The sequence below is a fragment of the Pseudophaeobacter sp. 1A16562 genome (genome assembly GCF_041008785.1).
Lineage (GTDB): Bacteria > Pseudomonadota > Alphaproteobacteria > Rhodobacterales > Rhodobacteraceae > Phycobacter > Phycobacter gallaeciensis_A.
Genome location: NZ_JAXGFT010000009.1, coordinates 112,296 through 167,821, shown reverse-complemented (window position 1 = coordinate 167,821; position 55,526 = coordinate 112,296). Strand labels below are relative to the sequence as shown.

Sequence of the window (55,526 nt, the reverse complement as noted above, 5' to 3'; positions counted from 1 at the left end):
CTTAAGCCATGACCCATACTGTAGAAAAGATCGGCGGGACATCCATGTCCCGCCTGAACGAGCTACGGGATACGCTGTTCATCAAGAACGATGAGCCCGAATACGGGCGTATTTTCGTGGTGTCCGCCTTTGGTGGCATCACCAATCTTCTGCTGGAGCACAAGAAGACCGGTGCCCCCGGTGTCTATGCCCGCTTTGCCAATGCCGAGGATGACCACGGCTGGTTCGATGCCCTGAACGAGGTCTCGGCCGCGATGATCGCCGCGCATGAGGCGGTTCTGGACAATGCCGGCGATGTTGCCCAGGCGACCGCCTTTGTGCAGGAACGTATCGAAGGTGCCCGCAACTGTCTGATCGACCTGCAGCGTCTGTGCTCCTACGGACATTTCCGCCTCAACACGCATCTGCTGCAGATCCGCGAGCTGCTCTCTGGTCTCGGCGAGGCGCATTCGGCGCTGGTTGCCGTGCTGATGTTGCAGCGGGCGGGCGTCAACGCGCGTCTGGTGGATCTGTCCGGCTGGCGCGGCGATGCGGATATGTCGCTGGAACAGCGGATTGAAACGGCTCTGGAAGGGGTCGACCCGGCGCAGGAAATGCCCATCGTCACCGGCTACGCGCAATGCGCCGAAGGCCTGATGCGGGAATTCGACCGGGGCTATTCCGAGGTGACCTTCTCGCAGCTGGCCGCACAGACCGGCGCGCGCGAGGCGATCATCCACAAGGAATTCCACCTGTCCTCTGCCGATCCCAAACTGGTCGGCGCCGAGAACGCGCGCAAGCTGGGCCATACCAACTATGACGTGGCGGACCAGATGGCGAACCTTGGCATGGAGGCGATCCATCCCTCGGCGGCAAAGACCCTGCGCCAGTCCGGTGTGCCGCTGCGCGTCACCAACTGCTTTGAGCCGAACGATCCGGGCACGGTGATCGACGATCAACCCGCGCCCAAGGCGGCGGCGGAAATCGTCACCGGCCTTGATATCATTGCGCTGGAGCTGTTCGAACAGGACATGGTCGGTGTCAAAGGCTATGACGCTGCGGTTCTGGACATCCTGACTCGCCACAACGTGCGGATCGTGTCGAAGGTGACCAATGCCAATACGGTGACCCACTATCTGGACGCCTCGCTGAAATCGATGCGCCGGGTCGAGGCCGATCTGCTGGCCCGCTTCCCGCAGGCAGAGGTCAACAGCGAAAAGCTGTCGCTGATCTCCGTCGTGGGACGCGATCTGAGTGGCCTGCACGTGCTGGCCCGCGGGATGAATGCCCTCGAGAAGAAGGACATTCTGCCGCGCGGTGCAACGCAGGGGCCACGCAATGTGGACACCCAGTTCATCCTGCAGCGCGAGGACAAGGACGCAGCCATCGCACTGCTGCATTCGGAGTTCTTCGGAGCCACCGAGTCCCAGGCGCTGAAAGCGGCCTAAGAGCGCAAGCGATTTAGGCAAAAACGACCGGTTTTCAGTCGGGTGGCGCGTTTCGTGCCCCGCGTTCTGAAAACTGGTCGTTTTGCGTTTTTACAGATGTGTTCGGGGGCTGGCGAAACACGCGGCCAAAGCATAAGCCTCCACGCGAATGCCTTTTAGGCTATACGCGCTAGGTTTGCCGGGGCGGTCTGCGCAGGGGGGCGCGGCTGCGTTCGTTACCAGCGGCTGTCGCCTTTTGCAGCAGCGCCATGAATTGTTCCTGCTCTTCAGGGCTGAGGCCGGTGAGGATCTCGCCTTGCACCTCGCGCACAAGGGGGTGCGCCCGGGCCAGAACCTCTTTGCCAGTTTCGGTCAGGGTCAGCTGTCGCGCGCGGCGATCCCGCGGGCTGACGGTGCGGTCGATCAGCTGTTTCGCTTCCAGCCGGTCGATCACCTTGCCCAGTGTCGCCCGGTCATAGGCAATAAGCCCCGCAACCGAGGCCTGATCAATGCCAGGGTTGGCATCAATGGCTTTCAGCGCGGCGTATTGAACAGGGGTGAGGTCGATATCGTGGGCGGCGACCTTTTCGGTGAACTGGGCCACTGAAATCTGATGCAAGCGGCGGATCAGGTGACCGGGAAACTGATGCAGATCCAACGCGTGATCATCCTCGTCTTGTGCGTCCATAAACCCTGTTCCGGCTGTTGCTGTCTCGTCCGACTGTGATGCACAGATAAACCAGAATAGTGGGTAAATGGCCACCATATACGGTGTCGCAGCCGGTCAATCGGCAGCCGGGTCCGTAAAACCCGCTTTCCCTTGTGGATGCAGCGGGCTAGACCCTGTTTCATGGTGAAAAGTTTTTCTTCCCTTCAGGATATGTACGATCATGGCTATGACACCATCATTGATGTGCGTAGCCCGGCCGAATTTGCAGAGGATCACGTCCCCGGTGCTATCAACCTGCCGGTTCTGAACAATGAAGAACGGGCTGAGGTTGGCACGATCTATGTGCAAGAAAGCCCCTTTCTGGCGCGCAAGCTGGGCGCGGCCATGGTGTTCCGCAATGCCGCGCGGCACATCGAAGAGACGCTGAGCCAATACGAAGGCGGCTGGCGGCCGCTGGTCTATTGCTGGCGCGGTGGGCAGCGCTCCGGCAGTTTCACCTATCTCTTGCAGCAGATCGGCTGGCGGGCCGAGATGATCTCAGGCGGCTACCAGTCCTACCGCAGGCTGGTGCATCAGATGTTGTATGAGGACGATCTGCCTTACCGGCTTGTGCTGTTGGATGGCTATACCGGCACGGCGAAGACCGACCTTCTGAAGCATGTGGCAGAGCAGGGCGCGCAGGTGCTGGATCTGGAAGGTCTGGCCAATCATCGCGGCTCGCTTTTGGGGGGCATGCCGGAGGACCAGCCCGGGCAGAAGGCGTTTGAATCTGCGCTTGCGGGGGCGCTGAGCCGTCTGGACCCCAGCCGCCCTGTGCTTGTCGAGGCGGAGTCGAGCAAGGTTGGAGATCGGATCATTCCCCCCAGCCTCTGGAGCCTGATGAAACAGGCGCCACGGATCGAGGTCAGCGCCTCGGTCGAAGAACGATGCCGCTACCTGCTGCGGACCTACAGCGACGGTCTGCCAGATGCGGATACACTGTCCGAAATGCTGGAGCGGCTTCGTGCGCGTCGCTCGAATGCGGTGGTGGATGGCTGGCTGTCCCTGATCGAAGAGGGCGATATGGCAGGCTTGGCGCGCGCCCTGATGGAACAGCATTACGATCCGGCCTACCGCAGTTCACGCCGCAGCATCGGCGTTGATGCCGTGGCAGAAGTACAACTGAAGGATCTGGACGATCAGACGCTGCAATCTGCCGCCACAACCATCTGCGACACGCTTGAAGGTCTGGCCGCAAAGGGTTTTTAAGTCAGAACAATTTGCCCTGCGCCTTGGGTAATCTTCCCGATGAGCGCCGCCGGGTAACCTGCCTCTTTCAGCTGCTGCAGCACCCTTTCGGCCTTGTCCTGCGGTAGGGCCGCGAGCAGGCCGCCAGCGGTCTGCGGGTCGAACAGCAGATCCTGCGCGCCACTGGTGCGCCATTCCGGCAGCAACGCAGCGTTTTCCGGGAATAGCGAGGAGCGGATGCCGCTGTCGGCCAGCTGCGCGGCGCCCTCCATCAGCGGCATGGCGGCAAAATCAATCTCTGCACTGACGCCTGAAGCCTCGCAGATGCCAAGGAGATGCCCGGCCAGACCAAAGCCGGTGACGTCGGTCATCGCGTGGGCTTCGGGTGCCAGAATTCGGGAGGCTGCGGCCTGCGGCTGTGCCATCTGTTCAAGCGCAGCGGTGACCCAGGCGCCTTCGGCCTTGCCTGCCATTTCGGCGGCCATGATTACGCCGGAGCCGAGCGGTTTGGTCAGAACCAATGCATCGCCCGGCTGCGCCCCGGCAAGGGTCACAGGATCCTGGTTGCAAAGCCCGGTGACTGTGAACCCCACAGTCAGCTCATCCCCCAGCGAGGTATGACCGCCGATGATCTCGGCACCTGCATCCTCCATCACGCTGCGCGCGGCGGTCATGATTTCAATCAGGGTCCGTTGCTGCAGGGCTGGCGCCAGACGCGGCAGGATCAGGTTGGCGGTAGCGGCCTGCGGGGCGGCGCCCATGGCCCAGATATCGCCAAGCGCGTGCACCGCTGCGATACGGGCCATCACGAAGGGATCAAGGCTGAAGGCGCGCAGATGATCGGTGCTGATCACCTGCCGCACGTCGCCCATGGTCAGTAGCGCGGCATCATCTCCGGGCAGGGCGGTGACATCCTCACGCAGACTCGCCACGCGCGACACGCCTGCCGCATGCAAGGCGGCGCGCCCGGCCTTGGCACCGCAGCCGCCGCACATGGGTTTGTCGCCCAGCACTGCGGGCAGGTCCAGCGTGTGTTCGGGCGGCAAATCCGGCACCTCCATTTCGGGCAGGCTCCGGAATTGCTCCATGAAGTTCTGATCGATCCGGTCCTTCCAGCGCCAGATCATCGGGCCGGAAAACTGGGTGCCGAACCTTTCTCCCAGCGCTTCCTTGGCGCCCATGGAAATTAGTTTCAGGTAATCCTTCTGCGGCCGGTAGTGGCGCATTGGATCGCCGGTGATGGCGGCGCGCAGATTGTGCAGCAGAACCGGGGCCTGCCGCACTGCGTAGACGCCGGCCTTGGGGCGCGGGGCATAGGCCAGATGGGCGCAATCCCCGGCGGCAAAGACCTGCGGGTCCGAGGTTTGCAGGCTGTCCGAAACGGTAAGGAAGCCGTCCTGTACCTCAAGCCCGGTATCGGCCAGCCAGTCATGCGGGCGCGCCCCGGCAGCGCCGGTGGTGAAGTCCGAGAGAACCTCGCGCCCGCCTTCGAGTTCGATATGGCTGGAATGGATGCGATTGACGGCGGTGTTTTCAACGACGGTGACGCCTTGCTCGGAAAAGGCGCGGCGCAGCCGCTCGCGGATCCCGGCGCTGGCGGTGCCCAGAACCGTGCCGCTGTCGATCAGGGTGGCTTGTTCCAGGCGGCCCCGGCTGCGCAGGGCGTGAGCCATCGCCAGAACCAGCTCGGCTCCGGCCACGCCGCCGCCGATCACCGCGATGCGGGCAGGGCCATCGCCGCCGCGGAACGCGTCCCAGCGGCGGGCAAAACTACCAAGCGGCTTCGCCGGGATGCCATGTTCTGCAAACCCTGGCAGGTCCGGCATGTCGGAGGTAATCCCCACATCGACCGAGGCCACGTCATAAGCGATGTCAGGTCGCCCCGGCACCCTGACGCTGCGGGTGTCTGGATCAAGTCCCTCCGCCGCGCCCTGCACCAGCCGCGCCCCGGCGAAGCGCGCCAGCCGGACCAGATCGATATCAAGATCGCCCCGCGCGTAGTGACCGGCGACAAAGCCGGGCAGCATCCCCGAATAGGGCGCGGTGGGGCCGGGGTTGATCAGCGTCAGCCGCGCGCCGGGCAACGGGCGCATCCCCCATTTCAGCAGCACCAGCGCATGGGAATGCCCGCCTCCGATCAAAACCACATCTTTGGTTTGGGGCAGGCGGGAGGTATCCATTTCGGTGGCTCACTTTCTGTTTCTGGGGCCGTGGGCCAATGGCCCGGGGGGCTATTGCGGCTGATCTGTGCTTTCGGGATCTTCCGGCGGGGTGTTGTGGGTGGCCCAGATAGCATCCGGTCCGGCCGAAGGCAGGGTGCCTGTTTCCTCGCGACGGTGAATGTGCACCTTGGCGATGAAATGCGCGGTCACCGGGGCGGTCAAGAACAGAAACAGCGTGATCATCAATTCGTGTAGCGACAGGCGCCCTTCAAAGGCGATCGCGTGCACCATCGAGGCAAGAAGCACACCGCCCACGCCCAGCGTCGTCGCCTTGGTCGGAGCGTGCAGCCGCGACATCGGGTCATTGAGTTTCAACAGGCCGTAGGAGCCGACAAAGCCGAACACACCGGCCATGAACAGAAAGCCTGCAATCAGAACGTCGAGTACCATATCCATAAGAGCCTCACTCGATGATGTTGCCGCGCAGGATAAAGCGCGCGTAGGCCACGGTTGAAACGAAACCGAGCATGGCGATGATCATCGCCGCTTCGAAAAAGATCTCGGTTCCGAGCGCCAGCCCATAAAGGACCATCAGCGCGATTGCGTTGATGAACATGGTATCAAGCGCAAGGATACGATCAGCCATGGCGGCGGCGAACATCACCTTCCAGAGGTTCATCAACAGCGCCAGCGCAAAGCAGACAAAAGCAAAAAGAGCCGCAGTTTCAATCATTCGAAAATCTCCATCAGGCGGCGCTCGTAGCGCTCTTTGATTTCGTCCCGAACCGCATCAGGGTCGTCGCAATCAAGGCAATGCACCAGCAGGGCGTGGCCTTCGGCGGAGACGTCCGCGGTGACGGTGCCCGGCGTCATGGTGATGGTGCCGGCCAGCACGGTGATCGCCTCGGGGGTGCGCAGCTCCAGCGGCACGGTCACCCAGTTGGGCTGCCTTTTTGCGTTGGACTTGAACACCACGATCCGCGCCACGGTGATATTGGCAACAACGATGTCCCAGATCACGATCAGGATATAGGCCGCGATCTTGACCGGGTGTTTCATGCGCAGTTGCTGCGGCCAGAACGGCTGGGTCAGGAAGGGGATCAGCAGCCCCAGCAGAAAACCAAAGACCAGCGAGTTCAGCGTGAAGCTGTTGACGATGAGAACCCAGGTGAGGGTCAGCAGCAGCGTCAGCACCGGGTGCGGCAGAAGTCGATGCATCAGTTTCATTCCCCGGTCCTCCCCAGGACGGTGTCAATATAGGCATCCGGCGCAAAGAGTTGCGCGGAGGTGGCCTCGGCGTAGTCCATCATCGGACCTGCAAAGACGGTCAGCAGGATCAGCCCGGCCAGAAGGCCGAAGCTGGCCACGAAAGGCAGGGACGAACCGCGTTGCGCCTGCACCGGCGCCTCTTCTGTGTCATCCGCTTCCACTTCGCTTTCAGCATCCTCTTGCGGTGCAAGCCCGTGGCTTTTCCAGAAGATCAGGCTACCAGCCCGCGCCAGACCGATGATGGTAATCAGCGACGACACCAGAATGACGCCCCAGATCCACCAGACCAGATCATGCCCGCGCGCCGCATCCATCACCAGTAGCTTGCCCAGGAAACCGGACAGGGGCGGCATGCCCGCCATGGCGATGGATCCCCCAAAGAACAGCGCCGCGATCAGCCCGCTTTGCTTCATCACCGGTTTCGGGGCGATCTCTCCGCCCTGACGTTCCATCACCATATCGGCGACCAGGAACAGGAAGGCCGTCGCAAGGGTGGAATGCACGGTGTAGTAAAGCGCAGCGCCGACCGAGGCCGGGGTAAACAGCGCTACCGCCGTCAGCAGGGTTCCCATCGAGGTGATGGCACCAAAGGCCACAAGCCGCCCGATCTCACGCGCGCCAAGAACACCAATGGCCCCCACGGCAAGCGTCAGCAGCGCCGCGGGCAGCAGCCAGTCCCCGGCCAGCCCCGCGGTGATCTCGGCCTCGGGGCCAAAGACCAGCGTGTACATACGCAGGATGGCATAGGCGCCGACCTTGGTCATGATCGCAAACAGGGCCGCCACCGGCAAAGGCGCGTTGGCATAAGAGGCTGGCAGCCAGAAATGCAGCGGCAGCACCGCAGCCTTGATGGCAAAGACCAGCAACAGCATGATCGCGCCGACCCGCAACAGGGCGGTATCCTCGGCCGGAAGTTCGGCCACGCGGACTGCCAGATCGGCCATGTTCAGCGTGCCGGTCACGGAATAAAGCGTGCCAAGAGCAAACAGGAACAGTGTCGATCCCAGCAGGTTGTAGACGACATATTGCACACCGGCCTGGAACCTTGTGGCGCCGCCTGCGTGGATCATCAGACCATAAGAGGCGATCAGCAGGACCTCGAAGAAAACGAAGAGGTTGAAGGCGTCGCCGGTTAGGAAGGCGCCGATGATGCCCATCAGCTGGAACTGGAACAGCGCGTGGAAATTGGCGCCGCGCGCGTCCCAGCCGGTTCCGATGGCGTATAGAACCACCGCCAGCGCCAGCACCGCCGTCAGGACGATCATCATCGCCGACAGCCGGTCCAGCACCAGCACGATGCCAAAGGGCGCAGGCCAGTCGCCGAGCTCATAGACCTGTACCGTGCCATCGGCGGCCTGACTGGCCAGAACGAGGGTAATCAGGGCAATCGCAACCGTGCTGGCAATCGAGAAGATTCGCTGCAGATCCAGATGGTAGCGCACCACCATGATGATGAAGGGCGCAACGATCGCGGGCAGAACGATAGGGGCAATCAGAAGATGGTTCATGCGTCCTCTCCCGACTGCGTATCGCCGGTCATGTCGATGCGGTCATCGCGGGAGGACAGGAAGGCCCCCAGCGCGATCATCACCACGACCGCCGTCATCCCGAAGGAGATCACGATCGCCGTCAGAACCAGCGCCTGCGGCAGCGGATCGGTATAGGCGACCTCCTCGTATTTGTTGAGGATGGGCGGCGCGTTGACCATCAGGCGCCCGGTGGCGAACAGGAAGACGTTCACCGCATAGGATACCAGCGACAGGCCGAGAATCACCGGAAAGGTGCGTTTGCGCAGGATCAGGTAAATCCCTGCGGCGGTCAGGATACCAACAGCCGAAGCAACCAGAAGTTCCATGCTCAGACCTCGTTTTCGTTCTTGGGCTCGTCATCGCGGGCCGGGTTGATGTCCATGGCGTACTCCGAGGAAATCCCCGGCTGCCAGGCAAAGCGGGAGAGGCTTTCCAGCGCCAGCAGCACCGCGCCGACCACCGCCAGGAAGACGCCGAGGTCGAACAGCGCCGCGGTGGCCCATTCGAATTCTTTCAGCGGCGGCCAGTGGATATAGCCGAAGGCGGATGTCAGGAATGGCATGTCGTTGAACCAGGCGCCGATACCGGTGGCGGCGGCGATCAGCACGCCGGAGCCGATGATACCGTGGTAGTAGAACCGCTGCCGTTCAGAGGTCCAGGCAAAGCCCGAGGCCATGTATTGCATGATGACAGCAATGGCCGCGATCAGACCGGCGATAAAGCCGCCGCCCGGCAGGTTGTGACCCCGGAAGAAGATATAGGCCGCCACCATCAACGCCAGCGGCATCATCACGCGGGTCGCGACCACCATCATCATCGGGTGGGCATCGCCTGCCTGCGGCAGATCCGGTTTCCGGTTCAGCAGATAGGCCCGCACGCGGGTGCCCAGAACCGCCTCGGTCAGGGCATAGATGACCAGTGCCGCGATGCCGAGGACGATGATCTCGCCAAAGGTATCAAAGCCCCGGAAATCCACCAGAATGACGTTCACCACATTGGTGCCGCCGCCGCCCTTGTAAGAGTTGGCGAGGTGGAATTCGGAAATGCTGGGCGCCGCGAAATCGCGCGTCATCAGCGCATAGATCAGCCCGCCTGCGCCAAGACCAGCCACAACGGCGATGGCACCATCGCGCAGCCGGATCAGCGCCGGGGTCTCGACCGGGGTTTCCTTGGGCATGAAGTTCAGCGCCAGCAGCATCAGCACGATGGTCACAACCTCGACCGACAGCTGGGTCAGCGCCAGATCGGGGGCCGACAGGTAGTTGAACGACATGGAGACCACCAGACCCACGACGCCGATCAGGACCAGTGCCAGCAGGCGATTGCGGTGACGCGCAACGATCAGCAGCGTCGCCAGTACCAGGCTGAGCCACCCGAGTGCCGGGATCGCGCCGATTTCCTTCAGGCTGCGGGTTGCCGGGCCAGTGGTGCCGGTGGAATAGGCATACCAGCTGATCGCCACGGTAAAGCTGATCATCACCGCGCCATAGCGGGTGATCGAGCCATTGTGCAGCCCGTCGGTCACCGCCTTGGCCAGACGCGCCAGCACCGCCATCAGGGTATCAAAGATATCCTTGGCCTCGGGGCGGGGGGCGGCGTTCCAGGCGCGCATCAGGGGCTTGTGCAGCGCGAGCAGCAGCGCACCGCCGCCCACAGCCACCAGCGACATGTAAAGGGCGGGCGTCAAACCATGCCAGAGTTTCAGCGAGTAATAGGGCAGCTCTTCTCCGCCAATCACGGCGCCAGCGGCCACGGCCACCAGTGGCCCGGCGATCTTGGCCGAGAACAGGCCGATCAGCACCACCAGCGTGATCAGGAAGGCCGGTGCCAGCCACATGCCCGCACCCGGATCATGGGGATGCGCGGGATAGTCGTCCCGCTTGGGGCCAAAGAAGACATGAACGATGAAGCGGAAGGAATAGGCTGCCGAGAACAGCGCCGCGATCAGTGCAAGGCCCGGCACCAGATAGTGCGATCCGGCCCAGACCGTGTGTACGGTTTCCTCCAGCATCATCTCCTTGGACAGGAAGCCGTTGAAGGGCGGGATACCCGCCATCGACAGGGCGGCGACAAAGGCGATGGTGAAGGTCACCGGCATCAGGTGGCGCAGACCGCCCAGACGTTTGATGTCGCGGGTGTGCGCCTCGTGATCGACGATGCCGGCCGACATGAACAACGCCGCCTTGAAGGTGGCGTGGTTGATGATGTGGAATACTGCGGCAACCGCTGCGATCTTGGTGCCAAACCCCAGAAGCATGGTGATCAGGCCCAGATGACTTACGGTGGAAAAGGCCAGCAGACCTTTGAGATCATCCTTGAACAGGGCAATTACGGCACCGATGAGCATGGTCACAAGGCCGGTGGTCGCCACGATGTAGAACCATTCTGGCGTGCCGGCCAGAACCGGCCACATCCGCGCCATCAGGAACAGGCCTGCTTTCACCATGGTGGCGGAGTGCAGATAGGCCGAAACCGGCGTCGGCGCCGCCATGGCGTGGGGCAGCCAGAAATGGAACGGGAACTGTGCCGATTTGGTGAAACAGCCCAGCAGGATCAGGACCAGCGCGGGCAGGTAGAGCGGCGACGCCTGGATAAGGTCCTTGTTCTCCAGGATCACGCTCAGATCATAAGAGCCGACGATATTGCCGAGGATCAGCATGCCCCCGATCATCGCTAGGCCACCGGAGCCAGTCACGGTCAGCGCCATGCGCGCGCCCTGACGCCCTTCGGGCAGGTGTTTCCAGTATCCGATGAGCAGGAAGGAGGACAGAGAAGTCAGCTCCCAGAACACCAGCAACAACAAGATGTTATCTGAGAGGACGATGCCGACCATCGCACCCTGGAACAGCAACAGGTAGGTGTAGAACTGCCCCATAGGATCTTCGCGCGACAGGTAAAACCGCGCGTAGAGGATGATCAGCATGCCGATCCCAAGGATCAGCGTAGCAAAGAGAAACCCAAGCCCATCCAGAAAGAAATTCGCATTGAGCCCCAGACCGGGCAGCCAGTCGAATGTGGCTGTGATGACCTCTCCGCGAAATACAGCGGGGGCATGCAGCAGAAGGCCGGTTAGGGCCAGGAAGGTGGTCAGACCAGCCGCCGAAGCGGAGGCGTTACGCCCCGCCCGGATCAGCAGAGCGGGAAAGACCGCTCCTAGAAAAGGCAGGGCCGCAATCAAAAACAGGGACACGTGCAGATCTCCTGGTAGGGCTAGGCGAATTTTGACTTTGCCTAAGCAATTTTTCGCTTCTGTGCCAGCCCCGCAGGCCCGGTTCTGAGGAAGATCGGGCAAATGACGCTGGAATTGTTGGACATTGCGCCACTACTTGGGGCTGGGGGGCGGAGTTGACAAGATTTTGAATGGCCAAAATTCACCCTCTGTGCTGATCGGGAATACAAATGCTGCTAGAACGGTGTCCAAAGGGATGGCACCCGCCTGAAACACGGCGCTGCGGGGCGTGTTTTCCCGGTTATTGGAGAGACGCAGATGCAAGACCCAATCAGTGCGGAGACCCAGGAGGCCAGCGGGCGGCCGGTCACTATGTCGCGGCGCAAGCTGTTGTCCTCTGCGGGCATCCTTCTGGGCGCTGCGGCGGTCGGCGCGGTGGCCTGGCGCTATCGGCCCGCGCCGGATCACGACCGTCCGCGCCTGTCCGTGGCCGAGGCGTTTTCCGCTGCCGGAGCGGGGTCGATCACCTTGGTGGACATCCGCACACCCCGGGAATGGCGCAGTACCGGCGTTCCGGTCGGCAGCGTCCAGATTGACATGCGTCGTGACGATTTTACTGAGGCGCTGTCCCGCGCATTGGGTGGCAACCGCGCCGCGCCGGTGGCGCTGATCTGCGCCCGCGGTGTGCGTTCGGCCCGGATGGTGCGGCGCATGGCAGAGGCAGGGTTTTCACAGATCATGGATGTACCCGAAGGCATGCTCGGCTCTGGTGCCGGACCGGGGTGGATCGCGGGCAACCTGCCGGTGGCGCGGTGGCAGGGCTAGGCCCCGCGCGCCGACGGCGCAGCCTGCTCCTCCGCCGGGCCGGAGGCATTCTTCTTTCGTTGTTCGTGGCGGCGCTCTGCGCACGCCCTGCATTGGCAAGTTGCGGCGCTGCCGCAGAAGCTTGCGATCTGCCGTCCGGTGACTACCACATCGCCACACCCGATCCGGGCGACTCGGCCAGCACGGAAGCAAAAGGCACTCCGGCGGTGGTGTTTCTGCACGGTTATGGCGGCTCTGGCGCCGGGGTGTTGCGCAACCGCGCCCTTGTAAAGGAGCTGCAGGAGCGGGGCTATGCGCTCATCGCGCCGACCGCCTTGCCGCGCTGGAATGGCAAGAGGTCGTGGAACTTCCTGCCCGGGGCCGAGGGACGGGATGAGGCGCAGTTCCTGCAACAGGTCCTTGGCGATGCGGAGTCGCGGTTCGGCATCGACCGGCAGAGGGTTGTTCTTGCTGGATTTTCCGCCGGGGCCTTTATGGTGAACTACCTCGCCTGCGCCCATCCCGGGGATTTTGCCGCCTTCGCTCCGGTGGCGGGAGGATTCTGGCGGCCACGGCCCGAGACCTGCGCCGGTCCTGTCCGGTTGCTGCACACTCACGGCTGGGCCGACAAGGTCGTGCCACTGGAGGGGCGCATTCTGGGCAGCAGCACGCGCGAACAGGATGATATCTTTGCCGGGCTGGCCCTGTGGCGGCAGGTGAACGGCTGCGCCGATGACGCGCCCGATTATTTGTGGGTTACCGGACTGGAGCTGCATCGCCGCTGGGATTGCCAATCCGGGGGCGATATTGAACTAATGCTCGGTCCGGGGGGGCACCGCATTCCGGACACCTGGCCGACGCGGGTCGTCGAATGGTTTGAGCGGACCCCGAACTGACGCCCGGGACACGCGGTTCTTCTATTCCGCCGCTGAACGGTGGTCAGGTGTCCCGGCAAAGACGCGTTCAACCGCTTTGCGATAGGTCCGGGCGGTTCGGGCGATACGGGGTTCGGCAAAAACCTCGCGCGTGCCCATCCAGAACCTGAGTCGAAGCGCGGGACGCATCCCCGACAGGGCCGACAGCGGCAGCACCAGTACCAGCGACAGGGCAATTGGAGCCAGCCAGACGGAAACCATCCCGGCCAGGATCCCGGCGCTGAGCGCAAGACCGCTGGTGAATTCGAGTGCATGACAGATCAGCATGGTCTTCAGCCCATAGCGCCCGCCATCCCGCGCCTGCGGCGCCCAGCCCCGTTGCAGGCGCAGGGCGCTACGCAGGACGGCGATCATCTGCTGCACCATCAGGATCGGCGCATAAAGGATTGCCAGCAGGATCTCGGAGGCCACGGAGAGCGCGAACTGCCGCCCTCCGCCATAATCCGATAGCCGCGCGCCAGTCAGGGGCAGCGCGGCAAGGGCCAGAAGTTTCGGCGCCAGCAGCATCGCGTAGATAACCAGGATCACGGCGACATGGCGCGGCTCTGACATATCCGGCCAGGAGGGGCGCAGCGGGTCGGCGGGGCTGAAATACTGCAGCGCCGAGGTTTCCCCGTCTTCTCCGATCAGCGCCCATATTACCAGAAGCGCAAACCAGATCGGCGCCATCAGGTATCCAATCGCCCCATGCAAGAGATGGAACCGTGAAATCGCGCAGAAACCCTGCGCGCTTAGGAGTTTCAGGTGCTGCAGATTGCCCTGGCACCAGCGCCGGTCGCGCAGGATGTGATCGATCAGGGTCGGCGGCGTCTCTTCATAGGAACCTTGGATGCGGGGCAGGAAATGCACGCCCCAGCCGGCCCGGCGTAACAGACCGGCCTCAACGAAATCATGGCTCATGATAAGGGTTTTGCCGCCGAATGTCTGTTGCAGCTCGGGCAGTCCGGCGCAGGCGGCAAAGGCGCGGGTGCGCAGGATGGCGTTATGACCCCAGTAGTTGCCCTCGGCGCCGACCCAGCGTGCCAGCCCTTCGGCCATGGCAAGGCCATAGACCCCGTTGGCAAACTGCTGCATGCGGCCAAAGACGGATCTGGCGCCGATCAGCTGTGGGAAGCTCTGGATCAGTCCGGCTGCCGGATCTCGGCGCAGCGCATCGGCCAGTTGGGCAATCGCCCGGCCGGTCATCAGACTGTCGGCATCCAGCACCAGCATGGCGTCATAGCCGCCACCCCAGCGGCGCACCCAATCCGCGATATTGCCCGCCTTGCGCCCGGTGTTGTCCTCGCGGTGGCGATAGTAGAGCCGGATACCGGGCGGCAGCGCGGCGCGCAGCGCCTCTACGCCCGCCAGTTCCTGCGCCGCGATCCGGTCATCCCGTGTGTCGGACAGGATGAACATGGCGTAATCATGCGCACCGCCCCAGGCATGCAGATCCTCCAGCATAGTGCGGGCGTTGCCGAACACGGCGGCCGGATCTTCGTTGTGGACGGGCACCAGCACAGCAACGGTAAGCGGCGGCGTGTCGGGTGCGATGGGACCGGTCGGAACCCGGCGTTCGGCCTCTTGCCTGCGCTGCCACAGGCTGAACAGGCCCAGGAGCACGGTGGAGACCGAAAAGCAGATCCAGAAGAAATTGAAGGCAATGAGCGCCAGAAGCAGAACCTCGATCATCATGAAGCCGCCATCGGCAAACCAGCCTTGCATCACGAAGGTCAGCAAGGCGGTTGCAACCATCGCCGGTGAAAAGGCAATGACCCGCCACAGCGCCACGCGCATCTGCGGCGCGGTCCCGGGGGCGCTCATGTCGCGGAAAGCGGCGCCAAAGTTCTGCTCTGGCATCGCCATGGGCTGTTCGGGCGGCAGCATCTTCGCCGCAGAGGGGGCGGAGATCAGATCTTTCATGCGGTCCACCTGTAAAGCCAGACTTCGGTGGCACGCTGCCCGTCCCGGCGCAGCACCGCCCGTAACTCCACAAGGGAGCGGTCACCGGGTTCAAAGCTAAAGGCGAGCCGCAGGCCACCGGTGGCCGGATTGCGCTGCAGGACCCCGGTGCTGAGCTCGACATGCGGCGAGGAAAGCACGACGTCGAAGTTTTTGGGATCGCCTGCCAAAAGCGGATGATCTTCGAAATCCACGGTCATAATCCGCCCCGGGTCACCAAAGACACGTGCGCCCGCGGCGGTGTCCACCACCTGCGCCAGCGTACCAGTGGGGCCGGTGCCCCAGGTCAGGCGGTAATCAAGCCGCACCTCGGCTCCGGCAGGATAGGGCGTGCGCGGGCGCCAATAGGCGACGATATTGTCGTAGATTTCCTTGTCCGCCGGGATCTCTACCAGCGTGACGGCGCCCTTGCCCCAATCGCCCTTGGGTTCGACCCAGAGGCTGGGCCGGTCCTGATAATGCGCCTCAAGATCGGCGAAGTCCGACAGGTTGCGGCTGCGCTGCATCAACCCGAAACCTCGGGGGTTCTCGTCTACAAAGGAGGACACCTGCAGCTGCGCCGGATTGGCCAGTGGTCGCCACAGGGTTTCGCCGTTGCCATTCTCGATCAAAAGCCCGTCGCTGTCGTGTACGGCGGGGCGGAAATCGTCGAACCGGTTGCGGTTGGTGCGATCAAACAGGAACATCGAGGTTAGCGGCGCGATCCCTGCATGGGTCAGCTCTTCGCGTGGGAACAGCGTTGCTTCGACCTCCATCACGCAGGCGGCGCCGGGGGTGATGGTGAAACGGTAGGCGCCTGCGACCGAGGGCGAATCCATCAGCGCATGCACGACCATGTGGCGCTGGCCGGGGGCAGGGGCCTCCAGCCAGAATTCGGTGAACTCGGGGAATTCCTCGCCTTCGGCATCGCCGGTGTGAAGGGCCAGCCCGCGCGCCGACAGCCCATAGGCCTGCCCGATGCCGATGGCCCGGAAATAGCTGGCGCCCTGAAAGACACAGAATTCATTCTTCTTGCCCGGCTCGCTCAACTCGGTGCGCAGGCGAAAGCCCGAATACCCCAGCGCTCCTTCGGTGCTGAGATCCGGTGCCTTGTCTGTCTTGTCGAACAGGGTCAGATCAAAGGCAACAGGCTGCGCCAGCCCGTCCGCGACGCTGTGCATCTGCACCGCACGGGGGAAATAGAGGCCCGGCAGGAAGAAATCGACATTATAGCTGCGTTCCGTCTTGCTCCACAGCGCGTCGGGGCTGCGGAACCAGCGGGTCTGATAATCCTCATAGGTGAGATCCAGCCAGTCCTGCGGCACCTTAGCACGCGTGTGATAAGGCATCTGTGCCAGCATGCGGGCCTTGTCGATGACATCCTGATGCCGGAACGGAACGGAGGCGGCCTTGGCCGCGAGCGGAGCTGTCAGCGCAAGGCCGGAGACACCGGCAAGGAAACCGCGGCGCGAAAGACGGCTCATCGCTTTGCCCTCCAGGGGTGGGATTTGAACCAGGCGGCAGCAAAGGCACAGGCGATGATCAGGCAGAACCCGGCGATATTTGCCGCAGCGGTGATCAGGATGCCCCGGTCAGTCTGATCCAGCGCAAAGCCGATCAGCCGGGCCAGCGCCATCGAGAAGACGAAGACCGCAAGGGACTGTTGCCCGACCTTGGTGATGATGCGCAGGGCAAAGGACCAGAGCCGCGCCAGCTCCGAATGACCGGAGGCGATCAGCCGCTGACCACCAGCTCCGGCGGCCACCCAGCCGAGATAGGCCAGTGCCAAAAAGTGCGCATAGCGCAACAGGCCGAAATCGGTTTTCTCGCGCCACTCGTCCGTGAAGGCCCAGGCCGGGCGTATGGCGGCGGCCAGATCGTCGTTCCAGGCCTCAACCCACAGGAAGACCTTCCAGGAGCCAAAGGGGGCAGAGAAGATCAGGAAGGCTGCAGACACAAGCACCAGTGCCCGCGACACGGGCGGCGCCGGAAGCCAGCCTTTCATGAAGGCAAAGCCTGTGAAAAACAGCAATTGCCAGCCGAAGGGGTTGAAGAACCATTCCCGGGCCGACCAGGGTTCGGCAGGCAGGGATGCTCCGTCCGGTCCAAGGCCGATCATATAGGGGTTCGCGGCCAGCCAGATCAGCGCCGAAGCTGCGGCAACGGTCCAGAGGCCGATGCGCTCCAACCCCATCATCAGCGGCATCAGCGCCAGCACCACCAGATACATCGGCAGGATGTCAAAGTAGTTCGGCACATAGGTGAGCGTGAACAGCCCCACCAGCTGCGGCATCGGGTCATTGAAGAAATGGCCAAGGTTCAGAGAGTTGACGTAGCTTTTTTCAAAGGCACCGGTCAGGTCCAGTGCCGCCATGGTCATGGCGACAAAGAAGAACAGGCCGATATGAGCCCAGAATACCTGCCAGCAGCGGAATACCACCCGCGCAGTGCCCATCAGCCAGCCCCGGCGGGCAAAGGACCCACCAAAGGCGATGGCCGAGGCCATGCCCGAGCAGAAGACAAAAATCTCGGTCGCATCGGAAAACCCGAACCGGGCCGGGATCCAGCCGGTCCAGCGGTTGCCAGGAATATGAGCGACCAGGATGATGAACATGGCAATGCCGCGATAGAAATCGAGCCGCGGGTCGCGGACGCGTTTTTGCCCGCCTGCCGGGGCTGGGGCATGCTCCGATGCGGGCGCACGGCGGGTGTTGGCCGCTGCCGGACCTGCCACGGCCGGAATCTCTGCTGTGGGAGCGGGGAACTTGGAAATACGCGCCATCGTTAAGCGGTGTCCTTCCTGTCAATCAAACTTTGTGGCGGCGATGTAAGGGCGCGCCCGAGGCCAGGACCGGCATCCGGGCGCGCTCCGATCATTTCGCAGATCACTCGGCCGGCAGGCTGCGGCTGTCCGGCTGATTGCGCGCCTCGCTGATCAGGGCGCGGCGGGCCAGAGCATAGTTGTCCTCGGCGCCGCCGCGCTGGGCGCGGCGGCTGTCCAACATGCGGGATACCTCGCTCAGGCGACCTGCGCGGATCCCGGCATCGATGGTCATGCGTTCAAAAACGTCGCGCTGGGCGTGGCTGCCACCGGCCAGTTGCATGGAGCCACGGGCCTGCGCCAGGTGGTCAAAGGCCAGCGCGAAATCACCTTCGCCAAAGGCCTCCAGCCCGCTGGCGGCGGCGCGGCCGGGATCTGCCATGCGCTGCCGCGCCTCGTCCCCGCCTGCGGCTGCTGCATCGGCGTGGATACGCTGCACCATCCGGGTGGTTTCATCCGGACGCCCGCGCCCGGCCAGCGCCAGAAGGTAGTGCAGATCGGCAAAGATCAGGCTGCCATCCTCGGTCCGGGCGGCGCAGAGGTCGGAAAGTTCTTCCCAGCGGTTGCCGACGGCAATGCCTTCCAATTCCAGCCGCATCAGCAGCGAGGTGGCATTGGAAATATCGCGGTAATCGTCGGTCTTGTCCTGGCGGATCTCGCGGTCGTAAAGGTCCAGAACGGTGTCGGTCTGGCCCAGGTCCAGATGCATCAGCGCCTTGTGCCACCAGACGTGATAGCGGAAGTTGTTGCAATGACTCCAGGCCTCTTCGCGGCCAGTCAGCCAGTCGAGTCCGGCCTTGGCGTTGCCGGTCATGTCGTGCACATGCGCCACCGCATGCAAACCCCAGGCATCATCCGGCGCCATCCAGAGTGCCTGACGCCCCGCAGTCTCCGCCTTACTGTAGTCGCCGGTTTCCTCCAGCGCGAAGGCGTGACAGCCAAGCAGATAGCCGCGTCCGGGGTGATCCGGCGCATAGGCGGGCATCACTCGTTCCACTGACCGGCGCATCCCGGCGCTGTCGCCAAGGACGAAACGGACCGCCTGGCTCATCTTCATGGCAAGGCTGTCGGCAGGGTGAGAGCGCAGGACCTGCTCCAGCTTCTCAATGGCGGCGGTGGGGCGGCCCGCCAGCCACAGCTCCAGCGCATCGGCGAAGAGCCGCTCCCGGGGCAGGGCAGAGGCATAGGCGATGCGGGCAGCAGCCAGCGCATCGCGGGCAGGGGTGCGCATTTCGCGGCGGCCCAGCAGCAGCAGGAACAAACCCTTGGCAGCCTGCCCAAGGGTGAATTCGGGGGCGGCCTCCAGCAGCTTACCCAGTTGCACCGGGGCCTCTGCGCTGTGTGACAGAACCCCGATCTGAACCGCGTTCCACAGATCCAGCATTTCGGGATCTTTCAGGCTCGTCTCCTGTCCGAAGAGATCATGTGTCATTTGGGTCCAATCCTTACCACCGGTGTTGTTCACTAGGGGAAGGTTAGAACAGTGGTTTTCATCGCGCGACGGGCGCTCTCGCTTTGGTGAAGGCGCGTGTTTGAAGGTGGGGAAACCCGCTGAAACCTGTAATATTTGCGGGCAATTTCCCGCCAGACGGGTCTTTGAAACGCAAAACGCCCACCACGAAGGCAGGCGTTTGCCGGTTTTTGTAACATTCGGCCGGATCGTGCCGGGCAGAATATGGCCTAAGCCTTGGAAAACGGGTCCTCGGCGCCGAGAATCCGGTCGCTGTCAGCGCCGCAGCTGGGCGGTGCGTGGCGGTAGGTGACCGGGGTGCGCGAGAAATTGAGCGGATTTCCAAGCAGTTTCACGGGAGTGTCCCCGGCCTGCATGTCGATGGCCATGCCCCGCGCAGCCACCTGATCGGAGGCGAAGACCCGGTCGAGCGTCTGCACTGGACCGGCCGTCACCTTGCGGGCCTCCATCGCGGCGATCACCTCGTCCATGGTGAAGCGTTTGAGCGCCGGGATCATGATGTCGTTGAGCGCTGCGCGATGCTCCAGCCGCGCCGGATTAGTGGCAAAACGGGGATCGTCTGCAAGGCCTTCGAGCCCGAGGAACTCCATCACGCGCCGGAACTGGGCATCGTTGCCCACCGCCAGGATGACGTGGGAGTCCGAGGTCTCGTAGACGCCATAAGGCATGATGCTGGGGTGTTCGTTGCCGCGCCGGGTCGGCAAGGTGCCGGTGTTGAGATAGGCGACGCCTTCGTTGATCAGCCAGGCAATGGTGCTGTCGACCAGAGCCAGGTCGATCTGCTGCCCTTCACCGGTTTTTTCCTGGTGGCGCAGCGCAGCCAGAATGCCAATGCAGGCATACATACCGCACATCACATCGGCGATGCCGGTGCCAACCTTCACGGGCTGCCCCTCGGGATCGCCGGTGAGTGACATGATGCCGCTAAACCCCTGTGCCACAAGATCATATCCCGGGCGGTGGTTGTTGGGACCGGTCTGCCCGTAGCCCGAGATCGAGCAGTAGACCAGCCGGGGAAACTCATCCTTGAGGCTGGCATAATCCAGCCCGTATTTCGCCAGTCCGCCGGGTTTGAAATTCTCGATCAGGATATCGGCCTCGGCAGCGAGCCTGCGGATCTCGGCCTGACCTTCGGCCGTGGTGATATCCACCGCGACCGAGCGTTTGTTGCGGTTGGCGGCCATGTAGTAGGCCGACAGATCCGTGGGGTTGCCGTCGGCGTTCACGGCATAGGGTGGGCCCCATTGGCGGGTGTCGTCACCCCCCGACTTGGGGTTTTCCACCTTGATGACCGTGGCGCCGAGATCGCCCAGCAGCTGGGTACAGGTGGGGCCGGCCAGAATGCGCGACAGGTCGAGAACCTTGACCCCATCAAGGGCCCCGTGTGGCAGCGTGTCAGATGCGTCCATCATATCCTCCGGGTTCGATTTCGGCAGAGATGACAGTGAAACGATCAGAATCCAAGGCATCGGTGAGGGCGGCGCGCAGTTCCGTCCGGTTACGTACCGTCACGCCGTTGCCGCCAAAGGCCCGGCCCATCGCCGCAAAATCGTGCCGGGCGAAATCGACGCCTCGGTTTTTAAGCTGACGCTGGCGCTGTTTGAGCTCGATCAGGGCGAGGCTGGCATCGGCAAAAACCACGAAGATCGGCGCCACATCCAATTCGGCAGCGGTGGCCAGATCCCCGGCCACCATCAGGAAGCCTGCATCGCCGGAAAAGCTGACGACGGGTCGGTCCGGCTGCGCCAGCTTGCGCCCGATCGCCATCGGCACGGCGCAGCCCATTGTGCAAAGCCCGGATGACTGGATCAGCCCGCGCGGCTCGTTGCACTGCCACATCTGGCTGAGCAGGATCCGGTGGGCGCCGCTGTCTGCGGTGGCCAGCGTCTCGGCAGGCAGGGTGGCGCGGCATTCGGCGATCACTGCCGCCGGTCCCCAGCTGTCATCCTGCGGATCAAAGGCGGTGTGCAGCGCCTGTTGCGCGGTGCTCAGCTCTCCGCCGGGCCAGCGCGTCGGTGCTGTCTCGGCTTTTTCCGTCAGGGCATCCAGCGCGGGGGTAAGCGGCGCCACGATGTTGAGGCTGGCCTGATGCATGTAATGGGTGTTGGGTTCGGCAGCGATCTCGATCACGCGCTGGTGGGTTGGGTCCCAGGCGTTGCGCCAGCCGGGGCGCATTTCGATAGGATCATAGCCAAGCGACAGGATCAGATCCGACTGCGCCGCCAGCGGCAACAGGTGGCTGTCGGCCAGGGGGGACAGCCCGGCGCCGCCAAGGCACAGGCGGTGATCTTCGGACAGGATGCCCTTGGCCTTGTAGCTGGTGACAAAGGGGATCTGATGCGCCTCCAGAAAGGCGCGAAGGGCAGGACCCGCGCCTTCGGCCACCGCATCAAGTCCGATGATGGCAAAGGGACGCTCGGCCTGCGCCAGCCAACTGCGCGCCTGCGCCAGTGTGTCATTGTCTGGCTGGGTGGGCGCAGCAGGCGCGCGGCGGAAGTTGCGATCCCTGGCAGGGGCATCCGCGACCGAGATCGGCACGTCGATATGCACCGGACCATTGCGCGGCTCGGTGGCGATGGCGACCGCCTTGTCTGCGATCACGTCAGCCGCATCCGCATCCAGACGGAAGGTCGCCTTGGTGATGGAGGCAAAGACGGCGCCATGGTCGAGCACCTGATGGGTGTAGCTTTGCGCCTCGGCAGCATCGACGCAGCCGGTGAGAACCAGCATCGGCACCCGGTCCTGATGGGCGTTGGCCACCACATTGACCCCGTTGAGCGCGCCGGGGCCGAGGGTGGCAACCAGAATGACCGGGGCGCCATCGGCATGATGCACACCTTCGCCCATGAAGCCGGCAGCGTTTTCGTGTTTCGCCAGATGGAAGGTGATGCCTGCCGCCTCTAGCGCGTCGACCAGCGTCAGCACCTCGCCGCCGGGCATGCCAAAGGCGTGACGGCATCCGGCCGCATAAAGGCGCCGGGCCAGAACGTCGGCGGCGCGTAAACTGTCAGTCATGGCGATCTGTTCCTATCTGATGTCAGAGCCAGATTGCCTGCCCTGACGCGGGGCGCAAGCACCCTCACGGCTCTGTGACCCGGTGGCGTTACTTCAACGCCTCCTGTGCGATCTGATCAAACCGCTGGTCCAGCTCCTCTGCAAGCGCCATCAGCCTGTCGCCGCCTTCGTCCCGGTAGGGGGCAAAGACATGGCTTGGCCGCTTATACGAGAGCTGCGCCGTGCCGCCCGGCATTTCGGTGACATAGAGGCGGATCGGGGCTTCGATCATGGCGGCGGTCGAGGTTTCCAGAATGTTGACCGCAAAGACATTGTTGAAAACGCCGATGACCCGGTTGCCCGGAATGGTGATCCCGCGCGCCGCTGCAGCGCCGGTGGGGCCGGCCTGCGTGACGATGGCCAGATCGCTGGCCCGCACCGCCGCCTGCGTATCCTGCAACAACTGCTGGTAGGATTTCGCCGTGTCGTGCACCTCCCAGCCTGGGCGAGCAGACATCTCTCCGGCGATGCTTGCCTGCGCGCTCAGGGTGACGGTCGAAAAGGCCAGTCCGGACAGCATTGGCAGACTGAAGGCAAGTGCGACGAGGATTGGGCGCAGGTTCATCATGGGCTCCGTTGTTTTGTGGAGCCACAAGCCTAACCCGGATTGCAATCACGCAGGTGTCACATCCCCGTGCTGCTGACTATGCCCCGTCGGGAGGTTGGGCGGCATCAGCAAAGAAAAACGCGCCCCTTTTGAGGGCGCGTTGAATGCTTTGTTCATGCCAAGGGTAAAGATTACATGGCGATCTTGCCGCCGCCCTTTTTCGTAACCACGACGACCGAGGGCCGCGGCGGCATCTTGGGATCAAAGTCGGGCCAGCGGGTGGCCGGATCCTCAAAAGTCGAGGCGCGCTCGAAGCCTTTCAGAGCCTTGGTGCCATCGGTGCCGGGGTGCTGCACCGCCAGGAACAGGGTTTCGCCGTTGTCGGTGAAGTAGGGGCCGCAGAGCTCCCCGCCGACGGGGCAGCGGAAGAACAGCTTGGACGTGCCACGCAGATCGCCTTCGGTCTCGACGCCATAAAGGCCATCGGATTTGCCGGTCTTGCCCCATTTGCTGCCCTGGTCGGTCGAGACCCAAAGGCGGCCATCGGCGTCAAAGGCGCAGTTGTCCGGGGAGCCGAACCAGCCGTTCGCGCTGGTTTCAGGGTTCCACTGGGCGCCGACCTCGGCCAGTTCGGGATCGCCGCATTTCACCAGGATCGACCAGGTGCCACGGGTGGCTGCGTGATCGCCGCCTTCTTCCTTCACTTCGATGATGTGACCGAAGTTGGATTTCGCCCGGGGGTTGGCCGCGTTGACCTGCTCTTCCTTACGCTTGGAGTTGTTGGTCAGCATGATGTAGGCGGTGCCGTCGCCGCGCGGCTGCGCGTCTTCGGGGCGGTCCATCGGGGTGGCACCCAGGGCATCGGCAGCAAGGCGGGTGTCGATCAGAACATCGGCCTGGCTGGCAAAGCCGTTCTCGGCGGTCAGCGGGCCGGTGCCATGCACCAGCGGCATCCACTCAACGCTGCCGTCTTCATCAAAGCGGGCTACAAAGAGGGTCCCGTCGCTGAGCAGGGCGCTGTTGGCGGCGGCATCGTCGGACACTACGCCGTTCGAGACATATTTGTACTGGTAGTCAAAGCGGTTGTCGTCGCCCATGTAGACGACCAGCTTGCCCGAAGAGGAAACAGTGGTTTCGGCGCCTTCGTGGCGGAAGCGGCCAAGGGCGGTGTGCTTCACAGGCTTGGCACCCGGATTGCGCGGATCGACTTCAACAACCCAGCCAAAGCGGTTGGGTTCATTGGGCTCCTTGTCGATATTGAAGCGGTCGTAGAACTTGCCCCAGGCATACCAGCGGCCCGGCACGCCGTAGCGTTTCATGTTCTTGGCTTCGGGCTGGGCCGAGATATCGGGTTTGCCGTCGCCGTCGACCGAATCGGTCCAGAAGTAGCCGTGGAAGTTCTCTTCGGCCATCAGGTAGGTGCCCCAAGGCGTCATGCCGCCGGCGCAGTTGTTGAGCGTGCCGATGACCGACATACCCGAAGGATCGGCGTTGGTTTTCATCCGGTCATGACCGGCGGCGGGGCCGTCGATGGTCATCTCGGTATTGAGCGGCGTGATGCGGCGGTTCATCTTGCCATCGCGCACCACGGCCCATTTGCCGTCTGCACCCTTGGCGATCTCGACCACGGTGCCACCATGGGCGGCCATTTCGATGTCGATCAGCTCCTTGGTCATGCCTTCAAAGCCTGCCTTGTCCTGACGGCCAAGGCCCGGGAACATGACCTCTTCATTGGTGTATTCGTGGTTCACGCACAAAAGGCCACGGGTGCCTTCGGCGTTCAGCGGGGTGAAACCGACGTAGTCGTTGTTGTAACCGAACTGCTTCAGCTGGGCCTCGGCGGTCTGGTTCATCACATCGAATTCCGGGGCATCGGCGGTGATCGGATCACCCCAGCGCAGTAGAATGTCAGCGTCATAGCCATCGGCGATATGGTGGGTTTCGTCGTTGCCCCAGGTCAGTTCCTCGAAGTTGTAGCGACCCGCGCCATGGCTGCCTGCAGCCGCTTCGGTCGGGGCGATCAGGGCGGAGGTGCCGAACAGGGCGGTGGTGGCGGAGACGCCCAGCATGCCCTTAAGCAGGTCGCGACGGCCATAGCGGGCGTTGATCACATCGCCGATGGTGCGTTCAAGCCGAGGATTGGTAGGGATGTCGTCAAAGGCTTCATAGGCTTCCGCCTTGTTGCCGATTTCGGGATCGTTGATGATTTGCTTGCGGTCCATGGCTTGCTCCAAAGTTCCAGATGCCGACGGTGCGTCGTCGCGTGCTAAGTTGCGCGGACCTGTAACAATTGCGTGACGTGCTCCAAGGTTTTACCAAACCGTTACAACTTGGGCCGTTTTTCGCCTGTTCGTGATACTTCATCTGGAGCCGATGCCCCGTATATCAAGCTGTGGCGGCGTCGGCGAAGGGACGAAGCCAGATCACTCGGCGGGGCGGAAGCCTTCGATCAGCTGCCGCAGGCCAATCGCCGCCCCGGCAAAAATCGCCAGGAAGGTGACCGGCGCGGAAACGGCCAGCAGCGAAAAGGCGCTGAGCCCCTGACCGACGGTGCAGCCCATGGCGATGACGGCACCTGCGCCCATGATGCCCGCACCCACGATCTGGCGGCGCAATTCGCGGGGGTCTTCGCAGGCCTCCCAGCGAAAATGCCCCTTGATCAGCGAGCCGATGAAGGCCCCGGCCCAGACTCCTGCGATGGAGCCGACGGCAAAGGACAAGGGGCGCAGGCTGCCGGTCATGGTCCACAAAATAGTCTCGCCCAGAGGGGCAGAAAAGGAATGCGACACCACCGGGAGGGCTTCGAAACCGGTCTGGTTGACCTCGCTGGTCAGGCCCCAGCCCGAAACGATGGCAAGGCCGACGATCACGGACCAGAAGACCGCGCTCTTGTCTTGACGCAGTTCGCGTCCGCAAAGCGCGGCGATGACCAGCACGGCGCCGACGGCAAGCCCGATGGTGTGCAGTGGCAGACCCGTCAGGGCAGCGGCGTGATGGGCCAGCCCGGGGGGAATATCGGTCGTGACCTGATGCTGCTCAAAGAAGAAATTGCGCAAGGGCGCAAGCGGACCGGAAAGAACCACATAGGTGGACACGCCCATGACCAACACGATGACGAAACTGCGCAGATCGCCGCCGCCCAATCGGGCGATAGCGCCATAGCCGCAATTGCCGCTGAGCGCCATTCCGTAGCCGAACATCAAGCCCCCGATGATTGAAGCCAGAGGCATCCATCTGATGCTGAGGTAGAAGCTTTCGCTTTCATCCATAAGTCCTGCTGCGATAAGGGAAAAGCTGCCGATAACGGCGACGCCGATTGCCAGTATCCACATACGCATGCGCAGGGTGGAGCCGCCATAAAGGACGTCCTCGATCGCGCCAAGCGTGCAGAACCTGCCCAGCCGGGCAGCAAGGCCAAGAAGGATTCCGCCTACGAGGCCTGCAATGGCCGCCAGGTGATGTTCTGTCAGCATATCAAACATGAGACGCCCCTCCCGGCAGGTTTCCTATCTTCCGAGTCATGCAGAAAGGAGGTGTGCGATGCAAGCGGCATCGCGCTGTCGCCGCCTGCTGTCGATGCGCGGGTGGTCAGCTATGGGAGCTCGGGAACGCAGCGGGGCGGACAGATGTTGAAGGATCTACAGGTCGCTCAGGCCGTGCGTATCTTGCTGGCCCCGGACCGGGACAAGACGGGTAGGGCAGGGAGAAAATCTAGGTCGTGCTCAGTTGCAGAAGAGGTCGTAGACCACTTCGAGGATGCGGCGCGGACGGTCGTCTGCTAGCCGGTAGTAGATGGCCTTGCCGTCGCGGCGCGGCACAACCAGACCTTCAAGGCGCAGGCGGGACAGTTGCTGCGATACCGCTGCCTGACGCGCCGAAAGCAGCTCTTCCAGCTCGGTGACGGATTTCTCGCCGGTGACCAGATGGCACAGGATCATGAGACGACCTTCGTGGCTGATCGCCTTGAGGAAATTGGACGCCGTGGTGGCGTTGTCCATCATCTTCTCAAGATCGTCATCTGCCATGTCTACCGAAAATTGCGGCAACCCCATCGCTCATTCTCCTTTGTGGCGGGCCGAATGGCCCCGCACATCTATACTTGTCCCAGTCAGCCAGACGTGTCGGTCTCCAGACCGGTCAGCTGTCGCCCACTTCTCCATCCGGCGCAAAGTCTGCATGATCGCGCAGCAGCGCCTCCAGCAGGGGCCAGAAAAAATCGGCCCCCGGATATCCTTCGAGCCGGGCCTTCTCATGACCGTCCTCCACAATCAAGAAGGTCGGGGTAAAAAGAACGCGACGAGTTGTTTCCAAGTCATCCGGCATATTGCGCAGATCCACCCGGCGCAGCGGCGCAAAGGCGCCTTCGGCCGTTTTGGGATAGATTGGCGCGATTTCTTCGTTCCAGCGCGCGCACCATTCGCAGCCATGCTGTTCGACCATCACCAGTTCCACTGCCCGGGCAGGTAGGCTGAGCGTGCACAGCACAAAAAAACCGGCCAGCAACCGGCGCAGCAGCAGCAAGGGCCGCAGAGGAACTGTGGACGCAAAAACCATGATGAAGCCGTTCGAAGCCGTTGACGAAGGTGCAGTGAGTAGGTTCTTTATGTAACACAACTTAATTTGAATATGTGAATGAGACAAGGCGCGCCGTCCCCGAATATCGGCTAATGCGCCCAAAAAAGGAGCTGAGATGCTCGAAATATCGTACTTTGGGGCCCTGTTTGCCGGTTTGTTGAGCTTTTTCACGCCCTGCATCCTGCCGATGGTGCCTTTTTACCTGTCCTACATGGGCGGGCTTTCGATGGCTGAACTGCGCGGCGACGGGCGCATTGCGCCGGGGGCGCAGCGTCGGCTGGTGATCTCTGCGCTGTGTTTCGCAGCTGGTGTCACCACAGTGTTCATGCTGATGGGCATGGGAGCTACCGCGCTGGGGCAGTTATTCGGGCGCTACATGGATATTCTGGCCTATGGCGCCGCCGGGGTGCTGGTCCTGTTCGGCCTGCATTTCCTGGGCGTGATGCGCATTCCGCTCCTATACCGCGAGGCACGCATGGAAAGCTCGGCCGAGCCTTCCACGCTGATCGGGGCCTATCTGATGGGGCTGGCCTTTGGCTTTGGCTGGACTCCCTGCGTGGGACCGGCGCTGGCGTCGATCCTGATGATCGCCTCTGGCATGGGGGACATCTGGCGCGGTGGCCTGCTCTTGCTGGTCTACGGTGTTGGAATGACAGCGCCTTTCGTCGTTGCCGCCCTGTTTGCAAAGCCGTTCCTGGCCTGGGTGGCGCGGCACCGGACCGCTTTTGCTTGGGTGGAAAAGGCGATGGGGGTTATGCTGATCCTGTTCGCTGTGCTGATTGTCACCGGAGGTGTCAGCTACATTGCCGATGCAATGATCCGCTGGATGCCCGGACTGTCCACAATTGGCTGACTGTCACCATAAATGGGAGAGACAAGGCAATGAATAGATTACTCAAAATGATTTCCGCACCGCTTGCCGCATTGGCGCTTCCGGTGCTTCTGGCCGGGCCGGTGGCAGCGGTCGAGGTGGGCGACGACGGCCTTCATAAAACCGCATGGATGCGTGACACCTTCAAGGACCTTCAGGAAGACCTTGCCGAGGCGAATGCAGAGGGCAAGCGGCTGGTTCTTTTCTTTGAGCAGCGGGGGTGCATTTACTGCGCCAAGATGCACGAGGAGGTGTTCCCGCGTCCGGAGGTCAGCAACTACATCGAAGAGAATTATTTCGTCGTTCAGCTGAACCTGCACGGATCCACCGAGGTGACGGATTTCGACGGTGAAACCCTGCAGGAGCGGGAGATGGCGCGGAAGTGGAACGTGCTGTTCACGCCGACGATTCTTTTCCTGCCGGAAGAGGTGCCCGAGGATCAGACCGCGGTGCAGGCGGCCGTTTCCATCATGCCGGGGGCCTTTGGGGCGGGGACCACGCTCGATATGTTCACCTGGGTCAACGAGAAGCGGTACGAGCTTGATAATGGGGAGGATTTCCAAAGGTATCACGCGCGCCGCATTCAGGAGCGCAACAATGGATCAACAGACTGATCCTTTGCGCAAGAGAATTAAAATTCACATTAATGAATTTGTTGTTGCGTCCCAGGCCTTCGGTGGCCTACGGTATGCAATAGCTAAGCAGGCCACTTCGCGGTGGCAGCCAACGGGAGGAACCATGAAGAGACTATCTCTGACACTGGCCATGTGTCTGGCCGGGACCATGTCGCAGGCGGGCGAAGTCGCGCCGAAAGACGTGAAATTCACCGAGGATGGCGCAATTGCCGAATCGTTGACAGGTGTTGCTGGCGACGCAGCCAACGGTGCGATCATCGCCGGGACCAAGTCCAAGGGGAACTGCGTGGCCTGTCATCAGGTGACTGCACTGGCTGACGTGCCCTTCCACGGCGAAATCGGCCCCATGCTGGACGGCGCGGGGGAGCGCTGGAGCGAAGCTGAGCTGCGTGGCCTCGTGGCGAATGCAAAAATGACCTTCGAGGGCACCATGATGCCTGCGTTCTACAAGGTCGACGGGTTTATCCGTCCGGGCGATGCCTACACCGGTAAGGCGGGCGCAGAGCCGCTGCCGCCGATCCTGACCGCCCAGGAGATTGAAGATGTCGTCGCTTTCCTCGCGACGCTGAAAGAAGAGTGAGACAGCAGCTTCCAGCTGCTTGTCCGAGCGAAGTCAAAGGAGACAAATGATGGAGTTCTCACGTCGCGAAACCCTGGCGATGGGCCTGGGCGCCGCCGTGCTGACGGTTCTGCCCTACCGCCTGAGCGCATCGGCAGACGATAAGATCGCCGAGTTCACCGGCGGTGCCGATATGGCCGACAGCGGTATTGAACTGACTGCGCCGGAGATTGCCGAAAACGGCAACACCGTGCCGATTTCGGTCAACGCCCCTGGCGCGACCGCGATCATGGTTCTGGCCACCGGCAACCCGACCCCCGGCGTTGCAACCTTCAACTTCGGCCCCGGTGCCGCCAGCCAGTCCGCATCCACCCGGATCCGCCTTGCTGGTACCCAGGACGTCGTGGCCATTGCTAAAATGGCAGACGGCAGCTTTGCCAAGGCAAGCGCCGCTGTGAAAGTGACCATCGGAGGCTGCGGCGGCTGATCGCCCCGCATCCCTTTCCGAATTCAAGGAGTTAAGACATGGCATCCGGTGTAAAACCCCGCGTCAAGGTCCCGAAGAAAGCCGCTGCTGGCGAAGCCGTCACCATCAAGACGCTGATCAGCCACAAGATGGAAAGCGGCCAGCGTAAGGACAAGGAAGGCAACGTCATTCCGCGTTCGATCATCAACCGTTTCACTTGCGAGTTTAACGGCGCCATGGTGATCGACGTCACGATGGAACCGGCGATTTCCACCAACCCTTACATTGAGTTTGAAGCCACCGTGCCTGAAGCAGGCGACTTCAAATTCACATGGTATGACGATGATGGATCCGTCTACGACACGGCGAAGTCGATCAAGATCGCCTGATCCTTTCCGGATCTCAAAGGCAAGCGTCTCGTCCGCCACTCCGGCGGGCGAGGCGGATACCCAAGGGAGGATATGGAATGAAATATAAGGCACTCACTGCCATTGCCGCCGTGCTGGCCCTGCCGATGGCCGCCTTCGCCGGCGCAGACGACGACACGCTCGTGGTGAACGAAGAGATCGAAATGGTCACCAAGACTGCGGCTCCGGCTGCAGTCGCTGACGCATTGGACGAAGTCATGTCTGGCTGGCACTTCCGCTCGGACGAGACCCAGGCCCTGCAGATGGACGATTTTGAAAACCCCGCGATGGTCTTTGTTGATCAAGCAATGGACAGCTGGGAAACCGTCGAAGGATCCGAAGGCAAGTCCTGCGCGTCCTGCCACGACGATGTTGCCGACAGCATGAAAGGCGTGCGCGCAGTCTATCCCAAGTGGAACGAAGAAGCTGGCGAAGTCCGCACCCTGGCCATGCAGATCAACGACTGCCGCGAAAACCAGATGGGCGCCGACAAGTGGAAATACACTGGCGGTGACATGGCGTCGATGGAGGCTCTGATCTCTGTCCAGTCGCGTGGCATGCCCGTCAACGTTGCCACCGATGGTCCGGTTCAGGCGATGTGGGAAAAAGGTAAGGAAATGTATTACACGCGTACCGGCCAGCTCGAGCTGTCCTGCGCGAACTGCCATGAAGACAACTATGGCAACATGATCCGCGCCGACCACCTGAGCCAGGGCCAGATCAATGGCTTCCCGGCCTACCGCCTGAAAAACGCCAAGCTGAACACCGTTCATGCACGTTTCAAAGGCTGCGTACGTGATACCCGCGCCGAAACCTACAAGCCCGGTTCGCAGGATTTCGTCGCACTTGAGCTTTATGTCGCTTCGCGCGGCAACGGCCTGTCGGTCGAAGGACCGTCTGTCCGTAACTAAACCCGGAACGACCCCGTGCCAGTTCATGGTGCGGGGTCTTTCGTTCTTTCAATATTCACACATGCGAATATGTCGTATGTTTACACAGGATATCAGAGTACCATGATCTCGCGCCGTGATTTTCTGCAGGTTTCGATGGCCGCCTCTGCCCTGGTCGGGGCATCTGGTTTTGGCAATTGGGGGCGTCTTGCGGCGCAGCAAAGCCTGACTCAGGATCAATTGCTGGAGTTTGATACCTTCGGCAATATCAGCATCATCCATGTCACCGACATTCATGCGCAGCTGAAACCGATCTATTTCCGTGAACCCTCGATCAACCTCGGGGTGGGCGCGAACAAGGGTCAGGTGCCGCATATCACCGGTGCCGACTTCCGCAAGGCCTATGGCATCGCGGATGGCAGTCCTTCCGCTTACGCGCTCACCTATGACGATTTTTCCTCCCTCGCCAAAGGATACGGGCGCGTAGGCGGTCTGGACCGCATGTCGACAGTGATCAATGCCATCCGTGCGGATCGGCCTGATGCGCTGCTGCTGGACGGCGGTGACACCTGGCACGGCTCCATGACCTGTCACAAGACCGAAGGTCAGGACATGGTCAATGTCATGAACGCGCTGAAACCGGATGCGATGACCTTCCACTGGGAGTTCACGCTGGGCTCTGACCGGGTGAATGAGATCGTCGAAGGTTTGCCCTTTGCCGCGCTGGGGCAAAACATCTTTGATTCCGAATGGGACGAACCGGCCGAGCTGTTCAAGCCGTACAAGTTCTTCGAACGTGGCGGCGCCAAGGTTGCAGTTATCGGTCAGGCCTTCCCCTATATGCCCATCGCGAACCCCGGCTGGATGTTCCCGGAATACTCCTTCGGGATCCGTGACGAGCATATGCAGGAGATGGTGGACGAGGTGCGCGCAGCGGGCGCCGATGTGGTGGTCTGCCTGTCGCACAATGGTTTCGACGTGGACAAGAAGATGGCCAGCGTTGTCACCGGTATCGACGTGATTCTGTCGGGCCACACCCACGATGCGCTGCCCGAACCGGTGCTGGTGGGCACGACCCACATCATCGCCTCCGGTTCCAACGGCAAATTCGTCTCCCGCGTGGATCTGGACGTGCGCGATGGCCAGATGATGGGTCTGAAGCACAAGCTGATCCCGATCTTCTCGGATGTCATCGCGCCCGATCCTGTGATCTCCAAGCTGATCGACGAACAGCGCGCGCCGTTCAAGGCCGAGCTGGAAGAGGTGATCGGCCAGACCGACTCGCTGCTCTATCGTCGCGGCAACTTCAACGGCACCTGGGATGATCTGATCTGCGACGCGCTGCTGAGCGAACGCGAGGCTGATATCGCAATGTCGCCCGGCGTGCGCTGGGGCCCGTCGCTGGTACCGGGTGACGACATCACCCGCGAAGACATCTGGAACGTTACCTCGATGAGCTATGGCGCCGCCTATCGCAGCGAGATGACCGGTGAATTCATCAAGGTGATCCTGGAAGACGTGGCTGACAACATCTTCAACCCGGACCCCTATTACCAGCAGGGCGGCGACATGGTGCGCATCGGTGGCATGGGCTACCGCATCGACATCACCAAACCGCAGGGCGAACGGATCACCGAGATGACGCTGCTGAAGAACGGTGAGGCGATCGATCCGGCGAAGACCTACATGGTCGCAGGCTGGGCCAGCGTCAATGAAGGCACCGAAGGTCCGCAGATCTGGGACGTCGTCGAAAATCACATCAAGAAAATGGGCACCGTCACGGTCAACCCGAACAACTCGGTCAAGGTGGTCGGCGCTTAATCAGCGCCGCCGCCTGACGGGCAAATTTTGCGCCGATGAGGCCCTGTCTGGGCACTCATCTAAATATGGAGGCATGAACAAGATGAGCGATAATTCAAAGGGTTTCACCCCGTCGCGCCGTCAGTTTCTGGCGGGTGCGGCTGCGGCCGGGGCCGGATCTGCGGTTGCTGGTGCGGCCCAGGCGGCCGGGCCTGACCCGCTGATCACGGAAGTCCAGGAATGGGCCAGCGGCCTGGGTGATGGCGTCGACGCCACCCCGTATGGTCTTCCGATCAGCTATGAATCGGATGTGATCCGCCGCAACGTGGAATGGCTGACCGCCGATACGATTTCGTCGATCAACTTTACCCCGATCCACGCGCTGGATGGCACCATCACGCCGCAGGGTTGTGCGTTCGAACGTCACCACTCGGGCGCGATCGAGCTGAAGAAAGAAGACTACCGCCTGATGATCAACGGTCTGGTCGACACGCCGCTGGTCTTCTCCTACGCAGATCTGGAGCGTTTTCCTCGTGAAAACCGCGTCTACTTCTGCGAATGCGCGGCGAACTCGGGCATGGAATGGGCAGGTGCCCAGCTGAACGGGGCCCAGTTCACCCACGGCATGATCCACAACATGGAATATTCCGGCGTCAGCCTGCGCACGCTGCTGGAAGAGGCCGGTCTGGATGCTGCAGGCGATCTGAAGGACAAATGGGTCTATGTGGAAGGCGCCGATGCCTCCTCCAACGGCCGTTCGATCCCGATGGACAAGGCGCTGGACGACGTTCTGGTGGCTTTCAAGGCCAACGGCGAAGCTCTGCGCAAAGAGCACGGCTATCCGGTGCGTCTGGTCGTTCCCGGCTGGGAAGGCAACATGTGGGTCAAGTGGCTGCGTCGCATCGAAGTTACCAACGGCCCGGTTGAATCCCGCGAGGAAACCTCGAAGTACACCGACACGCTGGCGGACGGCACCAGCCGCAAATGGACCTGGGAAATGGATGCGAAATCTGTTGTCACCAGCCCCAGCCCGCAGTCGCCGATCACCCACGGCAAGGGTCCGCTGGTCATCACCGGTCTGGCCTGGTCCGGTCGCGGCCACATCACCGGCGTTGACGTCTCCATCGATGGTGGCAAGACCTGGAACGAGGCGCGCCTGGCGGCGCCGGGCACCGACAAGGCCCTTACGCGCTTCTACCTCGATATCGACTGGGACGGTCAGGAAATGTTCCTCCAAAGCCGCGCCCGCGACAGCTCGGGCTATGTGCAGCCGACCAAGACCCAGCTGCGCGACGTGCGTGGTCTGAACTCGATCTATCACAACAATTCCATCCAGACCTGGTGGGTGAAGGCAAACGGAGAGGCGGAAAATGTCGAAGTTTCCTAATCTGATCGCAGCAACAGCAGTGGCCACCGCCTTGGCGGTGCCTGCCCATGCAGAGAAATTCGGACTGGGCCGTCCGGCGCTGCCCGAAGAGATCGCCGCATGGAACCAGGACGTCAGCCCCGATGGGACCGGCCTGCCCGAAGGTTCCGGTGATGTCTTCACCGGCGAAGAGGTCTTTGCCGAGAAATGCGCGGTCTGCCACGGCGATTTCGCCGAGGGTGTCGATAACTGGCCGAAACTGGCTGGTGGCGCAGACACACTGGACCACGAGGACCCGCTGAAGACCGTGGGTTCCTACTGGCCGCATCTGTCGACCACCTGGGACTACGTGAACCGCTCGATGCCGTTTGGTGCGGCGCAGACGCTGGAACCGGACGAGGTCTATGCCATCGTGGCCTATATCCTGTACTCCAACGATCTGGTGGATGACGAGTTCACCCTGTCGAACGAGAACTTCCTGGATGTGGAAATGCCCAACGCGGATGGCTTCATCGTCGATGACCGCCTGACCTCCGAAGCGCATTTCTGGACCGACACGCCTTGCATGGAAAACTGCAAGGACAGCGTGGAAATCACCATGCGTGCGGCGGTTCTGGACGTGACCCCGGACGAAACCGGCGAAGTCCCTCCGGCGGAAACCGGTGAAGCCGTGGTTGAAGAGGCCAAGGCGGAAGAGCCTGCCGCCGCTGAGCCGGTGGAAGAGGTTGCCGCGCTGGACCCTGAACTGGTTGCAGATGGCGAAAAGGTCTTCAAAAAGTGTAAGTCTTGCCACCAAGTGGGTGACAAGGCCAAGAACAAGACCGGTCCGGTTCTGAACGGAATCGTTGGTCACGCTGCTGGTGCTGTGGAAGGCTTCCGTTATTCCAAGGCCATGAAGTCGGCCAATGAAGACGGTCTGGTCTGGACCGAAGAAGAGCTTTCTGCCTTCCTGGCAAAGCCGAAGAAATACATGAAAAAGACCAAAATGTCCTTTGCTGGGCTGAAGAAAGACGACGACATCGAAGCGGTCATCGCCTATCTGAAGTCCTTCGGCGGCTGATGGTCTGACGGCCATATGGTTCTGGCATTGCCGCTCTTCATGGGGCGGCGGGGCCGGGCAGTCCACCTGGCAATACATTTCTGAAAACAGGCGCGGATCGCTTCCGCGCCTGTTTTTTATTGCCGATCAGGATTGATTGTTGGCTGGGTCGCTGTGGTTCGCGCATCCGCGAACAAGGTATAGGAATTTACTATGATTGCTATCAGTAAAAATAACTTATTTTTATCACGCGGATTTGTTAGAACGTTTCTAGGTTAAGGGAGGGAAGCCTTTAGGGCTGCGGATCCGATCTGCGTTTCTGCACTCCACGCAAAGGCTCTTCTCCTGACAGACACTTGTCCTTCTGGAATGACCCATTCCGGGGCAGATGTCGCGCCACGACGACAGAAACGTAGCAATAATCGGAGGAAAAAATGGACGGCAATGATATTCCCAGCGGCAAATGCCCGGTGATGCACGGCGGCACAACCACCTTTGGCGCGCGCGTCAACAGCGATTGGTGGCCCAACCAGCTGAACCTGCGGATCCTGCATCAAAACAGCGCAAAGTCCGACCCGATGGGGCAGGCCTTTGATTACGCAGAAGAATTCAATAAACTCGACCTGAAGGCGCTGAAGAAAGACCTTTATGCGCTGATGACCGACAGCCAGGACTGGTGGCCGGCGGATTACGGTCACTATGGCGGTCTGTTCATCCGCATGGCCTGGCACAGCGCAGGCACCTACCGCACCGGCGATGGCCGCGGGGGCGGTGGCACGGGGCAGCAGCGTTTTGCGCCGCTGAACAGCTGGCCGGATAACGGCAACCTCGACAAGGCGCGTCGCCTGCTGTGGCCGATCAAGCAGAAGTACGGCAACAAGATTTCCTGGGCCGACCTGATGATCCTTGCGGGCAACTGCGCGCTTGAGGACATGGGCTTCAAGACCTTCGGTTTTGCCGGTGGCCGCGCTGACGTGTGGGAGCCGGAAGAGGACATCTACTGGGGCGCCGAAGACGAATGGCTGGCGACCTCTGACACGGAAAACAGCCGTTATTCTGGCGATCGTGAGCTGGAAAACCCGCTGGCAGCCGTACAGATGGGCCTGATCTACGTGAACCCAGAAGGTCCTGACGGTAACCCGGATCCCATCGCCTCGGGCCGCGACATCCGCGAAACCTTTGCCCGCATGGCGATGAACGACGAGGAAACCGTGGCGCTGACCGCTGGTGGCCACACTTTCGGCAAGATGCACGGCGCAGGCGATGCCGCCCATGTGGGCGCCGAACCCGAAGCCGCGCCGATGGAGGCGATGGGTTTTGGCTGGCTCAGCAGCTACAAATCCGGCAAGGGCCGTGACACCATCACCTCGGGTCTGGAAGGCGCCTGGACGTCGAACCCGATCAAATGGGACAACGGTTATTTTGACGTGCTGTTCAAATACGAATGGGAAAAGGTCAAAAGCCCGGCCGGTGCCTGGGTCTGGACTCCCAAGGACATCCAGGAAGAGGATATGGCGCCGGATCCGGAGGATCCGTCCAAGAAGGTTCCGATCTTCATGTCCACTGCCGACATGGCAATGCGCATGGACCCGGCCTATGAGAAGATCTCGCGTCGTTTCCACGAGAACCCGGAAGAGTTCGCAGATGCCTTTGCCCGCGCTTGGTTCAAGCTGACCCACCGCGACATGGGGCCGAAATCGCGCTACCTGGGCGATGAGGTTCCCGCCGAAGATCTGATCTGGCAGGATCCGATCCCTGCCGTGACCCATCCGGTCATTGGTGAGGCGGAAATCGCCGAACTGAAAGAGAAGATCGCGGCTTCGGATCTGACCATCCCTGAGCTGGTTTCGACCGCCTGGGCCTCGGCATCGACCTTCCGTGGCTCGGACAAGCGGGGCGGTGCCAATGGTGCCCGTATCCGTCTGGCGCCGCAAAAGGACTGGGAAGCCAACCAACCCGAACAGCTGGCCCGTGTTCTGGGCGTGCTGGAAGGGATCCAGGGCGCCTTCAACGCAGGCCGCAGCGATGGCAAACAGGTGTCGCTGGCAGATCTGATCGTGCTGGGTGGTTCAGTTGGTATCGAACAGGCGGCGAAGAAGGCTGGACAGGACATCACCGTGCCCTTCACACCGGGACGTGCGGATGCAACGGCTGAGCAGACCGATGTGGAATCCTTCGAGGTTCTGGAACCGGTGGCTGATGGTTTCCGCAACTACCAGAAGACGCAGTTCACTGTCGCGCCGGAAGAGATGATGCTGGACCGGGCGCAACTTCTGACGCTGACTGCGCCGGAAATGACGGCGCTTGTCGGTGGCCTGCGGGTTCTGAACACCAACGTTGGTCAGACCGCCCACGGTGTCTTCACGGATAAGCCTGAAACCCTGTCCAACGACTTCTTCGTCAACCTTCTGGACATGTCGACCGAGTGGAAACCCACCTCGGACGAGGCACAGGAGTTCGAAGGCCGCGACCGCGCCAGCGGAGAGGTCAAATGGACAGCCACCCGTTGCGATCTGGTCTTTGGCTCCAACTCGCAACTGCGCGCCCTGGCCGAGGTCTATGCCCAGGCGGACAATGGCGGGAAATTCGTCAATGACTTTGTGGCGGCCTGGACCAAGGTGATGAACGCAGATCGCTTCGATCTGTCCTGAATACGGCCTGTCTGATCTGTCCGAAAAACAACCAACGCCCCGGCATTTGCCGGGGCGCTCTTACTTGGGCGCCGGGCATCAGCCCGTTGAGTGTCAGGACCAGCCTTTACGGAAGAAATGCGGGCTGGCACCGAATTTGCGTTTGAACTGGCGGGAAAAATGCGTGGTGCTGTTGAAGCCCGAAGCCAGCGCGATCTCGGTCACCGACATCGAGGTTTCATTCATCAGGGCAAAGGCATGACTGAGCCGCATATCGCAATAGACGTGCATCGGGCTCTGGTTCAGGTAGCGGGCAAAAAGCCGCTCCAGCTGGCGACGGGAGATATCCAATCGGGCGCAAAGATCGCCGATCTGAAGCGGTTCTTCGATCGCTTCTTGCATCAGCTGCAAGGCGTTCAGCAGACGTTGGTTGCGGCTGCCGATAGCCACCGCGAAATTCGACTTCTGCGGCGCGGCCTGTCCGCCGGAGCGGGCATGCAGACACATGTCGGCCACGATAATGGCCAGCTGTTTGCCATGCCGCGCTTCAATGAGGCTCAGCATCAGGTCGGTCGCGGCATTGCCGCCGCCGCAGGTCATCAGGGGGCCCGAAACCTCGAATGTATTGGCGGATGGGGTCAAGCGCGGAAATCGTTCGATGAACCCCGGCTGGTTCTCCCAGTGCAGGGTGAATTTCTGATCCTTGATCAGCCCGGCCTGCGCCAGCGCAAAGGCGCCCGTGCAGATGCCACCGATGGAGCGGCCAAAGCGGCTTTCGCGGCGCAGCCAGTTGAGCGTGGCCTCGCCAGCGGTGCTTTGGGGTTCGACCCCGGCGCAGACAAAGCCAAGACTGTCGGCGGGCAGGGGGCGCAGGGGCATGTCCGGCGTGATCATCATCCCGTTTGAACATCGGATCGGTTCGCCATCCTCGGTCATCACGAACCAGCGATAAAGCCGCGTGTTGGTGACCTGATTGGCGATCCGCAGAGGTTCGATTGCGGCTGCGACGGGCAGCATCGTCGCCTTTTTCAGCAGCAGGAAATAGAAATCCTGCGGTTCCCCTTCAAATGGCACGTCCAGCTTTGCCGCCGCACCTTTTTGAACGAAGCTGTCATCTGTCATGGCATGGATCCGCCGCCGTGAGTGTCTCTGTGTCTTAAGCCAGAGTTTTGCAGGCAGGCCGGGGAATTGCGACCGGGGATTCGCGAATAGCGACCTGCTGGCCCGGGGGGCGGAACCGGTCGCAGGAGGAGCGGCAGGACGGGCGCAGGCAGTTTAAATTCGCATACCGCCCCTTGCAGGCCTTTTGGGCGAGCACTAAGACTCAGGTAACAGTTGGTCCGATATGATGGCGGACATAATTCAAAGCAGGCAGGTCCTAATGATTGATCCGACAGAAACATACATGAACACTCTGGTGCCCATGGTGGTTGAACAGACCAGCCGGGGTGAGCGCGCCTACGATATCTTCTCGCGCCTGCTGAAAGAGCGTATCATCTTCCTCAACGGTCCGGTTCACGATGGGATGAGCTCGCTGGTCGTGGCGCAGCTGCTGCACCTTGAGGCGGAAAACCCGTCCAAGGAAATCTCGATGTATATCAACAGCCCCGGCGGTGTTGTGACCTCGGGCCTCTCGATCTACGACACCATGCAGTACATCAAACCCAAGGTCTCGACCCTGGTGATTGGTCAGGCGGCCTCGATGGGCTCGCTTCTGCTGACCGCGGGTGAGCCCGGCATGCGCTTTTCGCTGCCCAACAGCCGCGTGATGGTACACCAGCCGTCCGGCGGGTATCAGGGTCAGGCGACCGACATCATGATCCACGCCGAGGAAACGCTGAAGCTGAAGCGCCGCCTCAATGAAATTTACGTGAAGCACACCGGCCAGGAATACGAGAAGGTCGAAAGCGCGCTGGAGCGTGACAATTTCATGTCGCCCGAAGAAGCCAAGGCCTTTGGCTTGATTGACGAAATCGTCGAAAGCCGCAGCAAAGGCGACGACGAAACCAGCTAAGCCCGGTAGATCAACTGGGTGTGTGCCCCTATCCCTTTGGGGCACACTTTGACATTGTGACCGCTTGAGCAGTGTCTTAAGCTGTCAAAAAGGCGAAGGGGGCTGACGGCTCTTTTTCGGCCCGAGCGGACTGAAAGGTAGATCATGGCAACGAACTCAAGCGGCGACAGCAAGAACACGCTTTACTGTTCCTTCTGCGGCAAAAGCCAGCATGAGGTGCGCAAGCTGATTGCAGGACCGACCGTGTTCATCTGCGACGAATGCGTCGAACTGTGCATGGACATCATCCGCGAAGAAACCAAGGCGTCGGGGCTGAAGGCCACCGATGGCGTGCCCACGCCCAAGGACATCTGCGAGGTTCTTGACGATTATGTGATCGGTCAGGCCACGGCAAAGCGGGTTCTTTCGGTGGCGGTGCACAACCACTACAAGCGTTTGAACCACGCGCAGAAAACCGCCAGCGATATTGAGCTGGCGAAATCCAACATCCTGCTGATCGGCCCCACCGGCTGCGGCAAGACGCTGCTGGCGCAGACGCTGGCGCGCATTCTGGATGTGCCCTTTACCATGGCTGACGCCACCACGCTGACCGAAGCCGGTTACGTGGGCGAGGATGTGGAGAACATCATCCTCAAGCTGTTGCAGGCGTCGGAATACAACGTCGAGCGCGCGCAGCGCGGCATCGTCTATATCGACGAGGTCGACAAGATCACCCGCAAGTCGGAAAACCCCTCGATTACCCGCGACGTGTCGGGCGAGGGCGTGCAGCAGGCGCTGCTGAAACTGATGGAAGGTACCGTGGCCTCCGTTCCGCCGCAGGGCGGGCGCAAGCATCCGCAGCAGGAATTCCTGCAAGTGGACACCACCAACATCCTGTTCATCTGCGGCGGTGCCTTTGCCGGTCTCGACCGGATCATCGCGCAGCGCGGCAAGGGTTCTGCCATGGGCTTTGGCGCCGATGTGCGTGACAACGATGACCGCGGTGTGGGCGAGATCTTCCAGGATCTGGAACCCGAAGATCTGCTGAAATTCGGCCTGATCCCGGAATTTGTTGGCCGTCTGCCGGTTCTGGCAACGCTGGAAGATCTGGATGAGGACGCGCTTGTTACCATCCTGACCAAGCCGAAGAACGCGCTGATCAAACAGTACCAGCGCCTGTTCGAGCTGGAAGACACCGAGCTGGATTTCACCGACGAGGCGCTGATGGCAATTGCCAAGAAAGCCATCGAACGCAAAACCGGTGCCCGGGGCCTGCGCTCGATCCTCGAAGATATCCTGCTCGACACCATGTTCGAATTGCCGGGCATGGAGAACGTCACCAAGGTGGTCGTGAACGAGGAAGCGGCGACATCGGATGCGCAGCCTCTGATGATCTATGCCGACGAAAAGGAATCCGCATCGGCCGGTTAACCCGCTGATGTGGATCGCATTTGCGCTGCTGCGCGGAGGGGCGAACGTCATTTTGACGTTCGCCTTTTTCTATGGGGTTTGGGCTTCAATACAGAGAGGGGCATTTCATGACGATCAAACGCATTTCATCCGGCGGTGAATTTGAGAAAAAGGTCGGCTATTGCCGGGCCGTTGTGGCGGGTGGTTTCGTGCATGTCGCAGGCACCGTGGGGCAGGGGGAGGATGTTGTCTCCCAGTGCCGCTCGGCGCTGGATATCATTGCAAAGGCACTGGCGGAGGCTGGCGCTTCCTTTGCCGATGTGGTGCGGGTGAACTATTACCTGCCGGACCGGGCTGAATTCGACGCCTGCTGGCCGATGCTGGCCGAAACCTTTGGGGATAATCCCCCCGCTGCAACCATGATCGAATGCGGGCTGATCGATCCGAAGTATCGGATTGAAATCGAAGTTACGGCCCTTCTGCCCCAGTAAGCCTGGGATCGTGCCAATTCCTGTCATGCTGTTAGCCACAGGGTGGCAACCCACTGGACCTCGCGCCGAAAGTACGCCATATCAGGGGCAACATTTTCGGAGGCACCCATGGGAATCCTGAACTCTCTTCTGCGCGCTGTGACCTGGTGGAACGGCTCCACGCTTAACACCGCTATCTACACCCGCCGCAAAGGCATCAAAGTGGGTGAGGATGACGCGGGCAATGTGTTCTACCGCAATGCCGATGACAGCCGCCGCTGGGTCATGTTCAACGGTGAGGCCGAAGCTTCGCGCGTCAGCCCCGACTGGCATGGCTGGCTGCACCGGACCTTTGACGAGGTGCCGAGCGACAAGCCGCTGGCGCATAAGACCTGGGAAAAACCGCATCAGGAAAACCTGACCGGCACCGCGCTGGCCTATGCTCCGGCCGGATCGATCCGCCGGGGCGGTGAGCCTGAGCGGCGCAGCGACTACGAGGCCTGGGTTCCCGAGTAACCCCTGACATCTTTGCGGTGTCAGCTGACCATAAATAACGATTTAGGCAGGCGATATGTCCCATAATACCACAGAGGTTCTGGCCGGTGGCGTTGTCGTTGCGGCGGCGCTTGCCTTTGCAGTCTACGCTGGACAGGCTGCGGGCCTGTCGCGCGGCGGGGCGGGCTATCCGCTCAGCGCCTCTTTCCGCTCTCTCGAAGGGGTCACCGTCGGCACCGATGTGCGGCTGGCCGGGGTCAAGATCGGCACCGTCACCGGGGTCGAGCTGAACCCGCAGACCTTCCGCGCCGATACCAGTTTTACCGTGGACAATGGCATCGTGATTCCCGACGACAGCTCTGCAGTGATCTCCTCCGAAGGGTTGCTGGGCGGTAACTTCGTCGAGATCATGCCCGGTGGTTCGCCGCTGAACCTGGAGGCCGGGGAAGAGATCCTCGACACTCAAGGCGCCGTCAGCCTGATTTCACTTCTGGTGAAATTCGTTTCCGGAAGTGGTGGAGAAGACCAGTGACGCACCTCGCGGCCCGGCTGCAGACCGTCAGATCGGCGCTGCTTTGGGGCTGCGCTGTTTGTGCTGGGTTCGGCCTGACCGCGATGGATGCCGCGGCGCAGGCGGTGATTACGCAGGAGCTGTCAGAACAGGATCAGGCGGCACAAGAACAGGCCGCATCGGGCTCTGCTGCCGTTTTGCGCGGCCTTGATAAGGTCAACGGGCGCACGGTGGATGCCGAGATCCCCGTCGGTGGCAGCGCAGAAATCCTGGGCTTGATCGTGACTTTGGGCGAATGCCGTTATCCTGCTGACAACCCGACCGGCGATGCCTATGCCTTCCTCACCGTGCGCAGCCCGGCCAATGGCGAAGTCTTCTTTGAAGGCTGGATGATCGCCTCAAGCCCGGCGCTGAACGCGCTGGATCACAACCGCTATGACGTCTGGGTCATCCGCTGCAAAAGCGAGTGAGGCGTCGGTGTCTGCGGGCGGGTGAAATCGCCACTCCCTTCCATGGCGTCGCGTAATTGTCGCCGATAGGCCGCACGGCTGATCTCGATCGCGCCGAGTGAGGCCAGATGATCGGTCAGGAACTGTGTGTCGCACAGAGCAAAACCGCCCTGTCGCAACCGGTCCACCAGGTACGCCAGCGCCACCTTTGAGGCATCGCGTTGGCGCGAGAACATGCTTTCGCCAAAGAACGCCGCGCCGAGCGAGACCCCATAGACGCCTCCAACCAGTTGATCGCCATGCCGTACCTCAAGCGAATGCGCATGGCCGATCCGGTGCAGATCCATATAACGGTCGAAAATTTCGCCATTTATCCAGGTATCCGGGCGGTCGGCGCAGCCCGCGACCACACCAGCGAAATCGCGGTTGATGGTGATCGAAAAGCCGCCGTTGCGGATGCGCTTGGCCAGCGAGCGGGAGATGTGAAACCCATCCAGAGGCAGGATGCCGCGCCGTTTCGGATCAACCCAGAAGATCTCCGGATCGTCGCGGTGTTCTGACATGGGGAAAACGCCAACGGAATAGGCATGCAGCAAGAGTTCGGGCGTAAGGCTCATGCGGGTGCCCCCGGGGGCTTTGGTGGCTTCGGTCGTCTTGGTGGCCTTTGCCTTATTGGCAGGCCCTCAGGCGACAGGGCGGGCATGGACGCGCCCCGTCGCGATCATTTGCAGCCCGGCCCTTAGGCGGGCAGGTTTTCTTCCAGCCAGTGCTCAAGCCAGTGGATGTCATAATCCCCGGCCAGCACGTCACGCTCCTGCAGCAGGGCGTGGAACAGCGGAACGGTGGTGTCGATGCCATCGACGATCAACTCACCCAGCGCGCGGCTGAGACGCGCCAGCGCCTCGGGCCGGTCGCGCCCGTGCACGATCAGTTTCCCGATCAGGCTGTCGTAATAGGGCGGGATCGAATAGCCGTCATAGAGCGCCGAATCCATCCGTACACCCAGACCGCCGGGCGCGTGGAACGCGGTGATCTTGCCGGGACAGGGGGTGAAGTTCGGCAGTTTCTCAGCGTTGATCCGCACTTCGATGGCATGGCCATTGATCTGCAGATCGTCCTGGCCAAAGGACAACGGCTGACCCGAGGCCACGCGGATCTGTTCGCGTACCAGATCGACACCGAAAATACCTTCGGTCACCGGGTGTTCCACCTGCAGGCGGGTGTTCATCTCGATGAAATAGAACTCGCCGTCCTCGTAAAGGAATTCGACCGTACCGGCGCCGGAATAGCCCATCTTGCCAATAGCATCGGCGCAGATCTTGCCAATACGGGCGCGCTCTTCCGGGCTGATCGAGGGGCCGGGGGCCTCTTCGAAAACCTTCTGGTGGCGTCGCTGCAGCGAGCAGTCACGCTCGGCAAGATGCAGACCGGTGCCCTTGCCGTCGCCAAAGACCTGAACCTCGATATGACGCGGCTTCTGGAGGTATTTCTCCATATAGACTTCGTCATTGCCAAAGGCTGCCTTGGCTTCGGAGCGGGCGGTGGAAAAGGCCATTTCGAGCTCGGCTTCGTCCTTGGCCACCTTCATGCCGCGTCCCCCGCCACCAGCGGTAGCTTTGATGATCACGGGATAGCCCATGTCGGCGGCAGCGGCCTTGGCCGTGGCCAGATCCGGCACGCCGCCTTCGGAGCCCGGCACCACGGGGATGCCCAGTTCCTTGGCGGTTTCCTTGGCGGTGATCTTGTCGCCCATGATGCGGATATGCGCAGCCGAGGGGCCAATGAAGGTCAGCCCGTGATCCTCGACGATCTGCACGAAGTTGGCGTTTTCCGACAGGAAGCCATACCCGGGGTGAATCGCCTGGGCGCCGGTGATTTCACAGGCCGAGATGATCGCCGGGATCGACAGATAGCTTTGGTTGCCGGCGGGCGGGCCGATGCAGACCGACTCATCTGCCATGCGCACGTGCATCGCATCGGCATCGGCGGTGGAATGCACCGCGACGGACTGGATGCCCATCTCTCGGCAGGCCCGGATCACGCGCAGGGCGATCTCGCCGCGGTTGGCAATCAGGATCTTGTCAAACATGCTGGATCCTTACTCGACGATGACCAGGGGGGATCCGAACTCCACGGCGGCGCCGTCTTCGACCAGAATGCGCTTCACCGTGCCGGATTTCGGCGCGGGGATGTGGTTCATCGTCTTCATCGCCTCGACGATCAGCAGAGTATCACCCTCTTTGACGCTGTCACCGACCTTGATGAAGGAAGGCGCGCCGGGTTCGGGCTGCAGATAGACGGTACCGACCATGGGCGAGGTCACCGCGCCGGGGTGGCTGGCGGGGTCTTCTGCGGCTTCCGGTGCCGGAGCTGCAGCGGCTGCTGCCGGGGCCGGTGCGGCGGCAGCGGCCGGTGCCGCTGCGATCGTCTGCACAGGGGCAGGGGCGGCGGCGATTTGCCGTGAAACCCGCACGTTCAGGCTGTCATCTTCACCGTAGTCCCGTTTGACCTGCAGTTCGGTCAGGTCGTTTTCGCGCAGCAGTTCCGCCAGCGCCTTGATGAATGCCACGTCAGCTTCGTGAGATTTTTCTGTCATTTTGTCCTCAGCCGGTTCCGACAGGCCTGCGAAGATGTCGCAGGCTGGAAATTAGAGCGCTTATAGGCCAAGCTTTACCACAAGGAAAGCGCTGCCGATCATGCGCGGTCTATTAGCGCCAACATGGGGGCGTCGCGCGGGATTCGCAATTGCAGAGGGGCCTGTGATTGGCCAAAGGCAGCTGTTACGGCCTCTTAAAGGCTCATAATGGCATCCCGGTCAGCTTGGCCACCAGTTCGGGCAGTTTGCGGGCGCCGAACTTTTCCAGAAGGTGCGCCCGGTGGGTTTCTATGGTGCGGTAGGAGAGGTTCAGCTTGGCGCCGATTTCCTTGGCCGACAGGCCCTTGCAGGTCAGAATGGCGACTTCGCGTTCCCGCGGGGTCAGGCTGACCACGGGGCGGTCGTCTGAGATATCGGCAAAGGACCAGACACCGGTTTGAAACGGCGCTTCTGGGGACACGGATCGCCCACGCACCCGGCACCAGAAGAGTTCTCCTGATCGGCGGCGCATGATGCGTTCGTCGCTATAGCTGCCGGTGCGGTGCTCTTCTTCCTGCAAAAGCGCGCCAATACGGCGGAACTCTTCCTGGGTGGGATAAAGATCCGCGATCAGCATTTCGTCATAGTCGGCTGGCTCCCCGCCAAAGGTCGCGGCGAACTGGAGATTGCAGCGTTTGATCACACGGCGTTCCAGCACGGCAAGGCCGACGGGCGCATGGCTAAAGGCGATATCTGTCATGACCTCTATTAACCGGGTATTTTTGCGGAATTGAAGAGGCCGGGGCCGCATGGAAATGTATTTCTGCCGCTCAACAGGGCGCGCTATGGGAGGATTAGCATGAATATCGGAATGTGGCTGGCCCGTCAGGCTGCGGCGGGCGGGGACCGTCCTGCCTTGTTTCTGGGCCGCGATCAGGTGGCGGATTACGGCAACTTTCACCAAAAGGCTGCGCGGGTTGCGGGCTGGCTGGTCTCGCAAGGGGTCGAGCCCGGGGACCGCGTCGCAATCTTCATGAAGAATTGCCCGGACTACCTGATCGCCCTGTTCGGGATCTGGTATGCCGGAGCAGCGGCGGTGCCAGTCAATGCAAAACTCCACGGGCGCGAGGCAGCCTATATCCTGGAAAATTCCGGCACCCGGCTGGTCTTTGCCTCGGCTGGTCTGGATACGGCACTGCGCGAGGCCGGGGTGACGCTGGATATCATCGACTTCTCCGGCGCAGACGGGGCCGCTGTGCTGGCTGCGGATCCTGTGACTGCGCTGGTCCGACGGGCACCGCAGGATCTGGCCTGGCTGTTCTACACGTCGGGGACCACAGGCAGGCCAAAGGGGGTGATGATCACCCACCGGATGCTGGTCACGGTTTCACTGGCCTATCTCAATGATGTGGACGCGGCCAGCGCTGAGGATCAGATCCTATACGCCGCCCCGATGAGCCACGGCGCAGGCCTTTATGCCATGTTGCATGTGCTGGTCGGCGCCGCCCATGTCTGCCCGCCGTCGGGGGGATTTGAACCGCATGAGATTTTCGATCTGGCCGAGCATTTTGGCCGCGTCCAGATGTTCGCCGCGCCTACCATGGTGACGCGCATGACCGCGCAGGCCAAGGCGGCAGGACGCAGCGGACGCGGCCTGCGCACCGTGGTTTATGCGGGCGGGCCGATGTATCTGGCGGACATCATCGAGGCGGTCGATCATTTCGGCCCGGTCTTTGTACAGATCTATGGACAGGGCGAATGCCCGATGGGGATCACCGCGCTCAGCCGTCATGACGTGATCGACCGAAGCCATCCGGAATGGCGCGCCAGGCTGGCTGGTGTGGGCCGCGCCCAAAGCCCGGTCGAGGTGCAAATTGGATCATCGGATGGCACACCGCTGCCGCCGGGAGAGGTCGGAGAGATCATGGTGCGCGGCGATGCGGTGATGCCCGGCTACTGGAACAATGAGATCGCCACCGCAGAAACGCTGAAAGACGGCTGGCTGATGACCGGGGACATGGGGGTCATGGATGCGGCGGGCTATCTGACCCTGCAGGACCGCTCCAAGGATATGATCATCACGGGCGGCTCGAACGTCTATCCGCGCGAGGTCGAAGAGGTGCTGCTGATGCACCCGGATGTGCAGGAGGTCTCGGTCGTGGGGCGCAGGCACGCCGACTGGGGCGAAGAGGTGGTGGCCTTTATCGTGGGAACGGCACCCGAGGCAGAGCTGGATGCGCTTTGCAACGATCAGATCGCCCGCTTCAAGCGGCCCAAGGCCTATATCCGCACGGCGGAGCTTCCCAAGAACAACTACGGCAAGGTCATGAAGACCGAGCTGCGCAAAATGCTGGAGGAAAACGCATGACGGATCTGACTGGAAAAACGGCGCTGGTGACGGGATCGGTTCAGGGGATCGGCCTTGCCATCGCAAAGGAACTGGCGGCCGCGGGCGCCCGTATCGCGGTGCATGGCATCGCCGATGAAGCAACCGCGCAGGCGGCGACTGGGACTTTGCTGGAGGCCGGGGCACCCGAGGCGCGATTCTTTGCCGGGGACCTGAGCCAGCCGGAAGAGATCGACGCGTTGATGAGCGCCGTTGCGGACTGGGGCGGCGCCGATATCGTGGTGAACAATGCCGGCATCCAGAAAACCGCGCCTTTGGCCGAGATGCCGCGCGAGACCTGGGATGCGATCCTAGCGGTCAACCTGTCGGCGGCCTTTCACATCATGCAGGCGGCGCTGCCGGGCATGGCGGCGCGCGGATTTGGCCGGGTGATCAATATCGCCTCGGTCCACGGGTTGGTCGCCAGCAAAGACAAGGCGCCCTATGTGGCCGCGAAATTCGGTCTTGTTGGTCTTAGTCGGGTGGCGGCGCTGGAGTATGCCGATCAGGGCAGCCGAGACACCGGCGGCGTGACGGTGAATTGCATCTGTCCGGGCTGGACCGAAACCGCGATCATCGAACCGCAGGTGGCGGCGCGGGCAGCGCAGATGGGCGGTGACAGGGAGGCGGGGATCGCCGATCTTCTGTCCGAAAAACAGCCTAGCAAACGGCTGTCGGATCCATCGGAAATCGGTGCGCTGGCGCTGTGGCTCTGCGCTCCGGTGGCGCATAACGTCACCGGCACCGCCATTCCGGTTGATGGCGGCTGGACCGCGCAGTAGGCGCCAAAATGCACTGTCCCGGATGCGCCGGTCAGCCCGATTTGGCCAGCGGTTCCGGGGCGGTGTCCTTGCCGTGACCCATCAGCGTGTCGATCAGGAGGCTCATCAACTCGGCGCGGTTGCCGCTGCCGGATTTGCGGTAGATGGCATTGAGCTGCGCCTTGACGGTGCCTTCGGCGCTGCCGCGCATCTGGGCGATTTCTCCAGTGCTCAGCCCCTTGACCAGAAAGGTCGCCACATCCCGTTCTGCCGGGGTCAGGTTCCAGGTGGAAAATTCGGTATCGATGACTTCCTGAATGGCGCCCTGCGCGCTCTTCAGGCTTTGCTCCAGATGCGCCTTGCGCCGCAAGAGCCACATCAGGATACGGACTTCGACTACGATGGCGGCGATCAGGCCAAAGGTGGCAATCGCCTCGATCGCCGCGTGCCGCCCTTCGGTATTCATCGCGCCGGGCATCAGAAGATCGGCAATGATATCACCCAGAAAGATCGCCGCGCAGATGGACTGCACGACGATCAGGGCGATCAGAACGGAGGGTTGGGCCGGGTCAAATCTGCTGTTGGTCACTGTTGGGTCTCCGGGGGACTCGTCGGTAGGTCCTTGTACCCCGAGACCATGGAGCGCGCCAGATTGACCCTTGTGCGGCGGCTTTCATAGATCACCGCAGCGATATGCAGCACGACCGAGATTTCGGCCCAGGTGACCAGTGCTTCGTGCAGCTCTTCGGGCCATTCGATGCCCCAGAACATGTCGGTGGTCATCAGATAGCCGGTGAGACCGATGCCAAGGATCGTCAGCAGCAGGTTGTAGATCATCAGGGCGCCAAGCGGCGTATGGCCCCGGTGCGGACGCACCCGCCCAGTGGCAATATCCGTCAGCTGCCCGACAGCGCCCGAGAAACTGGGGGGGAAACTGGAAAACCGGGCATAACGGCTGCCAATCACCCCCCAGAGTATGCGCACCCCGATCAGGCCAACGATCACGTACCCCAATACCTCGTGAATCCGTTCGTCCGGATCGGTCAGCAGCGCATTAGCTGCGAACAGAATGACAAGTGACCAGTGAAACAGACGGATCAGCGGATCCCAGACATAGTGACGTTGCATGAGGGTCTCCCAATCGAATGGATGCGGCATTTGGTCGGGCGGAGCGGTACGTGCATCCCGGCTCCGCCCGGGCTGGTATCAGTCTTCCTTGACGCGGATAATTTCCATCTTGTCGTTCAGATAGATCTCCAGCTTTTTGCCGTCTTTCAGGGCGTAGGCCTCGTACATGCCGTCTTCGGATTCGATCTTGCGCACCTCATAGCCCTGTTCGGTCAGTGTGGCGCGGATCTGCGCTTCGACTTCGGCGCTGGGCTTGCCATCCGAGGCCAGCGCCGCGACGGGCAGCGACAGAGGCAGGACAAGGGCGAGGGCCAGGATGCGGGCAGAAGGTTTGAACATGATAAGTCTCCTTGATGTGACAGTCTGATGTGACTGCGGCACGCCATGCGGGCCGTGGCTGACATATCGGAGCGGGCAGGGTGGATCTGGAATAGATCGCGGGATGGATGCGGAGGCTAAACCGGGCGCGTATAACCCTGGTTTATGCAGGTTTTTGCGCTATTTCCCTGCTGTGAAACAAAAAAGACCGGCTCCAAAGGGAACCGGTCTTGAGGTAACCGCACCAGTCACAACACCAGTGCGACGGGGAGAATTGAGATCAGATCGCCAGATATTCGGCGCGCAGCTCGGCGTTTTCCAGAACCTCGGAGGCGGTGCCGTCAAAGACGATCCCGCCGGTGTCCAGAATGACCGCCCGGTCGGCAAGTTCCAGCGCGCGCACCGCGTTCTGTTCCACCAGAATCGTGGTCATGCCCTGTTCCTTGATGTGGATGAGAGTCTTTTCGATCTCGTCCACGATGACCGGCGCGAGGCCTTCATAGGGTTCATCCAGTAGTAGCACCTTGATGTCCCGGGCGAGTGCGCGGGCAATGGCCAGCATCTGCTGCTCACCCCCCGAAAGGGTCACGCCTTCCTGCTTGCGCCGTTCACCAAGGCGCGGGAACAGATCGTAAAGGCGCTCGATGGACCAGCCGATGGGCGGGGCGATTTGTGCCAGTTGCAGGTTTTCCTCGACCGTCAGGCCGGGGATGATGCGCCGGTCCTCGGGCACCAGACCCAGACCGGCGGCCGCCGCTTCGTGGCTTTCCATCTTGTGCAGCGGCTGGTGGTCCAGCCAGATCTCGCCCTGGGTGACCATCGGGCTGCCGGTGCGGGCGATAGACCGCAGGGTGGATGTCTTGCCCGCGCCGTTGCGGCCCAGCAGGGCAAGGATCTCGCCTTCGTGGACGTTAAAGTTGATGCCCTGCACGATGTAGCTTTCGCCGTAATAGGCGTGCATGTCCCAGACTGACAGGAAGGCCGGAGCCGTTGTCGCCTGATTGGCGTTCTTGGAGAAATCCGGTTTGACGTTCATCTCTGTTTCTCCTTATGCGCTTTCGCCCAAGTACGCTTCGCGCACCTTGGGGTTGCCACGGATGTTCTGCGGATCGTCTTCGACCAGTGGCGTGCCCTGCGCCAGAACCGTGATCCGGTTGGCCAGGCTGAACACCACATGCATGTCGTGTTCGATGATGGCGATGGTGATGTCGCGCTCGTCCGAGATCTGTTTCAAGAGATCGATGGTGTTGTTGGTGTCCGCCCGCGCCATGCCGGCGGTGGGTTCATCCAGCAGCAAGAGGCGGGGTTCCTGAGACAGGCACATGCCGATCTCAAGACGCCGTTTGTCGCCGCGCGACATGGCGGCGGCATGCATGTGCCGCTTGTCCGCCATGTTCATTTCCACCAGCATCTGCTCGGCCTTTTCCAGCACATCCTTCTGCTTGGCGACCGAGGCGATGGCGTTCAGTTCGAACGCCCCGTCCCGTTTGGCAAAGCAGGGGATCAGCATGTTTTCCAATACCGTGAGATCGCCAAAGATCTCGGGCGTCTGGAACACGCGGGAAATGCCCATCTGGTTGATCTCATAGGGCGCCCGGCCCAGCACCGACTGACCGTCGAACATGACCGATCCGGTGTCTGGGATCAGCTTGCCCACCAGACAGTTCAGCAGGGTGGATTTGCCCGCCCCGTTCGGGCCGATGATGGCGTGAACGGAGTTTTCCTTGACGCTGAGGTTCACATCCGACAGCGCCTGAAGGCCGCCGAACCGTTTGCCCACGTTTTTGACTTCGAGGATACCCATTGATCCTGTCTCCTTATTCCGCAGGTTCGGTTTTTTTGCTGGCCGAGCTGTCCTTGGACTTGCGCCCTTTGAACCAGCCTGCAATGCGCTGCCCGCCTTCGACGAGGCCACCCGGCAGGAAGATCACCACCAGCATGAACAGGATGCCCAGGGTCAGGTGCCAGCCTTTGCCGATGAAGGGGTGGACGATGAAGACCATGAAGTCTTCGATCCCGTCGGGCATAAAGCTGAACCAGCTGTGCAGAACGTTGTCGTTGATCTTCGAAAAGATGTTTTCGAAGTATTTGATGAAGCCCGCGCCCAGAACTGGACCGATCAGCGTGCCGGCGCCGCCGAGGATGGTCATCAGTACCACCTCACCCGAGGCGGTCCACTGCATGCGCTCGGCGCCTGCCAGCGGGTCCATCGAGGCCATCAGGCCACCAGCCAGACCGGCGTACATTCCCGAGATCACAAAGGCAGCCAGGGTGTAGGGACGGGTGTTGAGACCAGTGTAGTTCATCCGTTGCTGGTTCGATTTCACCGCCCGCAGCATCATGCCAAAGGGCGAGCGGAAGATGCGGATCGCCAGATAAAAGGAGGCCAGCATAACGAGCGCGCACAGATAGTAGCCCGCGTTGAACTGGAAGGCCCAGGGACCCACCGCCATTTCAAAGGTCGAGCGCATCTCCATCCCGAAAAAGTTTGTCACGGGGATTGAGCCGTCCGCGGTGGCAGAGACACCCAGAACGCGGGGGTCTTCCAGCGTCAGCTGCAGGCCGGTTTCACCGTTGGTGATCGGGGTCAGCACCGAATAGGCCAGGTTGAACGACATCTGCGCAAAGGCCAGCGTAAGGATCGAGAAGTAGATGCCCGAGCGGCGCAGGGACACAAATCCGATCAGGAGCGCGAACAGACCCGCAATGATCACCGACAGGATGATGGCCGGGACGACGTTCATGCTGAGCAGCTTGAACATCCAGACCGCCGAGTAGGAGCCTACCCCCAGAAAAGCCGCGTGGCCAAAGGAGAGGTAGCCGGTGAGGCCGAAGAGAATGTTGAACCCGATTGCGAAGATCCCGAAGATCACGAAACGCTGCATCAGGTCAGGATAGCCCGCGTTGAACTGCGCCATGGCGCTGTCTGCCGGGAAGGGGTTCAGGATGAATGGTGCGCATAGGGCCAGGATGGCGACCAGCAGCAGCATTCGAGTGTCTTTTTTGTCCAGTCCGAACATGTGCTTAGTCCTCCATCACGCCTTTGCGGCCCATCAGGCCCCGCGGGCGGGTGAGCAGAATGATGATCGCGACCACATAGATGATGATCTGGTCGATACCGGGGAGAATGGATTTGATTTCATTCATCGAAGCAAAGCTTTCGAGAACCCCCAGAAGGAAGCCGGCCAGAACGGCGCCGGGCAGGGAGCCCATGCCGCCCACAACCACAACCACGAAGCTGAGAACCAGGAAGTCCATGCCCATGTGGTAGTTGGGAGAGTTGATCGGCGTGTACATCACACCGGCAAGTCCCGCGACCGCAGCGGCAATACCAAACATGATGGTAAAGCGGCGGTCGATGTTGATGCCCAGAAGGCCGACGGTTTCCCGGTCTGCCATCCCGGCGCGTACAACCATGCCGAAGGTGGTGAATTGAAGGAAGCTGAAGATGCCACCGATGATCACCACTGCAAAGAAGAAGTAGACCACGCGCCAGACCGGATAGACGATGTCCATGCCGATGACCGCGCCGAGATTCACAACGCCGTTCAGCGCCTCGGGGGCCGGGGTCTGGATCGGGTTCGCGCCATAGAAATACTTGACGATTTCCTGCAGCACGATGGCCAGGCCAAAGGTCACGAGGATCTGGTCCGCATGTTCGCGCTTGTAGAAATGCTTGATCAGCCCGCGTTCCATCACGTAGCCGACGAAGATCATGATCGGGATCGCAAACAGGATCGCCAGCGGCACCGCCCAGTCGATGATCGCGCCGCCCACCTCGGGGCCGAACCAGGATTCAACATAGGGCGTTTTGACCTTCAGCGGGTTGCCAAGAAAGTCTTTCTGGCTTTCGTCGACGGTCTCAAAGCTGAGGTTCAGAATGCGCTGCAGGGTCACGGCGCAGAAGGCGCCGATCATGAACAATGCGCCGTGGGCGAAGTTCACAACGCCCAGCGTGCCGAAAATGAGTGTCAAACCCAGCGCGATCAGCGCATAGGCCGAGCCTTTGTCCAGCCCGTTCAAGATTTGCAATAGGATTGCGTCCATAGTCCCCACCTTCGGGTTCTTCAGTATGGAAGTGATAGAGTCCGACCGTTCGCGGGACGTGCCCCGGCGTTCTGTGCGGAGGCGCTCCGCATGGCAGATGAATGGACGGACGTTTCTGAAAGGGGCCGGGCGCAAGACGCGCCCGGCTTTTCATTCGGATCAGGCGCCCGGGTTGCAGGTGCCAAGGGCACCGCCTGCAAACATCGGGTGATCCGGCGGATAGGTAACCTGAGCGGCCGGGGTGACCTCGACAACTTCCAAGAGGTCGAACTCGGAGGTCGGGTTCTCTTTCCCGCGCACAACCAGAACGTCTTTGAAGCACTGGTGATCTTCGGCGCGATACAGCGTCTTGCCGTTGCCCAGACCGTCAAATTCGAAGCCTTCAAGAGCCTCGGCCACACCGCAGGGGTTGAAGGTGCCCGCGCGCTCACATGCATCTGCATAAAGCAGGGTCTGGCAGTAAACGGTATGCGCCGCCTGGCTGGGCGGGAAGCCGTATTTGGTGCCGAAGGACTGCACGAAGGCTTTCGATGCATCGTCCTGCAGCGACCAGTGCCAGTTGGTGGAACCGTGAATGCCCTTCACGTTTTCGCCGGCGCCTTTCGCCATCAGTCGCGAGTAGAGCGGAACGACGATTTCGAACTGCTTGCCGTTGACGATCTTGTCGCGCAGGCCGAACTGAACCGCGTTGGTCAGCGAGTTCACCATGTTGCCGCCATAGTGGTTCAGAACCAGAACGTCGGCGCCGGAGTTCAGAACCG

General features: G+C 61.6%; 55 protein-coding genes (2 of these 55 cut by a window edge). 23 read left to right on the top strand and 32 right to left on the bottom strand.

What is annotated here, in order from left to right; genetic code table 11:
• A protein-coding gene (locus tag SM764_RS14255; protein ID WP_274833388.1) for an ectoine synthase crosses the window boundary here: on the top strand, window positions 1-5 show its end. It extends 397 nt beyond the left edge of the window; 5 of the gene's 402 nt are visible here — the last part of the coding sequence; the start codon falls outside the window, past its left edge; the stop codon is at window positions 3-5.
• 3 nt (window positions 6-8) lie between these two features.
• Window positions 9-1,427: an aspartate kinase gene (locus SM764_RS14250; RefSeq protein WP_274866314.1), complete on the top strand. Its 1,419-nt coding sequence runs from the start codon at window positions 9-11 to the stop codon at window positions 1,425-1,427.
• Between the two features lie 169 nt (window positions 1,428-1,596).
• Here the strand turns inward: SM764_RS14250 and SM764_RS14245 are convergent, their stop codons facing one another.
• Window positions 1,597-2,094, bottom strand: a complete 498-nt coding sequence (locus SM764_RS14245) for a MarR family winged helix-turn-helix transcriptional regulator (protein ID WP_368948040.1) — start codon at window positions 2,092-2,094, stop codon at window positions 1,597-1,599.
• 162 nt (window positions 2,095-2,256) lie between these two features.
• Here SM764_RS14245 and mnmH point away from each other — a divergent pair, with 162 nt between their 5' ends.
• Window positions 2,257-3,324 carry a tRNA 2-selenouridine(34) synthase MnmH gene (mnmH, locus tag SM764_RS14240; protein ID WP_369002080.1) on the top strand — a complete coding sequence of 356 codons (1,068 nt, stop codon included), beginning with the start codon at window positions 2,257-2,259 and terminating at the stop codon, window positions 3,322-3,324.
• Here mnmH and selD read toward each other — a convergent pair.
• Genes selD through SM764_RS14205 form a run of 7 tightly spaced genes read right to left on the bottom strand, consistent with a single transcriptional unit; the run spans window position 3,321 to window position 11,453 of the window.
• Window positions 3,321-5,483 carry a selenide, water dikinase SelD gene (gene selD, locus SM764_RS14235; protein WP_369002079.1) on the bottom strand — a complete coding sequence of 721 codons (2,163 nt, stop codon included), beginning with the start codon at window positions 5,481-5,483 and terminating at the stop codon, window positions 3,321-3,323. The two genes, mnmH and selD, sit on opposite strands and share 4 nt — an antisense overlap.
• A 51-nt stretch (window positions 5,484-5,534) precedes the next feature.
• Window positions 5,535-5,921: a Na+/H+ antiporter subunit G gene (locus SM764_RS14230; RefSeq protein WP_369002078.1), complete on the bottom strand. Its 387-nt coding sequence runs from the start codon at window positions 5,919-5,921 to the stop codon at window positions 5,535-5,537.
• Window positions 5,922-5,928: 7 nt separating this feature from the next.
• The gene (locus SM764_RS14225) at window positions 5,929-6,198 is read right to left on the bottom strand and encodes a K+/H+ antiporter subunit F (RefSeq protein WP_065270586.1); all 270 of its coding nucleotides are present in this window, start codon (window positions 6,196-6,198) and stop codon (window positions 5,929-5,931) included.
• Complete coding sequence (locus SM764_RS14220) at window positions 6,195-6,692, bottom strand: Na+/H+ antiporter subunit E (RefSeq protein WP_065270585.1); 498 nt, start codon at window positions 6,690-6,692, stop codon at window positions 6,195-6,197. The genes SM764_RS14225 and SM764_RS14220 overlap by 4 nt, the downstream gene beginning before the upstream one ends.
• Window positions 6,689-8,242 (bottom strand): monovalent cation/H+ antiporter subunit D, encoded by a 1,554-nt coding sequence (locus tag SM764_RS14215; RefSeq protein ID WP_274833394.1) that lies wholly within the window; start codon window positions 8,240-8,242, stop codon window positions 6,689-6,691. The genes SM764_RS14220 and SM764_RS14215 overlap by 4 nt, the downstream gene beginning before the upstream one ends.
• On the bottom strand, window positions 8,239-8,589 hold the full coding sequence (locus SM764_RS14210; protein WP_369002077.1) for a Na+/H+ antiporter subunit C: 351 nt from the start codon (window positions 8,587-8,589) through the stop codon (window positions 8,239-8,241). Before SM764_RS14210 ends, SM764_RS14215 begins: the two co-directional genes overlap by 4 nt.
• A 2-nt stretch (window positions 8,590-8,591) precedes the next feature.
• Window positions 8,592-11,453, bottom strand: a complete 2,862-nt coding sequence (locus SM764_RS14205) for a monovalent cation/H+ antiporter subunit A (protein ID WP_369002076.1) — start codon at window positions 11,451-11,453, stop codon at window positions 8,592-8,594.
• Window positions 11,454-11,750: 297 nt separating this feature from the next.
• Between SM764_RS14205 and SM764_RS14200 the strand changes: the two genes are divergently transcribed.
• The gene (locus SM764_RS14200) at window positions 11,751-12,257 is read left to right on the top strand and encodes a rhodanese-like domain-containing protein (protein WP_274833396.1); all 507 of its coding nucleotides are present in this window, start codon (window positions 11,751-11,753) and stop codon (window positions 12,255-12,257) included.
• A gap of 92 nt (window positions 12,258-12,349) precedes the next feature.
• The gene (locus SM764_RS14195; RefSeq protein ID WP_369002075.1) at window positions 12,350-13,132 is read left to right on the top strand and encodes a CE1 family esterase; all 783 of its coding nucleotides are present in this window, start codon (window positions 12,350-12,352) and stop codon (window positions 13,130-13,132) included.
• Between the two features lie 21 nt (window positions 13,133-13,153).
• On the opposite strand, the gene mdoH is transcribed toward SM764_RS14195, so the two are convergent.
• The 11 genes from mdoH to SM764_RS14140 all read right to left on the bottom strand — a co-directional run bounded on the left by mdoH (window position 13,154) and on the right by SM764_RS14140 (window position 27,538).
• A complete protein-coding gene (gene mdoH / locus SM764_RS14190) occupies window positions 13,154-15,073 on the bottom strand; it encodes a glucans biosynthesis glucosyltransferase MdoH (RefSeq protein ID WP_369002074.1) in 1,920 nt (639 codons plus the stop codon).
• Complete coding sequence (locus tag SM764_RS14185; RefSeq protein ID WP_369002073.1) at window positions 15,070-16,575, bottom strand: OpgD/OpgG family glucan biosynthesis protein; 1,506 nt, start codon at window positions 16,573-16,575, stop codon at window positions 15,070-15,072. The genes mdoH and SM764_RS14185 overlap by 4 nt, the downstream gene beginning before the upstream one ends.
• On the bottom strand, window positions 16,572-17,873 hold the full coding sequence (locus tag SM764_RS14180) for an OpgC family protein (protein ID WP_369002072.1): 1,302 nt from the start codon (window positions 17,871-17,873) through the stop codon (window positions 16,572-16,574). Before SM764_RS14180 ends, SM764_RS14185 begins: the two co-directional genes overlap by 4 nt.
• Before the next feature lie 103 nt (window positions 17,874-17,976).
• Window positions 17,977-19,344, bottom strand: a complete 1,368-nt coding sequence (locus SM764_RS14175; protein WP_369002071.1) for a tetratricopeptide repeat protein — start codon at window positions 19,342-19,344, stop codon at window positions 17,977-17,979.
• 248 nt (window positions 19,345-19,592) lie between these two features.
• Entirely contained in the window at window positions 19,593-20,792 is a 1,200-nt protein-coding gene (locus SM764_RS14170) for a CaiB/BaiF CoA transferase family protein (protein WP_490363082.1), read from the bottom strand.
• Window positions 20,779-22,398 carry a thiamine pyrophosphate-binding protein gene (locus SM764_RS14165; protein ID WP_369002069.1) on the bottom strand — a complete coding sequence of 540 codons (1,620 nt, stop codon included), beginning with the start codon at window positions 22,396-22,398 and terminating at the stop codon, window positions 20,779-20,781. Before SM764_RS14165 ends, SM764_RS14170 begins: the two co-directional genes overlap by 14 nt.
• Window positions 22,399-22,486: 88 nt before the next feature.
• Window positions 22,487-22,957, bottom strand: coding sequence for a DUF302 domain-containing protein (locus tag SM764_RS14160; protein ID WP_369002091.1), 471 nt, complete (start codon window positions 22,955-22,957; stop codon window positions 22,487-22,489).
• A gap of 218 nt (window positions 22,958-23,175) precedes the next feature.
• Complete coding sequence (locus tag SM764_RS14155; RefSeq protein WP_369002068.1) at window positions 23,176-25,206, bottom strand: PhoX family protein; 2,031 nt, start codon at window positions 25,204-25,206, stop codon at window positions 23,176-23,178.
• A gap of 201 nt (window positions 25,207-25,407) precedes the next feature.
• On the bottom strand, window positions 25,408-26,466 hold the full coding sequence (locus tag SM764_RS14150; RefSeq protein ID WP_065270574.1) for a YeeE/YedE family protein: 1,059 nt from the start codon (window positions 26,464-26,466) through the stop codon (window positions 25,408-25,410).
• A 240-nt stretch (window positions 26,467-26,706) separates the two neighbouring features.
• Window positions 26,707-27,036, bottom strand: coding sequence for an ArsR/SmtB family transcription factor (locus SM764_RS14145; protein ID WP_065270573.1), 330 nt, complete (start codon window positions 27,034-27,036; stop codon window positions 26,707-26,709).
• 85 nt (window positions 27,037-27,121) lie between these two features.
• Window positions 27,122-27,538: a hypothetical protein gene (locus tag SM764_RS14140; RefSeq protein WP_065270572.1), complete on the bottom strand. Its 417-nt coding sequence runs from the start codon at window positions 27,536-27,538 to the stop codon at window positions 27,122-27,124.
• 136 nt (window positions 27,539-27,674) lie between these two features.
• On the opposite strand from SM764_RS14140, the gene SM764_RS14135 reads away from it, so the two are divergent.
• From SM764_RS14135 to katG, 10 genes are all read left to right on the top strand, one after another.
• Window positions 27,675-28,412 carry a cytochrome c biogenesis CcdA family protein gene (locus SM764_RS14135; protein WP_065270571.1) on the top strand — a complete coding sequence of 246 codons (738 nt, stop codon included), beginning with the start codon at window positions 27,675-27,677 and terminating at the stop codon, window positions 28,410-28,412.
• A 29-nt stretch (window positions 28,413-28,441) separates the two neighbouring features.
• Window positions 28,442-29,044, top strand: a complete 603-nt coding sequence (locus SM764_RS14130) for a thioredoxin family protein (RefSeq protein WP_065270570.1) — start codon at window positions 28,442-28,444, stop codon at window positions 29,042-29,044.
• Window positions 29,045-29,168: 124 nt separating this feature from the next.
• On the top strand, window positions 29,169-29,645 hold the full coding sequence (gene soxX, locus SM764_RS14125) for a sulfur oxidation c-type cytochrome SoxX (protein ID WP_065270569.1): 477 nt from the start codon (window positions 29,169-29,171) through the stop codon (window positions 29,643-29,645).
• A gap of 49 nt (window positions 29,646-29,694) precedes the next feature.
• A complete protein-coding gene (soxY, locus tag SM764_RS14120) occupies window positions 29,695-30,111 on the top strand; it encodes a thiosulfate oxidation carrier protein SoxY (protein ID WP_065273490.1) in 417 nt (138 codons plus the stop codon).
• Window positions 30,112-30,149: 38 nt separating this feature from the next.
• On the top strand, window positions 30,150-30,479 hold the full coding sequence (soxZ, locus tag SM764_RS14115; RefSeq protein ID WP_065270568.1) for a thiosulfate oxidation carrier complex protein SoxZ: 330 nt from the start codon (window positions 30,150-30,152) through the stop codon (window positions 30,477-30,479).
• 77 nt (window positions 30,480-30,556) lie between these two features.
• A complete protein-coding gene (soxA, locus tag SM764_RS14110; protein WP_065270567.1) occupies window positions 30,557-31,408 on the top strand; it encodes a sulfur oxidation c-type cytochrome SoxA in 852 nt (283 codons plus the stop codon).
• Between the two features lie 102 nt (window positions 31,409-31,510).
• Entirely contained in the window at window positions 31,511-33,208 is a 1,698-nt protein-coding gene (gene soxB / locus SM764_RS14105) for a thiosulfohydrolase SoxB (protein WP_274829019.1), read from the top strand.
• Window positions 33,209-33,290: 82 nt separating this feature from the next.
• Window positions 33,291-34,574, top strand: coding sequence for a sulfite dehydrogenase (gene soxC, locus SM764_RS14100; protein ID WP_065273489.1), 1,284 nt, complete (start codon window positions 33,291-33,293; stop codon window positions 34,572-34,574).
• Window positions 34,558-35,613, top strand: a complete 1,056-nt coding sequence (locus SM764_RS14095) for a c-type cytochrome (RefSeq protein WP_369002067.1) — start codon at window positions 34,558-34,560, stop codon at window positions 35,611-35,613. Before soxC ends, SM764_RS14095 begins: the two co-directional genes overlap by 17 nt.
• Window positions 35,614-36,026: 413 nt before the next feature.
• Window positions 36,027-38,243, top strand: coding sequence for a catalase/peroxidase HPI (gene katG / locus SM764_RS14090; RefSeq protein WP_369002066.1), 2,217 nt, complete (start codon window positions 36,027-36,029; stop codon window positions 38,241-38,243).
• Between the two features lie 93 nt (window positions 38,244-38,336).
• On the opposite strand, the gene SM764_RS14085 is transcribed toward katG, so the two are convergent.
• A complete protein-coding gene (locus SM764_RS14085) occupies window positions 38,337-39,344 on the bottom strand; it encodes a GlxA family transcriptional regulator (RefSeq protein ID WP_065270563.1) in 1,008 nt (335 codons plus the stop codon).
• Window positions 39,345-39,603: 259 nt separating this feature from the next.
• Here SM764_RS14085 and SM764_RS14080 point away from each other — a divergent pair, with 259 nt between their 5' ends.
• From SM764_RS14080 to SM764_RS14055, 6 genes are all read left to right on the top strand, one after another.
• Entirely contained in the window at window positions 39,604-40,236 is a 633-nt protein-coding gene (locus tag SM764_RS14080) for an ATP-dependent Clp protease proteolytic subunit (RefSeq protein WP_065270562.1), read from the top strand.
• Window positions 40,237-40,380: 144 nt separating this feature from the next.
• Entirely contained in the window at window positions 40,381-41,646 is a 1,266-nt protein-coding gene (clpX, locus tag SM764_RS14075) for an ATP-dependent Clp protease ATP-binding subunit ClpX (protein ID WP_369002065.1), read from the top strand.
• 107 nt (window positions 41,647-41,753) lie between these two features.
• Window positions 41,754-42,116: a RidA family protein gene (locus SM764_RS14070; RefSeq protein ID WP_274829027.1), complete on the top strand. Its 363-nt coding sequence runs from the start codon at window positions 41,754-41,756 to the stop codon at window positions 42,114-42,116.
• A gap of 108 nt (window positions 42,117-42,224) precedes the next feature.
• Entirely contained in the window at window positions 42,225-42,611 is a 387-nt protein-coding gene (locus SM764_RS14065) for an NADH:ubiquinone oxidoreductase subunit NDUFA12 (RefSeq protein ID WP_065270558.1), read from the top strand.
• A gap of 55 nt (window positions 42,612-42,666) precedes the next feature.
• Window positions 42,667-43,122 (top strand): outer membrane lipid asymmetry maintenance protein MlaD, encoded by a 456-nt coding sequence (mlaD, locus tag SM764_RS14060; protein ID WP_065270557.1) that lies wholly within the window; start codon window positions 42,667-42,669, stop codon window positions 43,120-43,122.
• A gap of 83 nt (window positions 43,123-43,205) precedes the next feature.
• Window positions 43,206-43,571 carry a DUF2155 domain-containing protein gene (locus tag SM764_RS14055; RefSeq protein WP_065273488.1) on the top strand — a complete coding sequence of 122 codons (366 nt, stop codon included), beginning with the start codon at window positions 43,206-43,208 and terminating at the stop codon, window positions 43,569-43,571.
• On the opposite strand, the gene aat is transcribed toward SM764_RS14055, so the two are convergent.
• From aat to SM764_RS14035, 4 genes are all read right to left on the bottom strand, one after another.
• Complete coding sequence (gene aat / locus SM764_RS14050) at window positions 43,535-44,167, bottom strand: leucyl/phenylalanyl-tRNA--protein transferase (RefSeq protein ID WP_369002064.1); 633 nt, start codon at window positions 44,165-44,167, stop codon at window positions 43,535-43,537. The two genes, SM764_RS14055 and aat, sit on opposite strands and share 37 nt — an antisense overlap.
• Before the next feature lie 122 nt (window positions 44,168-44,289).
• Window positions 44,290-45,639: an acetyl-CoA carboxylase biotin carboxylase subunit gene (accC, locus tag SM764_RS14045; protein WP_065270555.1), complete on the bottom strand. Its 1,350-nt coding sequence runs from the start codon at window positions 45,637-45,639 to the stop codon at window positions 44,290-44,292.
• Window positions 45,640-45,648: 9 nt separating this feature from the next.
• A complete protein-coding gene (gene accB, locus SM764_RS14040) occupies window positions 45,649-46,146 on the bottom strand; it encodes an acetyl-CoA carboxylase biotin carboxyl carrier protein (protein WP_065270554.1) in 498 nt (165 codons plus the stop codon).
• Between the two features lie 202 nt (window positions 46,147-46,348).
• A complete protein-coding gene (locus tag SM764_RS14035) occupies window positions 46,349-46,885 on the bottom strand; it encodes a LuxR C-terminal-related transcriptional regulator (protein ID WP_065270553.1) in 537 nt (178 codons plus the stop codon).
• 99 nt (window positions 46,886-46,984) lie between these two features.
• Between SM764_RS14035 and SM764_RS14030 the strand changes: the two genes are divergently transcribed.
• Window positions 46,985-48,493, top strand: coding sequence for a class I adenylate-forming enzyme family protein (locus SM764_RS14030; RefSeq protein WP_369002063.1), 1,509 nt, complete (start codon window positions 46,985-46,987; stop codon window positions 48,491-48,493).
• Window positions 48,490-49,293, top strand: a complete 804-nt coding sequence (locus SM764_RS14025) for a 3-hydroxybutyrate dehydrogenase (RefSeq protein ID WP_369002062.1) — start codon at window positions 48,490-48,492, stop codon at window positions 49,291-49,293. Before SM764_RS14030 ends, SM764_RS14025 begins: the two co-directional genes overlap by 4 nt.
• Window positions 49,294-49,324: 31 nt before the next feature.
• Here the strand turns inward: SM764_RS14025 and SM764_RS14020 are convergent, their stop codons facing one another.
• From SM764_RS14020 to SM764_RS13985, 8 genes are all read right to left on the bottom strand, one after another.
• Complete coding sequence (locus SM764_RS14020; RefSeq protein WP_274837208.1) at window positions 49,325-49,861, bottom strand: helix-turn-helix transcriptional regulator; 537 nt, start codon at window positions 49,859-49,861, stop codon at window positions 49,325-49,327.
• The gene (locus SM764_RS14015; protein WP_065270549.1) at window positions 49,858-50,400 is read right to left on the bottom strand and encodes a cytochrome b/b6 domain-containing protein; all 543 of its coding nucleotides are present in this window, start codon (window positions 50,398-50,400) and stop codon (window positions 49,858-49,860) included. Before SM764_RS14015 ends, SM764_RS14020 begins: the two co-directional genes overlap by 4 nt.
• Window positions 50,401-50,478: 78 nt before the next feature.
• Window positions 50,479-50,739, bottom strand: coding sequence for a PepSY domain-containing protein (locus tag SM764_RS14010; RefSeq protein WP_065270548.1), 261 nt, complete (start codon window positions 50,737-50,739; stop codon window positions 50,479-50,481).
• 259 nt (window positions 50,740-50,998) lie between these two features.
• Window positions 50,999-51,754 (bottom strand): ABC transporter ATP-binding protein, encoded by a 756-nt coding sequence (locus SM764_RS14005; protein WP_065270547.1) that lies wholly within the window; start codon window positions 51,752-51,754, stop codon window positions 50,999-51,001.
• A gap of 12 nt (window positions 51,755-51,766) precedes the next feature.
• Entirely contained in the window at window positions 51,767-52,522 is a 756-nt protein-coding gene (locus tag SM764_RS14000; protein WP_065270546.1) for an ABC transporter ATP-binding protein, read from the bottom strand.
• Window positions 52,523-52,535: 13 nt separating this feature from the next.
• Window positions 52,536-53,738, bottom strand: a complete 1,203-nt coding sequence (locus SM764_RS13995) for a branched-chain amino acid ABC transporter permease (protein WP_065270545.1) — start codon at window positions 53,736-53,738, stop codon at window positions 52,536-52,538.
• A 4-nt stretch (window positions 53,739-53,742) separates the two neighbouring features.
• Entirely contained in the window at window positions 53,743-54,765 is a 1,023-nt protein-coding gene (locus tag SM764_RS13990) for a branched-chain amino acid ABC transporter permease (RefSeq protein ID WP_065270544.1), read from the bottom strand.
• Window positions 54,766-54,924: 159 nt separating this feature from the next.
• Window positions 54,925-55,526 carry the end of a substrate-binding protein gene (locus SM764_RS13985; protein WP_368948060.1) on the bottom strand. The gene runs 745 nt beyond the window's last position, so only the last 602 of its 1,347 coding nucleotides appear in the window; the start codon falls outside the window, past its right edge; it ends in the stop codon at window positions 54,925-54,927.

What these genes read in the sequence shown, in the direction of transcription:
- SM764_RS14250 (WP_274866314.1), top strand. Translation starts at nt 9, where the DNA reads ATGACCCATACTGTAGAAAAGATCGGCGGGACATCCATGTCCCGCCTG.
- SM764_RS14245 (WP_368948040.1), bottom strand. Translation starts at nt 2,094, where the DNA reads ATGGACGCACAAGACGAGGATGATCACGCGTTGGATCTGCATCAGTTT.
- mnmH (WP_369002080.1), top strand. Translation starts at nt 2,257, where the DNA reads ATGGTGAAAAGTTTTTCTTCCCTTCAGGATATGTACGATCATGGCTAT.
- selD (WP_369002079.1), bottom strand. Translation starts at nt 5,483, where the DNA reads ATGGATACCTCCCGCCTGCCCCAAACCAAAGATGTGGTTTTGATCGGA.
- SM764_RS14230 (WP_369002078.1), bottom strand. Translation starts at nt 5,921, where the DNA reads ATGGATATGGTACTCGACGTTCTGATTGCAGGCTTTCTGTTCATGGCC.
- SM764_RS14225 (WP_065270586.1), bottom strand. Translation starts at nt 6,198, where the DNA reads ATGATTGAAACTGCGGCTCTTTTTGCTTTTGTCTGCTTTGCGCTGGCG.
- SM764_RS14220 (WP_065270585.1), bottom strand. Translation starts at nt 6,692, where the DNA reads ATGAAACTGATGCATCGACTTCTGCCGCACCCGGTGCTGACGCTGCTG.
- SM764_RS14215 (WP_274833394.1), bottom strand. Translation starts at nt 8,242, where the DNA reads ATGAACCATCTTCTGATTGCCCCTATCGTTCTGCCCGCGATCGTTGCG.
- SM764_RS14210 (WP_369002077.1), bottom strand. Translation starts at nt 8,589, where the DNA reads ATGGAACTTCTGGTTGCTTCGGCTGTTGGTATCCTGACCGCCGCAGGG.
- SM764_RS14200 (WP_274833396.1), top strand. Translation starts at nt 11,751, where the DNA reads ATGCAAGACCCAATCAGTGCGGAGACCCAGGAGGCCAGCGGGCGGCCG.
- mdoH (WP_369002074.1), bottom strand. Translation starts at nt 15,073, where the DNA reads ATGAAAGATCTGATCTCCGCCCCCTCTGCGGCGAAGATGCTGCCGCCC.
- SM764_RS14185 (WP_369002073.1), bottom strand. Translation starts at nt 16,575, where the DNA reads ATGAGCCGTCTTTCGCGCCGCGGTTTCCTTGCCGGTGTCTCCGGCCTT.
- SM764_RS14180 (WP_369002072.1), bottom strand. Translation starts at nt 17,873, where the DNA reads ATGGCGCGTATTTCCAAGTTCCCCGCTCCCACAGCAGAGATTCCGGCC.
- SM764_RS14175 (WP_369002071.1), bottom strand. Translation starts at nt 19,344, where the DNA reads ATGACACATGATCTCTTCGGACAGGAGACGAGCCTGAAAGATCCCGAA.
- SM764_RS14170 (WP_490363082.1), bottom strand. Translation starts at nt 20,792, where the DNA reads ATGGACGCATCTGACACGCTGCCACACGGGGCCCTTGATGGGGTCAAG.
- SM764_RS14165 (WP_369002069.1), bottom strand. Translation starts at nt 22,398, where the DNA reads ATGACTGACAGTTTACGCGCCGCCGACGTTCTGGCCCGGCGCCTTTAT.
- SM764_RS14160 (WP_369002091.1), bottom strand. Translation starts at nt 22,957, where the DNA reads ATGCTGTCCGGACTGGCCTTTTCGACCGTCACCCTGAGCGCGCAGGCA.
- SM764_RS14155 (WP_369002068.1), bottom strand. Translation starts at nt 25,206, where the DNA reads ATGGACCGCAAGCAAATCATCAACGATCCCGAAATCGGCAACAAGGCG.
- SM764_RS14150 (WP_065270574.1), bottom strand. Translation starts at nt 26,466, where the DNA reads ATGTTTGATATGCTGACAGAACATCACCTGGCGGCCATTGCAGGCCTC.
- SM764_RS14145 (WP_065270573.1), bottom strand. Translation starts at nt 27,036, where the DNA reads ATGGGGTTGCCGCAATTTTCGGTAGACATGGCAGATGACGATCTTGAG.
- SM764_RS14140 (WP_065270572.1), bottom strand. Translation starts at nt 27,538, where the DNA reads ATGGTTTTTGCGTCCACAGTTCCTCTGCGGCCCTTGCTGCTGCTGCGC.
- SM764_RS14135 (WP_065270571.1), top strand. Translation starts at nt 27,675, where the DNA reads ATGCTCGAAATATCGTACTTTGGGGCCCTGTTTGCCGGTTTGTTGAGC.
- SM764_RS14130 (WP_065270570.1), top strand. Translation starts at nt 28,442, where the DNA reads ATGAATAGATTACTCAAAATGATTTCCGCACCGCTTGCCGCATTGGCG.
- soxX (WP_065270569.1), top strand. Translation starts at nt 29,169, where the DNA reads ATGAAGAGACTATCTCTGACACTGGCCATGTGTCTGGCCGGGACCATG.
- soxY (WP_065273490.1), top strand. Translation starts at nt 29,695, where the DNA reads ATGGAGTTCTCACGTCGCGAAACCCTGGCGATGGGCCTGGGCGCCGCC.
- soxZ (WP_065270568.1), top strand. Translation starts at nt 30,150, where the DNA reads ATGGCATCCGGTGTAAAACCCCGCGTCAAGGTCCCGAAGAAAGCCGCT.
- soxA (WP_065270567.1), top strand. Translation starts at nt 30,557, where the DNA reads ATGAAATATAAGGCACTCACTGCCATTGCCGCCGTGCTGGCCCTGCCG.
- soxB (WP_274829019.1), top strand. Translation starts at nt 31,511, where the DNA reads ATGATCTCGCGCCGTGATTTTCTGCAGGTTTCGATGGCCGCCTCTGCC.
- soxC (WP_065273489.1), top strand. Translation starts at nt 33,291, where the DNA reads ATGAGCGATAATTCAAAGGGTTTCACCCCGTCGCGCCGTCAGTTTCTG.
- SM764_RS14095 (WP_369002067.1), top strand. Translation starts at nt 34,558, where the DNA reads ATGTCGAAGTTTCCTAATCTGATCGCAGCAACAGCAGTGGCCACCGCC.
- katG (WP_369002066.1), top strand. Translation starts at nt 36,027, where the DNA reads ATGGACGGCAATGATATTCCCAGCGGCAAATGCCCGGTGATGCACGGC.
- SM764_RS14085 (WP_065270563.1), bottom strand. Translation starts at nt 39,344, where the DNA reads ATGACAGATGACAGCTTCGTTCAAAAAGGTGCGGCGGCAAAGCTGGAC.
- SM764_RS14080 (WP_065270562.1), top strand. Translation starts at nt 39,604, where the DNA reads ATGATTGATCCGACAGAAACATACATGAACACTCTGGTGCCCATGGTG.
- clpX (WP_369002065.1), top strand. Translation starts at nt 40,381, where the DNA reads ATGGCAACGAACTCAAGCGGCGACAGCAAGAACACGCTTTACTGTTCC.
- SM764_RS14070 (WP_274829027.1), top strand. Translation starts at nt 41,754, where the DNA reads ATGACGATCAAACGCATTTCATCCGGCGGTGAATTTGAGAAAAAGGTC.
- SM764_RS14065 (WP_065270558.1), top strand. Translation starts at nt 42,225, where the DNA reads ATGGGAATCCTGAACTCTCTTCTGCGCGCTGTGACCTGGTGGAACGGC.
- mlaD (WP_065270557.1), top strand. Translation starts at nt 42,667, where the DNA reads ATGTCCCATAATACCACAGAGGTTCTGGCCGGTGGCGTTGTCGTTGCG.
- SM764_RS14055 (WP_065273488.1), top strand. Translation starts at nt 43,206, where the DNA reads ATGGATGCCGCGGCGCAGGCGGTGATTACGCAGGAGCTGTCAGAACAG.
- aat (WP_369002064.1), bottom strand. Translation starts at nt 44,167, where the DNA reads ATGAGCCTTACGCCCGAACTCTTGCTGCATGCCTATTCCGTTGGCGTT.
- accC (WP_065270555.1), bottom strand. Translation starts at nt 45,639, where the DNA reads ATGTTTGACAAGATCCTGATTGCCAACCGCGGCGAGATCGCCCTGCGC.
- accB (WP_065270554.1), bottom strand. Translation starts at nt 46,146, where the DNA reads ATGACAGAAAAATCTCACGAAGCTGACGTGGCATTCATCAAGGCGCTG.
- SM764_RS14035 (WP_065270553.1), bottom strand. Translation starts at nt 46,885, where the DNA reads ATGACAGATATCGCCTTTAGCCATGCGCCCGTCGGCCTTGCCGTGCTG.
- SM764_RS14030 (WP_369002063.1), top strand. Translation starts at nt 46,985, where the DNA reads ATGAATATCGGAATGTGGCTGGCCCGTCAGGCTGCGGCGGGCGGGGAC.
- SM764_RS14025 (WP_369002062.1), top strand. Translation starts at nt 48,490, where the DNA reads ATGACGGATCTGACTGGAAAAACGGCGCTGGTGACGGGATCGGTTCAG.
- SM764_RS14015 (WP_065270549.1), bottom strand. Translation starts at nt 50,400, where the DNA reads ATGCAACGTCACTATGTCTGGGATCCGCTGATCCGTCTGTTTCACTGG.
- SM764_RS14010 (WP_065270548.1), bottom strand. Translation starts at nt 50,739, where the DNA reads ATGTTCAAACCTTCTGCCCGCATCCTGGCCCTCGCCCTTGTCCTGCCT.
- SM764_RS14005 (WP_065270547.1), bottom strand. Translation starts at nt 51,754, where the DNA reads ATGAACGTCAAACCGGATTTCTCCAAGAACGCCAATCAGGCGACAACG.
- SM764_RS14000 (WP_065270546.1), bottom strand. Translation starts at nt 52,522, where the DNA reads ATGGGTATCCTCGAAGTCAAAAACGTGGGCAAACGGTTCGGCGGCCTT.
- SM764_RS13995 (WP_065270545.1), bottom strand. Translation starts at nt 53,738, where the DNA reads ATGTTCGGACTGGACAAAAAAGACACTCGAATGCTGCTGCTGGTCGCC.
- SM764_RS13990 (WP_065270544.1), bottom strand. Translation starts at nt 54,765, where the DNA reads ATGGACGCAATCCTATTGCAAATCTTGAACGGGCTGGACAAAGGCTCG.